The organism is Allobosea sp. LjRoot90, assembly GCF_964254315.1.
Lineage (GTDB): Bacteria > Pseudomonadota > Alphaproteobacteria > Rhizobiales > Beijerinckiaceae > Allobosea.
This window is the reverse complement of sequence record NZ_CAXUTF020000002.1, coordinates 990,580-1,046,226: the sequence shown is the minus strand read 5'-3', so window position 1 is coordinate 1,046,226 and position 55,647 is coordinate 990,580. Positions and strand designations below refer to the sequence as shown.

Annotated in this window: 54 protein-coding genes and 2 pseudogenes (2 of these 56 cut by a window edge); 39 read left to right on the top strand and 17 right to left on the bottom strand. The window is 65.3% G+C overall.

Going from position 1 to position 55,647, the window contains the following annotated elements:
• The 5 genes from ACSQ3M_RS11800 to ACSQ3M_RS11780 all read left to right on the top strand — a co-directional run.
• Positions 1-522, top strand: the end of a protein-coding gene (locus tag ACSQ3M_RS11800; protein WP_436150241.1) for a hydantoinase B/oxoprolinase family protein. The gene continues 1,116 nt to the left of window position 1, outside the view; 522 of the gene's 1,638 nt are visible here — the last part of the coding sequence; its start codon lies beyond the left edge, outside the window; the stop codon is at positions 520-522.
• 12 nt (positions 523-534) lie between these two features.
• On the top strand, positions 535-1,230 hold the full coding sequence (locus ACSQ3M_RS11795; RefSeq protein WP_436150240.1) for an ABC transporter permease subunit: 696 nt from the start codon (positions 535-537) through the stop codon (positions 1,228-1,230).
• A 10-nt stretch (positions 1,231-1,240) separates the two neighbouring features.
• Complete coding sequence (locus ACSQ3M_RS11790; RefSeq protein ID WP_436150239.1) at positions 1,241-1,903, top strand: ABC transporter permease subunit; 663 nt, start codon at positions 1,241-1,243, stop codon at positions 1,901-1,903.
• A 10-nt stretch (positions 1,904-1,913) separates the two neighbouring features.
• Positions 1,914-2,678, top strand: coding sequence for an ATP-binding cassette domain-containing protein (locus ACSQ3M_RS11785; protein ID WP_436150238.1), 765 nt, complete (start codon positions 1,914-1,916; stop codon positions 2,676-2,678).
• 91 nt (positions 2,679-2,769) lie between these two features.
• Positions 2,770-3,534, top strand: coding sequence for a transporter substrate-binding domain-containing protein (locus ACSQ3M_RS11780; protein WP_436150237.1), 765 nt, complete (start codon positions 2,770-2,772; stop codon positions 3,532-3,534).
• A gap of 413 nt (positions 3,535-3,947) precedes the next feature.
• Here the strand turns inward: ACSQ3M_RS11780 and ACSQ3M_RS11775 are convergent, their stop codons facing one another.
• From ACSQ3M_RS11775 to ACSQ3M_RS11745, 7 genes and pseudogenes are all read right to left on the bottom strand, one after another.
• On the bottom strand, positions 3,948-4,424 hold the full coding sequence (locus ACSQ3M_RS11775) for a hypothetical protein (RefSeq protein ID WP_436150236.1): 477 nt from the start codon (positions 4,422-4,424) through the stop codon (positions 3,948-3,950).
• A gap of 36 nt (positions 4,425-4,460) precedes the next feature.
• Positions 4,461-4,598: pseudogene (locus ACSQ3M_RS11770) on the bottom strand (hypothetical protein); the annotation flags it as partial.
• Positions 4,599-5,005: 407 nt separating this feature from the next.
• The gene (locus ACSQ3M_RS11765; RefSeq protein WP_436150235.1) at positions 5,006-6,877 is read right to left on the bottom strand and encodes a DUF2264 domain-containing protein; all 1,872 of its coding nucleotides are present in this window, start codon (positions 6,875-6,877) and stop codon (positions 5,006-5,008) included.
• Positions 6,878-6,960: 83 nt separating this feature from the next.
• Entirely contained in the window at positions 6,961-8,244 is a 1,284-nt protein-coding gene (locus ACSQ3M_RS11760) for an ABC transporter substrate-binding protein (RefSeq protein ID WP_436150234.1), read from the bottom strand.
• Between the two features lie 44 nt (positions 8,245-8,288).
• Entirely contained in the window at positions 8,289-9,368 is a 1,080-nt protein-coding gene (locus ACSQ3M_RS11755; RefSeq protein WP_436150233.1) for an ABC transporter ATP-binding protein, read from the bottom strand.
• A 34-nt stretch (positions 9,369-9,402) separates the two neighbouring features.
• Positions 9,403-10,296: a carbohydrate ABC transporter permease gene (locus ACSQ3M_RS11750; RefSeq protein ID WP_436150232.1), complete on the bottom strand. Its 894-nt coding sequence runs from the start codon at positions 10,294-10,296 to the stop codon at positions 9,403-9,405.
• Positions 10,289-11,200, bottom strand: a complete 912-nt coding sequence (locus ACSQ3M_RS11745) for a carbohydrate ABC transporter permease (RefSeq protein ID WP_436150231.1) — start codon at positions 11,198-11,200, stop codon at positions 10,289-10,291. The genes ACSQ3M_RS11750 and ACSQ3M_RS11745 overlap by 8 nt, the downstream gene beginning before the upstream one ends.
• A gap of 130 nt (positions 11,201-11,330) precedes the next feature.
• Here ACSQ3M_RS11745 and ACSQ3M_RS11740 point away from each other — a divergent pair, with 130 nt between their 5' ends.
• Together ACSQ3M_RS11740 and ACSQ3M_RS11735 are read left to right on the top strand one after the other, a co-directional pair.
• Positions 11,331-12,530, top strand: a complete 1,200-nt coding sequence (locus tag ACSQ3M_RS11740) for a hypothetical protein (RefSeq protein WP_436150230.1) — start codon at positions 11,331-11,333, stop codon at positions 12,528-12,530.
• Positions 12,531-12,588: 58 nt separating this feature from the next.
• Complete coding sequence (locus tag ACSQ3M_RS11735) at positions 12,589-13,641, top strand: LacI family DNA-binding transcriptional regulator (protein WP_436150229.1); 1,053 nt, start codon at positions 12,589-12,591, stop codon at positions 13,639-13,641.
• A 248-nt stretch (positions 13,642-13,889) separates the two neighbouring features.
• Here the strand turns inward: ACSQ3M_RS11735 and ACSQ3M_RS11730 are convergent, their stop codons facing one another.
• Entirely contained in the window at positions 13,890-14,501 is a 612-nt protein-coding gene (locus ACSQ3M_RS11730) for a GntR family transcriptional regulator (protein WP_436150312.1), read from the bottom strand.
• Here ACSQ3M_RS11730 and ACSQ3M_RS11725 point away from each other — a divergent pair.
• The 20 genes and pseudogenes from ACSQ3M_RS11725 (at position 14,412) to dhaK (ending at position 32,241) form a co-directional block, all read left to right on the top strand.
• The gene (locus tag ACSQ3M_RS11725; RefSeq protein WP_436150314.1) at positions 14,412-14,771 is read left to right on the top strand and encodes a hypothetical protein; all 360 of its coding nucleotides are present in this window, start codon (positions 14,412-14,414) and stop codon (positions 14,769-14,771) included. The two genes, ACSQ3M_RS11730 and ACSQ3M_RS11725, sit on opposite strands and share 90 nt — an antisense overlap.
• A gap of 162 nt (positions 14,772-14,933) precedes the next feature.
• Complete coding sequence (locus tag ACSQ3M_RS11720; protein WP_436150228.1) at positions 14,934-16,040, top strand: ABC transporter ATP-binding protein; 1,107 nt, start codon at positions 14,934-14,936, stop codon at positions 16,038-16,040.
• Between the two features lie 23 nt (positions 16,041-16,063).
• The gene (locus ACSQ3M_RS11715) at positions 16,064-17,104 is read left to right on the top strand and encodes an extracellular solute-binding protein (RefSeq protein WP_436150227.1); all 1,041 of its coding nucleotides are present in this window, start codon (positions 16,064-16,066) and stop codon (positions 17,102-17,104) included.
• A gap of 19 nt (positions 17,105-17,123) precedes the next feature.
• Positions 17,124-17,954 carry an ABC transporter permease gene (locus tag ACSQ3M_RS11710; protein WP_436150226.1) on the top strand — a complete coding sequence of 277 codons (831 nt, stop codon included), beginning with the start codon at positions 17,124-17,126 and terminating at the stop codon, positions 17,952-17,954.
• Positions 17,947-18,762, top strand: a complete 816-nt coding sequence (locus ACSQ3M_RS11705) for an ABC transporter permease (protein ID WP_436150225.1) — start codon at positions 17,947-17,949, stop codon at positions 18,760-18,762. Before ACSQ3M_RS11710 ends, ACSQ3M_RS11705 begins: the two co-directional genes overlap by 8 nt.
• Before the next feature lie 47 nt (positions 18,763-18,809).
• On the top strand, positions 18,810-20,216 hold the full coding sequence (locus ACSQ3M_RS11700) for a M24 family metallopeptidase (protein ID WP_436150311.1): 1,407 nt from the start codon (positions 18,810-18,812) through the stop codon (positions 20,214-20,216).
• A gap of 1 nt (position 20,217) precedes the next feature.
• Complete coding sequence (locus tag ACSQ3M_RS11695; RefSeq protein WP_436150224.1) at positions 20,218-20,940, top strand: flavin reductase family protein; 723 nt, start codon at positions 20,218-20,220, stop codon at positions 20,938-20,940.
• A gap of 41 nt (positions 20,941-20,981) precedes the next feature.
• A pseudogene (locus ACSQ3M_RS11690) lies at positions 20,982-21,257 on the top strand (integrase core domain-containing protein); the annotation flags it as partial.
• Between the two features lie 933 nt (positions 21,258-22,190).
• The gene (locus ACSQ3M_RS11685; RefSeq protein ID WP_436150310.1) at positions 22,191-23,498 is read left to right on the top strand and encodes an ABC transporter substrate-binding protein; all 1,308 of its coding nucleotides are present in this window, start codon (positions 22,191-22,193) and stop codon (positions 23,496-23,498) included.
• 134 nt (positions 23,499-23,632) lie between these two features.
• Positions 23,633-24,553: a carbohydrate ABC transporter permease gene (locus tag ACSQ3M_RS11680; RefSeq protein ID WP_436150309.1), complete on the top strand. Its 921-nt coding sequence runs from the start codon at positions 23,633-23,635 to the stop codon at positions 24,551-24,553.
• Positions 24,550-25,518: a carbohydrate ABC transporter permease gene (locus ACSQ3M_RS11675; RefSeq protein ID WP_436150223.1), complete on the top strand. Its 969-nt coding sequence runs from the start codon at positions 24,550-24,552 to the stop codon at positions 25,516-25,518. The genes ACSQ3M_RS11680 and ACSQ3M_RS11675 overlap by 4 nt, the downstream gene beginning before the upstream one ends.
• Positions 25,515-25,739 (top strand): hypothetical protein, encoded by a 225-nt coding sequence (locus ACSQ3M_RS11670; RefSeq protein ID WP_436150222.1) that lies wholly within the window; start codon positions 25,515-25,517, stop codon positions 25,737-25,739. The genes ACSQ3M_RS11675 and ACSQ3M_RS11670 overlap by 4 nt, the downstream gene beginning before the upstream one ends.
• Positions 25,740-25,742: 3 nt before the next feature.
• Positions 25,743-26,864 (top strand): ABC transporter ATP-binding protein, encoded by a 1,122-nt coding sequence (locus ACSQ3M_RS11665; RefSeq protein ID WP_436150221.1) that lies wholly within the window; start codon positions 25,743-25,745, stop codon positions 26,862-26,864.
• Positions 26,857-27,870, top strand: a complete 1,014-nt coding sequence (locus tag ACSQ3M_RS11660) for an ABC transporter ATP-binding protein (RefSeq protein WP_436150220.1) — start codon at positions 26,857-26,859, stop codon at positions 27,868-27,870. Before ACSQ3M_RS11665 ends, ACSQ3M_RS11660 begins: the two co-directional genes overlap by 8 nt.
• Positions 27,871-27,873: 3 nt before the next feature.
• Complete coding sequence (dhaL, locus tag ACSQ3M_RS11655; protein ID WP_436150219.1) at positions 27,874-28,476, top strand: dihydroxyacetone kinase subunit DhaL; 603 nt, start codon at positions 27,874-27,876, stop codon at positions 28,474-28,476.
• Positions 28,477-28,479: 3 nt separating this feature from the next.
• Entirely contained in the window at positions 28,480-28,878 is a 399-nt protein-coding gene (dhaM, locus tag ACSQ3M_RS11650; RefSeq protein WP_436150218.1) for a dihydroxyacetone kinase phosphoryl donor subunit DhaM, read from the top strand.
• Positions 28,875-29,195, top strand: coding sequence for an HPr family phosphocarrier protein (locus ACSQ3M_RS11645; protein ID WP_436150217.1), 321 nt, complete (start codon positions 28,875-28,877; stop codon positions 29,193-29,195). The genes dhaM and ACSQ3M_RS11645 overlap by 4 nt, the downstream gene beginning before the upstream one ends.
• A 6-nt stretch (positions 29,196-29,201) precedes the next feature.
• Positions 29,202-30,806 (top strand): phosphoenolpyruvate--protein phosphotransferase, encoded by a 1,605-nt coding sequence (locus tag ACSQ3M_RS11640; RefSeq protein ID WP_436150216.1) that lies wholly within the window; start codon positions 29,202-29,204, stop codon positions 30,804-30,806.
• Complete coding sequence (locus ACSQ3M_RS11635) at positions 30,803-31,258, top strand: hypothetical protein (RefSeq protein WP_436150215.1); 456 nt, start codon at positions 30,803-30,805, stop codon at positions 31,256-31,258. The genes ACSQ3M_RS11640 and ACSQ3M_RS11635 overlap by 4 nt, the downstream gene beginning before the upstream one ends.
• The gene (gene dhaK / locus ACSQ3M_RS11630) at positions 31,255-32,241 is read left to right on the top strand and encodes a dihydroxyacetone kinase subunit DhaK (protein ID WP_436150214.1); all 987 of its coding nucleotides are present in this window, start codon (positions 31,255-31,257) and stop codon (positions 32,239-32,241) included. Before ACSQ3M_RS11635 ends, dhaK begins: the two co-directional genes overlap by 4 nt.
• Positions 32,242-32,425: 184 nt before the next feature.
• On the opposite strand, the gene ACSQ3M_RS11625 is transcribed toward dhaK, so the two are convergent.
• The 3 genes from ACSQ3M_RS11625 to ACSQ3M_RS11615 all read right to left on the bottom strand — a co-directional run bounded on the left by ACSQ3M_RS11625 (position 32,426) and on the right by ACSQ3M_RS11615 (position 34,896).
• On the bottom strand, positions 32,426-32,575 hold the full coding sequence (locus tag ACSQ3M_RS11625; protein ID WP_436150213.1) for a hypothetical protein: 150 nt from the start codon (positions 32,573-32,575) through the stop codon (positions 32,426-32,428).
• Positions 32,576-32,764: 189 nt separating this feature from the next.
• Complete coding sequence (locus ACSQ3M_RS11620; RefSeq protein WP_436150212.1) at positions 32,765-32,998, bottom strand: recombinase family protein; 234 nt, start codon at positions 32,996-32,998, stop codon at positions 32,765-32,767.
• Positions 32,999-33,303: 305 nt separating this feature from the next.
• Positions 33,304-34,896 (bottom strand): ABC transporter substrate-binding protein, encoded by a 1,593-nt coding sequence (locus ACSQ3M_RS11615; RefSeq protein WP_436150211.1) that lies wholly within the window; start codon positions 34,894-34,896, stop codon positions 33,304-33,306.
• A gap of 92 nt (positions 34,897-34,988) precedes the next feature.
• On the opposite strand from ACSQ3M_RS11615, the gene ACSQ3M_RS11610 reads away from it, so the two are divergent.
• Positions 34,989-36,038: a phosphotriesterase family protein gene (locus ACSQ3M_RS11610; protein WP_436150210.1), complete on the top strand. Its 1,050-nt coding sequence runs from the start codon at positions 34,989-34,991 to the stop codon at positions 36,036-36,038.
• A 9-nt stretch (positions 36,039-36,047) separates the two neighbouring features.
• Here the strand turns inward: ACSQ3M_RS11610 and ACSQ3M_RS11605 are convergent, their stop codons facing one another.
• A complete protein-coding gene (locus tag ACSQ3M_RS11605) occupies positions 36,048-36,785 on the bottom strand; it encodes a TetR/AcrR family transcriptional regulator C-terminal domain-containing protein (RefSeq protein WP_436150209.1) in 738 nt (245 codons plus the stop codon).
• 204 nt (positions 36,786-36,989) lie between these two features.
• Between ACSQ3M_RS11605 and ACSQ3M_RS11600 the strand changes: the two genes are divergently transcribed.
• Complete coding sequence (locus ACSQ3M_RS11600) at positions 36,990-38,300, top strand: aspartate aminotransferase family protein (protein ID WP_436150208.1); 1,311 nt, start codon at positions 36,990-36,992, stop codon at positions 38,298-38,300.
• A 64-nt stretch (positions 38,301-38,364) separates the two neighbouring features.
• Positions 38,365-39,291 carry a Bug family tripartite tricarboxylate transporter substrate binding protein gene (locus tag ACSQ3M_RS11595; protein WP_436150207.1) on the top strand — a complete coding sequence of 309 codons (927 nt, stop codon included), beginning with the start codon at positions 38,365-38,367 and terminating at the stop codon, positions 39,289-39,291.
• Between the two features lie 227 nt (positions 39,292-39,518).
• Here the strand turns inward: ACSQ3M_RS11595 and ACSQ3M_RS11590 are convergent, their stop codons facing one another.
• Positions 39,519-39,905, bottom strand: coding sequence for a hypothetical protein (locus ACSQ3M_RS11590; protein WP_436150206.1), 387 nt, complete (start codon positions 39,903-39,905; stop codon positions 39,519-39,521).
• On the opposite strand from ACSQ3M_RS11590, the gene ACSQ3M_RS11585 reads away from it, so the two are divergent.
• Positions 39,865-40,323 carry an AMP-binding enzyme gene (locus tag ACSQ3M_RS11585; RefSeq protein ID WP_436150205.1) on the top strand — a complete coding sequence of 153 codons (459 nt, stop codon included), beginning with the start codon at positions 39,865-39,867 and terminating at the stop codon, positions 40,321-40,323. The two genes, ACSQ3M_RS11590 and ACSQ3M_RS11585, sit on opposite strands and share 41 nt — an antisense overlap.
• A gap of 253 nt (positions 40,324-40,576) precedes the next feature.
• Here the strand turns inward: ACSQ3M_RS11585 and ACSQ3M_RS11580 are convergent, their stop codons facing one another.
• The gene (locus tag ACSQ3M_RS11580; RefSeq protein ID WP_436150204.1) at positions 40,577-42,943 is read right to left on the bottom strand and encodes a xanthine dehydrogenase family protein molybdopterin-binding subunit; all 2,367 of its coding nucleotides are present in this window, start codon (positions 42,941-42,943) and stop codon (positions 40,577-40,579) included.
• A gap of 203 nt (positions 42,944-43,146) precedes the next feature.
• Here ACSQ3M_RS11580 and ACSQ3M_RS11575 point away from each other — a divergent pair, with 203 nt between their 5' ends.
• The 4 genes from ACSQ3M_RS11575 (at position 43,147) to ACSQ3M_RS11560 (ending at position 48,186) form a co-directional block, all read left to right on the top strand.
• Complete coding sequence (locus ACSQ3M_RS11575) at positions 43,147-44,163, top strand: cupin domain-containing protein (protein ID WP_436150203.1); 1,017 nt, start codon at positions 43,147-43,149, stop codon at positions 44,161-44,163.
• Positions 44,164-44,569: 406 nt separating this feature from the next.
• Complete coding sequence (locus ACSQ3M_RS11570) at positions 44,570-45,523, top strand: NUDIX hydrolase (protein ID WP_436150202.1); 954 nt, start codon at positions 44,570-44,572, stop codon at positions 45,521-45,523.
• Positions 45,524-45,589: 66 nt separating this feature from the next.
• Entirely contained in the window at positions 45,590-46,564 is a 975-nt protein-coding gene (gene nadA / locus ACSQ3M_RS11565) for a quinolinate synthase NadA (RefSeq protein ID WP_436150201.1), read from the top strand.
• Entirely contained in the window at positions 46,561-48,186 is a 1,626-nt protein-coding gene (locus tag ACSQ3M_RS11560; RefSeq protein WP_436150200.1) for an L-aspartate oxidase, read from the top strand. Before nadA ends, ACSQ3M_RS11560 begins: the two co-directional genes overlap by 4 nt.
• Here ACSQ3M_RS11560 and ACSQ3M_RS11555 read toward each other — a convergent pair.
• The 3 genes from ACSQ3M_RS11555 to ACSQ3M_RS11545 are packed head-to-tail and all read right to left on the bottom strand — an operon-like array spanning position 48,183 to position 51,113.
• Positions 48,183-49,334, bottom strand: coding sequence for a serine hydrolase domain-containing protein (locus ACSQ3M_RS11555; RefSeq protein WP_436150199.1), 1,152 nt, complete (start codon positions 49,332-49,334; stop codon positions 48,183-48,185). The genes ACSQ3M_RS11560 and ACSQ3M_RS11555 overlap by 4 nt on opposite strands.
• A gap of 38 nt (positions 49,335-49,372) precedes the next feature.
• Positions 49,373-50,713 carry an NAD(P)/FAD-dependent oxidoreductase gene (locus ACSQ3M_RS11550; RefSeq protein ID WP_436150198.1) on the bottom strand — a complete coding sequence of 447 codons (1,341 nt, stop codon included), beginning with the start codon at positions 50,711-50,713 and terminating at the stop codon, positions 49,373-49,375.
• Entirely contained in the window at positions 50,700-51,113 is a 414-nt protein-coding gene (locus ACSQ3M_RS11545; RefSeq protein WP_436150197.1) for a Rid family hydrolase, read from the bottom strand. Before ACSQ3M_RS11545 ends, ACSQ3M_RS11550 begins: the two co-directional genes overlap by 14 nt.
• 244 nt (positions 51,114-51,357) lie before the next feature.
• On the opposite strand from ACSQ3M_RS11545, the gene ACSQ3M_RS11540 reads away from it, so the two are divergent.
• The 4 genes from ACSQ3M_RS11540 to ACSQ3M_RS11525 all read left to right on the top strand — a co-directional run.
• On the top strand, positions 51,358-52,494 hold the full coding sequence (locus tag ACSQ3M_RS11540) for an NAD(P)/FAD-dependent oxidoreductase (protein WP_436150196.1): 1,137 nt from the start codon (positions 51,358-51,360) through the stop codon (positions 52,492-52,494).
• A 65-nt stretch (positions 52,495-52,559) separates the two neighbouring features.
• A complete protein-coding gene (locus ACSQ3M_RS11535; RefSeq protein ID WP_436150195.1) occupies positions 52,560-54,206 on the top strand; it encodes a peptide ABC transporter substrate-binding protein in 1,647 nt (548 codons plus the stop codon).
• A gap of 10 nt (positions 54,207-54,216) precedes the next feature.
• The gene (locus tag ACSQ3M_RS11530) at positions 54,217-55,167 is read left to right on the top strand and encodes an ABC transporter permease (RefSeq protein WP_436150194.1); all 951 of its coding nucleotides are present in this window, start codon (positions 54,217-54,219) and stop codon (positions 55,165-55,167) included.
• A gap of 2 nt (positions 55,168-55,169) precedes the next feature.
• Positions 55,170-55,647 carry the 5' portion of an ABC transporter permease gene (locus tag ACSQ3M_RS11525; RefSeq protein WP_436150193.1) on the top strand. The gene runs 407 nt beyond the window's last position, so only the first 478 of its 885 coding nucleotides appear in the window; its start codon is at positions 55,170-55,172; its stop codon lies beyond the right edge, outside the window.

The window sequence follows — 55,647 nt, the reverse complement described above, 5'->3', positions numbered from 1 at the left end:
TATGTCTACAATGAGATGATCGGCGGCGGCATGGGGGCGCGCTACGCGCTCGACGGCATGGACGGAACCCAGGTCCACATCACCAACACCGGCAACCTGCCGGTGGAGGCGCTGGAGCTCGAGTTTCCGCTCCGCGTCGAGCGCTACGAACTCGTGCGCGATTCCGGCGGGCCGGGCAGGAGCCGCGGCGGCATGTCGATCCGGCGCACCGTCCGCGCCCTCGGACATGAGGCTGTGGTGAATGCCGGCGGTACGAACAGCCTGCTGCCGCCCTTCGGCATCGCGGGTGGCGAAGCCGGGCAGGTCTGCCGGGTCGAGCTGAGCGGCGATGAGCCGGCGCTCAAGAACCGCAGCGGCCGGCTGAAGGCCAACGAGACCGTGACGATGGTCACTTCGTCGGGCGGCGGCTACGGCCCGGCCGAGGAACGCCTCCCGGCCAAGATCGAGAAGGACCTGCGGGAGGAGCGGGTCTCGGCCGAGGCCACGGCCCGGCATTATGCCCACGCGACCCTGGCGACGTGACCGGGACCACCGATGACGAACCCACCGGACATCCTCTCCCTTTCGATCCAGTGGATGCCGTTCCTGCTGGCGGGCCTCGGGATGACGCTGCTGCTGGCGAGCGGAGCGCTGGTGATCGGCCTCGTCATTGGTGGCGTCGGCGCCACGCTGAAGCTGCGGCAGAACCTGTTCTCCCGCACGCTGATGGAGATCTACACGACGATCGTGCGCAGCGTGCCCGAGCTGATCGTCGTCTACTATTTCTACTTTGGCCTAAATGAAGGGCTGAAGCTGCTGCAGTGGCTGCCCGGCGCGCCGTCGACCTTCGAGCTTCCCGTCCTGGTCGTCGCCTTCGCGGCGCTCGGCTTCATCGCCGGCGCCCTCGCTATCGAGCTCTTTCGCACGGCCTATAACGCGGTGCCGCAGAGCGAGATCACCGCTGCGCGGGCCTTCGCGATGCCGGGCTTCATGCTGTTCCGGCGGGTGCTTTTCCCTCACATCCTGCGCTACTCGCTGCCGGGCCTCGGCAATATCTGGATCGGGCTGCTCAAGGAGTCGTCGCTGATCTCGGTGATGGGGGTCACCGAGCTGATGCGGGCCACGACGACCGCGTCGAACTCCACCGGCGCGCCCTTCGTCTTCTATCTGCTGTGCACGGTGTTCTACCTCATCGTCACGCTCGCCTCCGGGGCGGTTTTCGCCTGGCTTGAACGTCGATACCAGGCGTGAGGCAGCGGCGATGAGCTATTCCGAAATCGCTTCAGAGATCGCCGCAGGCATCCCGGTCTCGTTGGCGGTGGCATTCGGCGGCATCGGCATCGGTTCCGTCCTGGCGATCGGCGTCGTCGCGGCGCGCATCAGCTCCAACAAGCTGCTGAGCCTGTCGGCGTGGACCTATCTCCAGCTGGTGCGCAGCATCCCGATGATCGCACTGCTGTTTATCCTCTATTACGGGCTGAGCCAGTTTCAGGGCGTGCGCACCAGCCTGTTGTGGCCGGTGCTGCGCGAGCCGATCTGGTGCGCGATCATCGCGCTGTCCCTGAAGGCCAGCGCCTATGTTGCGGAGGTCTACCGTATCGGCATCTCCGCGGTGCCCGCCGGCGAAATCCAGGCAGCCCGCAGCTTCGGCTTCCGCGGATATCGCCTCTATCGCTCGATCATTATTCCCTACGCGACTCCTGTGGTGCTGCCCGCGCTGAGCAACGAGATCGTCATCTTGGTCAAGGCGTCGTCTCTCGCCTCGCTGATCACGCTCATGGACATCACGGGAATCGCGGCGGCAATCGGCTCCGACACCTTCCAGCCGCTCACGGCCTTCTCGGTCGCAGCTGCTTACTACCTCGTCTTCAACGCCGCGATGATCGCCCTGTTTCGCATAGCCGAGAGCAAACTCGCGCGATGAGGAGGACCGTATGAGCATAGTCCTGTCCGCGAGAGGGATCGTCAAATCCTTCGGAGCCAAGACGGTCCTCAGAGACATGGGCGTCACGGCCCATCGCGGCGACGTCATCGCGCTCATCGGCGCCTCGGGCTCGGGGAAATCGACATTCCTTCGCTGCCTCAACTTCCTGGAAATGCCCGATTCCGGCGAACTCGACTTCGGCAACGACCAAATCGACGTCGCCACCTTCCGGAAGCTATCCGCGCGAGAGCGGAATCGGCGGATCAACGCGGTCCGCCGCAACATCGGCATGGTCTTCCAGAGCTTCAATCTCTGGTCGTCCAAAACCTTGCTCGAAAACGTCATTGAGGCCCCGGTCCATGTGCATGGGCGCCCGCGCCAGGAGTGCATCGAGCAGGCGGAGGGACTGCTCGCCTCCGTCGGGCTCGCCAGCTTCCGGGACTATTACCCCAAGCAGCTGTCGGGCGGGCAGCAGCAGCGCGGCGCGATAGCCCGCGCCTTGGCGATCAACCCTTCGGTCCTGCTCTTCGACGAGCCGACCTCGGCGCTCGATCCGGAACTTGTGAACGAGGTCCTGCAAGTCATGCAGAAGCTCGCGGATTCCGGCAGCACCATGCTGGTGGTCACGCACGAAATGGCGTTCGCCCGCAACGTCTCGAACAAGGTGATCTTCTGCGAGAACGGAAGCATCTCCGCATCGGGAACGCCGACTGAAATCTTCTCGAAGGAGGGGCCAGCCGCCTTACGGAAATTCATGACGACTGTTTCACACTAAAAAAGAGGGGAATACGATGAATCGACTGCTCAACTTACTTACTGCTGCAGCTCTCTTCACGGTCGGGCCCGCATCGGCTCAAGAGGGCTCATTGAAGATCGTCACCGAAGGCGGTTTCCCGCCCTGGAACCTGACCGACGCATCCGGGGCATTGAAGGGCTTCGAGATCGACTTCAGCAACGCCTTGTGTGCGGAACTCAAGGTCAAATGCTCGATCGCGAGCCAGACCTTCGATGCGATGATCCCCGCCCTCAACGACGGCAAATACGATCTGATCGTCGATGCGCTCGGGATCACCGAGGCGCGCCAGAAGGTCATCGACTTCACCGTCCCCTATGCAGGCCTCTGCTACACCTTTGCCTCCGTCACCCCTGCGGTGAAGACAAAACTGCCGTTCGAGGATCGCATCGAGATCCTCGCGGACGACAATCTCGCCAAGGCGATGAAGACGTATCGGGATGCCTTCACGGGCGCGACGATCGGCACCCTGGCCTCCGGCACGTCGACGCGGTTCATCAGCAAGAACCTGTCCGATGTGTCCTCGCGCCCCTACAAGACACCGGCAGCGCGCGATCTCGACCTCAAGGCCGGTCGCATCGACGTCGTCTTCGCCTCGAAGGACACGCTGCTCGCCCTCAAAAAAACCCAGGGCATCGACACGCTGGAACTGGTCGGCCCTTGTCTCAGAGGCGACCTGCTCGGCACCGGCGGCGTCGGAATCGGCGTCAAGAAGGGCAACGCCGAGCTCAAGGCCCGCCTCGATCCTGCTATCAAAAAGCTCGTCGATAACGGAACGGTGAAGGCGCTCTCCGAACAGCACTTTGGTCTCGATATGAGTCCGATCGGCTTGAACTGATCGTTCGTGGCTCGCGAGAGCGAACCTTCGGCTCGCTCTCTCAATCGCTTGACTGTACTTCTGCTGTACCGACTCGATTTCCAAATTATGTTGCGTTGGCAAACTTGCGGGGTTCGCAGCAATTGGGATCGTTCCCCCCCGCTGCCCAGCGCTCTAGTCGAGCTCGTCACGAGCGGAACGCTTCCCTTCTGCCTCGAAATCTCGCGACAGGAGATTTGGCGGGTATAGTCACCCCTGACGGCTGTTCGATCCGGATTTCTGCAATGTCGGCTTGCGGACTGGGGCCTAATGTCCGCTCCTGGCGCAGAGCTGACACTGGTCAACCGACGGAATTGGTCTGGCTCGCACCAAAAGCGGCAGGCTGCATTTTTACTGTCGGTGGTTTCAGGCCCCCGCAACCAAGTATACTCAGATCAACAAAAACCCCGCTTCGCATCGAAGCGGGGTTTTTGCGTTGTTCGAGCACAACGCCAGAACCCGTGCCAGATCCCCACGGAGCTCGAGCGAGACGCAACCGCCCTCGCAAGGCGCCACCACAAGCTGCGCGAGGTCGCCGCGATCGCTTCATCACGCAGCTCTGGATCTTCCAACAGGCTCTCAAGCTCGGCCACGCGCCGGCGGTAGGCTTCCGCCAGGTTCGGATGGACCAGCACCGTCGGGCGATCGGTCGGCGCCGATAGACGCAGATTGAGCGACTGCTGCTCCCGCTCCAACTCAGCCAGGCGCTGCTTCATCGAAGGCTGATACAAGCCGCCCTCAATGGCGTGCATGATCCCATCGATCTTGCGCTGGACGACTGATAGCGCCATCGCTGTGTCTGCCTTTAGGTGTTCGGTGTCGGCCGCGCTGCGGTTGCATTCCTCCAGGTAGGCCCGTGTGAACTCCGCCACCAGCTCCGGTATGAGCAACTGCTCGCGCAGCGCCGACAGGATGCGCTCCTCGAACTCGCGGCGACCGATGGTTCGATCGTTCCGGCAGAGACCCTTGGAGCGCCGGCCGGCGCAGCCGTAGCGCCCGGCCGCAACCAGAGTGTACCCGGCGCCGCAGCAGCCGCATGTGAGCAGGCCAGAGAGCAGATACCGCCGCCGGTGGGCACGGTTGAACGCATTACCAACAAGCAGAGACTGCTACCAATCGAGCGAACCATTCGGGTCAGGCAGATACTTGAGGGGGCGGTTGCGCGCCAGGAGCGGACTCTGGCCAGTCGCCCATAAGCAGACATCACCAATGGTCTCACCTGACTTCCGTTCTCGCCCATCCGAGGCATTCATGCTGATCGGCCGCGATGGTTGGAGTTAGCCGCGCAGATCCAGCACCGCTCTCAGGCAATATGTCGCCTGCTAGCTGGGTCTCCATCCCGCGCGTCAGCCTGGGAATCCGAGAGTAAAAGCCGCACTCCCTCGATTCAGGGTTTGCGTTCTCAGAGCACAATGCCAGGGCGTCGCCGCTGAGTTACCGCGGGCAGGGACACTCAGTCCGGGCGCCGCATCAGAGTGATTGGCCGGCCGAACCGCGCGATCCTGTCTTCGAGCATAGCGAGGTCCGGCGGCGTCCACGGGCCCGTCTGGATTGAAGCATCGAGAGCTGCCGAGCGCGGGCCGGCCATCACGGCGCAGGCCAGGACCGACCCTCCCACCGGCAGCTCTCCGACCAGCTGCGGGACCAGCGTCTTCGGCGCGACCAGATTCGTGTTGGGCGGTGCGATCTGGGCTTTGCCATCGCGTCGCAAGCTCGGCGATAGATCAAACAGCGCCGACAGGTCGGTGGGCGTGCGGATGGCCGCCTCGCCCGGGCCCGCGTGCAGTCCGTCAGGCGGCCCCGGCGGACGCGGGATCGCGAAACCGCCTTCGACCGTGACGAGCCGGCGCGGCGTCGTGACGCGATGCACCCGGACATGGTGCTCGTCCTGCCAGTACATCCAGGTCTCGACCGCGACATCGGCGAAGGGGCGCCAGCGCGCAAACAGAAGGTCGCCGGCGAGCAGGACCTCCTCGTTGTACTCGCGGAAGCGGTAATGCTGGCCGTCGGCGCTGAAGCCGATCATGTTGTCGAGGACGGCCTCCGACAAGCGCAGCGGATCGCTCTCGACGCTGAAGCCGTAGCGCGCGGAATAGGCGAACTTTGCGTATTTCTGCGCGCCGAGACGCGCCCAGCGATTGGTCGGCTCGGTCTGCTGGCCGCAGACCAGGGCGACGGCATCTCCGGGGGGATTGGCCACCAGCATGCCGACATGGTGCAGCACCGCGGGAGTTGGCCGTGGCGGGCAGAGTTCTTCCTCCGCCGCCCAGAACGGATGCTCCTGCGGCAGGGCGAGCGGCAGAAAGGCCTTGAAGGCCCAGTAGGGCGATTGCGGCGAGTTGTAGCTCTCGCACATATGCAGGTCGGGATAGCCATAGCCGACGGGCAGGATGCCGTCGCGCTCGGCCATCGGGCGCTGCGCCCACCAGCGCAGATTGCGCAGGTAGAAGCCCTTGATCTGGCCCCAGGGCAGCGCCTCCTCGCCGATCAGGGCAAGCGCCCCCCAGAAGCCGGCGATGGCGAAGCGGTAGGTCATCGAACGCCCGAAGGCGAGCGCCGGACCATCATCGGCGAACCAGCGCGCGATGTCGGGCGCGATCAGCCGGGCCCGCTCGCGATAGGCGTCGGCACGCTTGCCGCCCTGCAGGGCGGCAAGCAGCGGTCCGTAGAAGTGGAAGGCGAACGGGATGTAGTGGTCGGCGCGCCGGACATTACCGTCGCTATACCAGCCATCGCCGAGATAGAACGCCTCGATCTCCTCGGCATAGCGCTCGTCGAGCGAGCGGTCGTACTCGGCGCCGACGCTGCCGAGCGCCATGCCGATCATCAGCCGGAAAAATTTCCAGTTATTGTCGGCGAAGTCGCAAGCGTGGCCGCGCCGGAGATAGTCGGTGACCTGCGTTCGGGCGCGGGCGTCGAGAGGCTCCCAGAGCTTGTCTGGGACCAGGCGCAGGGCGAAGCCGATCGCTGCAAGTTCGACCAGTCGCTGGTCGACCTGGCCTGGCCAACCCCAGAATTCCGGATGATCGGGATCGCAGCCATTGGCGAGCCCCTGCGCGATCGGGCTCCAGTCGATCCAGTCGCCGCCTCCCGCCTGTGCCGGAGCTAGCCCCCAGAGCAGGCGGGCATAGCCCTCCATGTCCGCCGGCGCCTGGTCGAAATGAGCGGCGGTGGCCGAGAGGCGCAAGCGCGCTCCACCGGCGGAGCGATAGCGCTCGACCGGTTCCGCGAGGGCGCGCAGCGCCTTTTCGACATCGGCGCGACTGCGCAGCGGATTGCCGGACCAGGGGCGGAAGAGCCCTTCCGGGAAGATGGTATCGCTCATGGTCACCTATCGCCGGCCGGAACTCTGGGCGCGCCGTCGGAGCGGAGCGCCCAGCCGGCGCTCCGCGATGGTCATGCGCCGCGCTACGGCTTGATGATGCGCAGGGCGTCGGCGAGCAGCTGCTCGCCGGCCTTCGTCGGGCTGAGCTGTCCGAACGCGACCTTGTCGGCAATCGAGCGGAACGAGCGCTCGTCGAACTCGGAGGTGCCGAGCGGATAAGGCGGCGGATAGGGGACAACCCGCCCCTCGATTGCCTTGAGGTAGTCGAGGACCTTGCGCTCCAGCGGGTCGATCGTCGGCGCGATTGCCGCCATGACATCGAGGTTGACCGGGGCGCCGCGCTCGACCCCGAGTACCTTGCCCGCTTCGACGTCGTTGATGAAGAAGTCGATGAAGCGGGCGGCCAATTCGGGCGACTTGGCGGTGCTCGCGATCGACCAGTGCAGACCCGGCCGGTAGAACAGGCCGGACGGCGTGGATTCGCTCTGGACTGGTAGCGACGTGATGTCGAGCGGTGCCTTGGCGACCGCCTGATAGGCCGCCAGCAGGTTGGAGTAGGACAGCGTCATGACGGCGTTGCCGCGCGCCATCTGGTTGCTGTCGACATTGGCCTTGTCGAGGGCCTGGACTTCGGCGTTGGCGCAGCCGCCTGCCTTGGCGAGTGCGTCCCAATAGGCGAACCATTCGGCGCCGTCCTTGGCGTCAAAGCCCGGCCGGCCTTCCGGCGTGAAGATGAGCTTGCCGCGTTGCAGCAGCCAGGACTGGAAGGTCTGCATGTAGCGCGAGCAGTTGCCGACGGCCCATACGTTCTTCTTGCCCATCGCCTTGGTCAGGTCGACGCAGAGCTTAGCGAACTGGTCCCAGGTCGTCTTGGCTGTGGGCGGCGCGATGCCGGCCTCCTTGAACACCTCGGCATGATAGAGCAGCGCGAAGGCGTTGAGCGACAGGGGCATGCCCGTGACCTTGCCGTCGAGCGTGCCGAGCGACAGCACGCCGGGCGAGAGCCGGTCGGTTCGGATGACCTTGCCGAGATACTCGTCGAGCGGCCGGGTGGCGCCACGGCGGCTGTAATCGGGGAAGCGGCCGGGCTCGAGCTGGTAGATGTCGGGCGCATTGCCGCCGGCGATCATCGTCGTCAGCTTCGACCAGTAGTCGGCGCCGCCGACCTCGCCATTGATCTTGACGCCGGCATTGGCCGCCTCGAACAGCCGGGCAGCGCCCAGCGTCCGCTCAGTGCGGGTGGGCGTGCCCCACCAGTAGAGGCGCATGACCGTTTCGGCAGCGAGGGCGTTAAAGCCGGCGGCCGGTGCGAGGGCGGTGGCGCCGAGCGCAAGGCCACCACGCAGGGTGTCGCGTCTGCTGAGCATATCTCTCTCCTCCCTGAATATTGTTGTTGTCGTTGATCCCGGTTTCAGCTGTTCAGGCGCAGTCCGTCGTTTCCGAAGAGATGGCAGCCGCCCGCCATGGTGCCGATCGGCAGGCTGTCGCCCGCGCTGATCCGGCGCTGGCCTTCAAGCACCACATTGAACGCCTGACCGTCGGCGAGTCGGCCATAGGCGATGGTCTGGCCGCCGAGCTGTTCGACATGGACGATCGTGAGCGTGCCGAGGTCGATCTCGGCAGTGCCTCCGGCCACCACATGTTCCGGCCGGACCCCGAGCGTCAGCGGTTCGCCGGCATCGATTCCGCGGCGGATGGACATGCTGAACCGGCTGGCGCCAAGTGTGATCGTGGCGTCGCCGCCGCCGGCTGCGGCGGTGACGTTGAGAAAGTTCATCTTGGGCGAGCCGATGAAGCCCGCGACGAAGCGGTTGGCCGGCTTGTTGTAGATGTCGAGCGGCGTGCCATGCTGCTCGACGATGCCGGCCCGCAGCACGACGATCCGGTCGGCCAGCGTCATCGCCTCGACCTGGTCATGTGTGACGTAGATCATGGTCGCGCCGATATCGGCATGGAGCTTGGCGATCTCGACCCGGGTCTGGACGCGCAGCTCGGCATCGAGATTGGACAGCGGCTCGTCGAACAAGAAGATCTTTGGGTCGCGCACGATGGCGCGGCCGATGGCGACGCGCTGGCGCTGGCCGCCCGAGAGCTGCCGCGGCTTGCGCTCGAGCAGCGGGGTGATCTGCAGGATCTCGGCGGCCTTGCGCACGCGCCTGTCGATTTCGGCCTTCCGCATCCGCGCCGTTTCGAGGCCGAACGACATGTTCTTGTAGACGCTCATATGCGGATAGAGCGCATAGGACTGGAAGACCATGGCGATGCCGCGCTGCGAGGCCGCAGTCTCGTTCATCCGTACGCCGCCGATCGACAGCTCACCGTCGGAGATCGGCTCGAGGCCGGCGATCATCCTGAGCAGGGTCGACTTGCCGCAGCCGGACGGGCCGACGAAGACGACGAACTCGCCGCTCGCGATCGAAAGGTCGACGCCACGGATGACCTCGACGGCGCCAAAGCGCTTCTGAACCTGCGTGAGCGATAGCATGGTCATCTCGGCTGCCGTCCGGTGGGGCGAAGGGGGCGGGTCATCGCTTCATGCCAGTCGTCGCGATGCCCTCGATCAGCAGGCGCTGGAACATCAGGAACAGGATGAAGATCGGCAGGACGGTGAGCGTCGACATGGCAAAGAGCGCGCCCCAGTCCGATTGCCCGGCCGAGTCGACGAAGGTGCGCAGGCCGAGCTGGGCGGTGTATTTCTCGATGTCGTTCAGGTAGATCAGCGGCGCGAAGAAATCGTCCCAGGTCCAGATGAAGGAGAACACTGCAGCGGTCGCCAGAACCGGCGTCGACAGCGGCAGGATGACCTTCAGGAAGATGCGCAGCGGCCCGCAGCCGTCCATGACCGCCGCCTCGTCGAGCTCGCGCGGGATGCCGCGGAAGAACTGCACCATCAGGAAGACGAAGAAGGCGTCGACGGCGAGGAATTTAGGGATCGTCAGCGGCAGGATGGTGTTCACCCAGCCGAGCTTCAGGAACATGATGTATTGCGGGATCAGCACGGCATGCTGGGGAAGCATCAGCGTGCCCAGCATCATTGCGAACCAGAAGCCCCGGCCCCGGAAGCGCAGCCGCGTGAAGGCATAGGCCGCCATCGCGCAAGAGAGCAGGTTGCCGGCGACGACCAGCACCGAGATCAGCAGCGAATTGAGGAAGAGCTGGCTGAAGCCGACGCTCAGCCCGTTCCAGCCGCGGCGATAGGCGTCGAAGGTCGGAGCCTGCGGGATCAACGAGGTCGAATGGAAGATCTCGGAGTCCGGTCTCAGCGAGCTCGCCACCATCCAGAGCAGCGGATAGAGCAGCACGAAGGTCACGGCGAGCAGCAGCGCATAGGCGAAGGCGCGGCGCCAGGGCGAGCCGATGTCGGCCCGGCTCGCCGCCGCCGGAAACGCGATGGCGGGAGCCCGGACCACGTCAGTCATCGTAGTGTACCCAGTAGCGCGCCGACAGGAACGAAAGCGCGGTGAAGGCCGCGATGATCAGCACCAGGATCCAGGCCAGCGCCGAAGCGTAGCCGAAGCGGAAGTTCGTGAAGGCTTCCTGGTAGAGGTAGAGGGTGTAGAACAGCGTCGAGTCGATCGGGCCGCCGGTGCCGTCGCTGATCACGAAGGCCGAGGTGAAGGCCTTGAATGCGTCGATCGTCTGGATGACGGCGTTGAAGAAAATCACCGGCGTGAGCAGGGGCAAGGTGATCCTGAAAAACTGCCGGACGGGCTGGGCGCCGTCGATGCTGGCCGCCTCGTAGATGTCCTGCGGAATCTGGCGCAGCCCGGCGAGGAAGATGATCATCGACGAGCCGAACTGCCATACCGCCAGCAAGACGAGTGTGTAGAGCGAGGTCGACGGGTTGGCGATCCAGCTTGGCCCCTCATAGCCGAACAGCGCGTGCAGGGCCTGGTTGAGGAGTCCGTCTCCGGCGAAGACCTGGCGCCAGAGTACGGCGATCGCGACGCTGCCTCCGATCAGCGAGGGCAGGTAGAACACCGCCCTGAAGAAGGAGAGGCCAGTCAGGCCCTTGTTCAGGGCAACCGCCACCCCGAGGGCGAAGATCAGCTTGAGCGGCACCGACAGCAGCACGAAGGTGAAGGTCACCGTCATCGCGGTGGTGAAGCGCGGGTCGTCGGTGGCGATCCGCGTATAGTTCTCGATGCCGATCCAGCTCGGCGCCGACAGCCCGCTATAGTCGGTCAGCGACAGGTAGAAGGACGCGGCGACCGGTCCAAGCGTGAGCAGGAAGAAGCCGAGCAGCCACGGCAGCAGGAAGCCGTAGCCGGCGAGGTCGTCCCCTTGGACGGCGCGCGCGCTCGCAGCTGCGGCGTTCGGCATCGGCTCCTCCCCAGGACCTCTCGATGTTGGCAAACGATAGGAAAGAAAAATATTGGCTTCAATAGAAATTTTCGTTGTTGACGAAATTAATTGAGTGATGCGAAAAATGCTTGTCCACGGGAGGCGAGCGATGCGCATCGAGCCAAGCACCTATTTCTCGACGGTCGAGGCTGCCGCTGCCGCCAGGCGCGACACGCGACCTCACCAGGAGGCGCTGGAGCGCTGCGTCGCCAAACTGCGCCAGACCATGCCCGTGATCGGCCTGCGCAATCCGAAGATCGGACTGCCCGACAACAGCTGGGTCTATTGCGGACCGTATGACTGGGTGGTCAGCTTCCAGGCCGGGCAGCTTTGGCTGGCGCTGCAGCTGACGGGAGATCCGGTCTTCCTCAACGCGGCGCGGGCGCGGCGGGCGGTGTTCCGCGGCATCCTCAATCATCAGAACGCGCAGAACCACGATCTCGGCTTCCAGTTTTCGTTGAGCTGCGTGGCCGAATGGCTGATGACCGGGGCCGACGAGGCACATGAGATGGCGCTCGCCGCGGCGCGGCAGCTCGTCGCCCGCTACCGGCCCGACGGGCGCTACATCCAGGCCTGGAATGCCAGGCAGGTTCATTCCCAGCGCATGCAGGCCGAATTCGCCAATGGCCGGATCATCGCCGACACGATGCAGAATCTCGCGCTGCTCTATTGGGCTCATCACCAGACCGGCCGGGCGGATTTCCGCGAGGCCGCCGATGCCCATGCGCAGACCACGCTCGAGCACATCGTCCGGCCCGACGACACCTCCTTCCACACCTTCGTCTTCGACATCGCCAGCGGCAAGCCGCTGCGCGGTGAGACCCATCAGGGCTATGCCGACGCTTCCTGCTGGTCGCGCGGGCAGGCCTGGCTGGTCCACGGTTTCGCGCAGTCGGCCGTGACGACGGGCAATCCGGCCTATGCCGAAGCGGCCCGGCGCCTCGCTACCAAAGCCGAGGCGCTGATGGAGGGGGACGCCGTGCCGGCCTGGGATTTCGGCGCCCCGGACCAGCGCGGGACGCATCGCGACAGTTCGGCCGCCGCGATCATGGCGGCGGGCGTCTATCTCCTGGCGGACCAGTCCAAGCCCGAGGAGGCGGCGCGCTGGCGCGCTTTAGGGGACCGGCTGCTAGCCGGCCTGCTCGAGCACTGCGATCTGACCCGTGATCCAAAGGCGCTCGGGCTCCTCGCCCACGGCGCCTCGCATGTCAGAGCCGGCTATTCCGATACCATGCTTCCCTATGGTGATTATTACTTTATGGAGGCGTTGATGCGCTCGCTTGGTCACGGCCAGTTCTTCTGGTCGTGACGCGGCGCTCCAATCCCTGTCTCTCCCCGTGCGGGAGCGGTCTGCAGAAGTGGCCCGGATGAGCGACGACGAGACCCTGGCGCCGACCTTGCGTGACATCGCCGACGCGGCGGGAGTCTCGGTCGCGTCCGTCTCGAAGGTGTTGAACAATCGCGGTGGTGTCGGCGACGAGAGCCGCCGCCGGATTCTCAGCCTGGCGGAGCAGCTGGGTTATCAGGGCAATCGCAGCGCCCGCTCGCTGCAGAAGGCCGGCGTCGATGGCGCGGTGCTCGTCATTCCGGCGGAGGCTTATTCGAACTCGCAGTTCTATGAGGGCGTCGTCCAGAGCGTCATTGCGGAAGCTGCGGCGAACTCGCTGAAGCTCGATGTCCGGCTGACCTCGCACGCCGATGGCCGGGTCGTCGCCGAGCTGGATGAGTTGCTCGGCGCCCGGCCAAGGGCCGTCATGGCCGTCGGCATGGATGACCCCGTCGTCATCGACAGGCTCGTCGCCTCGAAATTGCCGGCGGTGCTGGTCAACGGCATGGACCGGACGATGCGGCTCGATTGCGTGCTGCCCGACAACTGGAGCGCCGGCTGGCTGGCGACGCGCCGGCTGCTGGCGGCCGGTCACACGCGCATCGTGCATGTGGCGTCGCGGCATCGCCTGTCCATGCAGCGCCGTCTCGAGGGCTTCAAAATGGCGCTGGAGGAGGCCGGGATCGACTTCGATCCCGACAGGCACCTGATCGACCTGTTCCAGATGCGGGTCGAGCTGCCCCAGGCGCAGCGTGCCATCAGGCAAGCCCTGCAGGACGGGCGCCTGGATGGCGTTACCGCGCTCTTCTGCGCGACCGATGTGGTCGCGCTCAGCGTCATGCAGGGGCTGCAGAGCGAAGGGGTCGGGATTCCCGAAGACATCTCCGTCATCGGGATCGACGACATCTCGATCGCGACCCACGGCCGACCGCCTTTGACCACGATCCGGATCGATCGCGGCGAGCTCGGGCGGCTCGGCGTGCAGTCCCTGATGCGCCGTATCGCCGATCCCGAAGCCAGCATCCTGCGCGTGAATCTCGGCGTCAGGCTGATCGAGCGAGCCACTATAGGCCAGCTCCCGCCCACCGCTTAGCTACGCCAGCCGGGGTCATTGCCGCTACGGCGCGACCGGCTTCATCCCGTTGACCATCAGCGCAGCGGAGACGAACTCTTTCAGGCTCGTTTTTTATTGCAAGAGCAGTGGCGCGCCGCACCGGCCAGATTGGCTCACTTCGCGTTTGCGCCAAGAACCGACGTCGAAGCTTTGCCCTGAAACGGGCATTCGTGATCGATCGGGATGAGTGCCACTTTCCAGCTGGTCGTGGACGCTGGCGCGCCGCTCTAAGAACGCGCCGAAAAGCGCTCCAGCACCGCGGTCAGGTTATGGCTTTCGCCCTGAGCCTCATCGAGCACGAGCCGGTTCTCGAGATCGTCGAGATGTTTGCTCATCTGAGCGATCGCACCTGTCTTGTCCCCGCGAGCTACCGCTTCGATGATCTGACGATGATGATCGGCGCCGCACTGATCGCCGTTCTTCCGTCGGTATAGGGCATCGACCAGCGAAATCCTGGCGAGAACCTTCTCCAGCAGTTCGAGCAGCACGGCATTGCCGCTGAGCCTGGCCAGCTCTACGTGAAAGCGGCCGGCGAGCCTGGACTTCGCTGCGGCATCGGGAGCAGCGTGAATGCGCTCCTCCTCGATCGTGAGCTCCTCCAATGCGGCAATCCGTTTTGGGTCGGCGCGTTCGCAGGCCCGCTCCAGCATCAGCAATTCGAGGCTACGGCGGGCCTCCAGCAGAGCACGCGCCTCCTCGATACCAGGTTCCGCGACGAAGGCGCCGCGGTTGCGCTTGCGTTCGACGATGTGATCGCGCTGCAGCACCGCGATGGCTCCGCGAACGACCGTCCGGCTGACGCCGAAATGCGCCCCGATCACGTCCTCGGGAAGCTTCATGCCCGGTCGGAGCGCGCCTTCGGCGATCGCTTCCGACAGCGTGTCGCAGATGCGCACGACAATGTCGTCGCCGGACATGTCGCCGCCGCGCTCGTTCATTTTGCTTCCCTGGCTGCCGTCATCGTGCCGATCACAGATAGCGTCCCAGGGCATCGCGATACAGCCCGTTTAATGCGCAGCGTGTCGAATTTTGTGCAACCAAAACTGGTTTCAAATAATAAACCAGTTTTGGTTTTCTCTTTGATATCCACGATAGAAGCATATTTTTGATTTTCTTTTCAGAGTGTTAGTGCAGCCCTTCCGGCATTCCATCGCCGGTTGGCATGCGCCTTGCCAGACACTCTTCAGAAAATCGCGGAGAGACGAGCGCTGGCGATCATCGCGGATGGTCAATGCGTTCGATCGCAAACGATCGGATGGCGCAGCATGTCGATGGCGGCTGAAACGAACCAGGAGGCTACTGCGCCGCGGCTCGGACAGCGCCTCGCTGTGGCAGGCGTCAGCCACGCCTATGCCGGGGCGGCGGCCATTGAGGATGTCGGCTTCGAGGTTCCGGCGGGCACGATTGCCGCGATCCTGGGGCCGAGCGGCTGCGGCAAGTCGACGATGCTGCGCGTCGTCGCCGGGCTCTTGCGCCCGACCACGGGGTCGGTGCTGATCGGCGAACGCGACGTCTCGAATGTCCCGGCGCGCGAGCGCAGCGTCGGCATGGTCTTCCAGAACTATGCCCTCTTTCCGCATCTCACCGTCGCCGAGAACATCGCCTACGGCTTGTCGCGCATTCCGCGGGCGGAACGCCGCGAGCGCGTCGACGAGATGCTCAGGCTGGTGCGGCTCGCGCCCTTTGCGGATCGCCTGCCACGGCAGCTCTCCGGTGGTCAGCAGCAACGGGTCGCGGTTGCACGCGCTTTGGCGCCGAGCCCGGCGATCATGTTGCTCGACGAGCCTTTCGCGGCGCTCGACCGAGGCCTGCGCGCCGATCTGCAGTTCGAGTTCGTCCGCCTCCAGCGCAGCCTCGGCATCACGGCGATCATCGTGACGCATGACCAGGACGAGGCGCAGTCGGTCGCCGACCGGCTGATCGTCATGAACCGGGGCCGTGTCGAACAGGCGGGCCGGCCGGCCGAGCTCTACGATCGTCCGGCGAGCCTGTTCGTCAACGGCTTCGTCGGCCACGCCTCGCTGCTCGATGCCGTCGTCGAGACGGGTGCCGGTGGCCCCGCCCTGCTGCGGCTGAGCTCCGGCGCCATGCTGCCGATGCCCGCCCCCGTCGGGTTCGTGCCGGGTTCGCCTGTCGTCCTCGCGGTCAGGCCCGAGCACGTGATGCTCCAGGCCGGTCCATCCGCCGGCGCCCTGCCTGCGAAGCGCATGCTCTCCGTCCCCCAGGGGCCGCTGATGATGCACGACCTTCTGGTCGCCGGCACGCATCAGGTCCGCGCCGCCGAAAACCGCGTGCCCGGCTCCTCGACCGACGACCTGCCGGAAGACGTCTTCGTGACCTTCGCTCTCGATCGCTGCCGCCTGTTCCCTGCTCCCTGACCGCCATCAGAAGGATCGCCGCCATGACCAGCCATCCGTTCAGCCGTCGTCAATTCGTTGCCGGCCTCGCCAGCCTGCCGGCGCTGGGGCTGCTGTCGCAGCAGTCAGCGCGTGCGGCGGGCTCCGTCGTCGCCGCCTCGTTTCCCAACGCCTGGGAGGACGCCTATCGCAAGATCGTCGCGCCGCTCGTCCAGGCGCAAGGGACCGAGCTCGTGGTCGCGCCGGCGCTGGCGCAGGACCAGCTCGCAAAGCTGCTCGCCAACCCCTCGAAGCCGCCCTTCGACGCCTTGTTGATGTCGCCCGGCCAGACGGCGGAGGCGGCGTCGCGCGGGCTGATCGAGAAGATCGACCCGTCGAAGCTGAAGAACTGGGGCAAGCTCGGCGCCGCCGCCCGCACTGAATACGGGCCGAACGTCACCGTCGAAATCAACGGCATCGCCTACAACCCAAGCCTGGTGCCCAAGCCCGCCGGATACAAGGATCTCTTCGAGAACCGCGCCTATGACGGCAAGGTCGCCTGGATCGGCTTCGGCTCGAACACTGCGACCATGGCCTGGGTCGAGATCGCCAAGCTCTATGGCGGCGGCGAGGACGACATGGCGCCGGTCTTCAAGCTGCTCACCGCGCATCTGCCGAAGATCGGCGCCATCGCCAATAATGGCAGCCAGCAGATGACGATGTTCCAGCAGGGCGAGATCGCCGTCTTCATGGCGAGCACCGGCAATGTCGCGCGCCTCAAGTCGCTGGGCGTGCCCTGCGAGTTCGTCCATCCCGCCAGCGGCTCGCCCAGCGTTCCGGTAACGATCCACCTCGCCAAGGGCGCAGCCAATCCCGAGGGCGTCTACCAGTACATGGATGCGGCGATCTCGGCCGATGCCCAGGCCAAGCTCGCCCTGCCGCCGACCGAGATGATCCCGACCAACACGGATGTGCCGCTGCCTCCGGGCATCAAGGCCTTCGTCTCCGACGAGCAGATGAAGACGCTGGTCTATCCCGACTGGGCGAAGATCAATGCCAAGCGCGCCGCCTGGACGGCCGAGTTCGACCGCGTCGTCCGCAAGTAACCGAAAGGGCGAGCGCACGATGAACCGCAACGGACTGCCATTCCTGCTGCCCATGCTGGCATTGTCGCTGGCAGGGTTCCTCGTGCCGCTCGCCTTGCTCGGCGTCTTCAGCCTCGTCGACACCTCCGGCGCGCCGACGCTGGAGAACTATCGGCGCCTGTTCGCCGATCCATTCATCCTCAGCGTCCTCGTCGACACGCTGGGGCTCGGCGCGAAGGTGGTCGCGCTGACGACGCTCATCGCCCTGCCGATCGTGCTGCTCTACTGGCACGCCGGCCCCAAGATGCGTCGCGTCATCGTCTTCCTGACGCTGCTGCCGATGCTGACCAGCAATGTCGTGCGCACCTTCGCCTGGATCGTCATCCTCGGCCGGTTGGGGCCGATCAGCCAGGCGATGGTCGAGCTCGGCTTCTTCCCGGCGCCGCGCAGCCTTCTCTTCAACGAAACCGCGCTCGTCGTGGTGCTCGCCCAGATCGAGCTGCCGCTGCTCGTCCTGCCGGTGATCGCGGTGATGACGCGCAGCGACGGCAGTCTGGCCGCGGCCGCCGCAACGCTCGGGGCCGGTCCCTGGCGCGTCCTGTCGACGATCCTGCTGCCGATGATGGCGCCCGGCATCCTCGCCGGCTGGGTGCTGGTCTTCGCCGGTGCGACGACGTCCTACGTCACGCAGTCGGTCATCGGCGGCGCCCGGCTGATCTACCTGCCCCAGTTCGTCTACCGCGAGGTCGGCGTGCTGTTCAACTGGCCGTCGGCAGCCGCTGCCGCCTTCGTGCTGCTGGCTGCGACCAGCATCGTGATGCTGGCGATGACGGCCGCCTCCCGCCATCCGAGGCTCGCCGGTCATGCTTGACGGAAACCGTCCGCTCGATTGGGCCTACCGGCTCTTCGTCTACGGCTTAGGCGGTCTCGCCATCGCCTTCATGATTGCCCCCGTCGCGGTCGGCCTCGCAATGTCCTTCACCGCCGGGCAGACGCTGAAATTCCCCCCGGACGGGCTCTCCTTGCGCTGGTATAGCGCCTTGCTCGACCCGGCGCAGTCGGCCCCGATCCACACCGCGATCCTTCACTCCGTGCAGATCGCCGTCCTGACGGTGCTCGGCGCCGTGCTGGTCGCCGCACCAGCCGCCTATGGCGTGACGCGGCTCAAACCTGCGGCATCAGCCGCGGTGGAGCCGCTGATGCTTGCGCCGCTCGTGCTGCCGAGCCTCGTCTATGGTCTCGCGGCCCTGATCGCGTCGGGGCGCGCGGGCTTGAGCCCCTCATTCGGGCTCGTCGTGTTCGGCCATATCGTCGTGTTCGGTCCGCTGATGTACCGCTCATGCGCGGCGATCACCCAGCGGCTGGATCCGAGCCTCGAAGAGGCCTCGGCGCTGCTCGGAACCGGACCGCTGCGCACCTTCCTGCGCGTGACGCTGCCGCTCATGCTGCCCGGCATCCTGGCCGGCATGTTCCTCGTCTTCATGCAGTCGCTCGACAATGTCTCCGTGACGCTCTTCCTCGCCGACGCGCGCACCACGGTGCTGCCGCTGCGGATGTTCCAGATGATCGAGGAATCGCTCGACGTCCGGGTCGCCGCGATCTCCGGCCTGCTGATCGGCGCGGTTCTCCTCTGCCTCATCGTCTCCTGGCGAGCGCTCGAGCCCAAGCGCCAAGGCTAGGCCCGCTTCGAATTCAGTCTCCTGGAAGGATCACTCCCGTGACGTTCATGCCGCCTGCTGGCCACCGCCGCATCGAAGCCCTGCTGGCCGATTTCGAGCCCGATTTCCAGTTCAACGCGCCGTTGCCGCTCCCGCTCGCGGAGTTCGAGGAGCGGCTGCGCAAGGTTCGCCGCGAATGCGTCGTGGCCGGGCATGACGTCCTGGTCGTCCACACCGACATGATCGGCTGGTTTCACACCTCGAACGCCTATCTGCGCTATCTTTGCGACTGGATGCGCGAAGGCGTGCTGATCGTCCCGATGGACGAGGACAAGCCGCTGACGCTGCTCTCCTTCTTCACCCAGGCCGTCATTCTGCCGCCGGGCGGCGAGCCGGTCCTGGTCGAGGACATCTGGCAGATCGGCGCGATCGGGCGCGAATATGCCGACCGGCCGGGCTCGTCGGGCGTCAAGACCGCTGAAGCCTGCGCCAAGCTCCTGGCCGACCTTGTTCCAGCCCGTCCACAGATCGGTTGGATGGGCGACGCCAAGTCCGGAGAATTCATCGGCTTGCTGAAGGAGCTGATCCCGGGCGCCGCTTTCATCGACGACAGCAGCATCATCGACCGGATGCAGCGCGTGCGCTCGCCGCGCGAGGTCGACATGTTCCGGGCGGCATCCCAGCTGATCGATATCGGCATCCAGGCGGCCTATCACGTGGCGAGGCCCGGCGTGACCGATCACGAGATATTCGCCGCCTTCACCTATGCGCAATTGGCGCGCGGCGGTGAATCGGCCGATGGCTACCAGATCGGCGCCAATGCCTTCGGAACCCATTGCGGCAAGCCCTATGGCCACGTCATGCGGCCCGGCGATATCGCCAATCTCTACATCTCGAACGTGACCTTCCGCGGCTACAACGCCCAGACCTCCCGCATGATCGCGTTCGGCGACATCACCGACCGGCAGGAGCTGGTGCTGTCGGCCTGCGAGGAAGGGGTGAAGCGCGCCGAGAAGCTGATCCGCCCCGGGGCGTTGATGCGGGATATCAACAACGCCGCCTTCGAGCCCCTGATCGAGAAGGGCCTGCTGACCTCACCGGAAACGCGGACCATGCCCTATAACTGGAGCACGGCCGAGGATGGCGGGCCGCGGCTGATCAAGCGGCAACCGGTCAGCGCGCCCGACTGGGAGGCGCAGGGCCGCAAGCTGATGCACGTCTATCCGGCGACGCACGGCCCCCATAACCCGAATATCGGCCACGCCGTCGGCATGGCCGGGGCCGGCAACAGCTTCAACCTCGCCTCTCACAACTACGACCGCCTGGAGGAAGGCATGGTCTTCGTCCTGCATGCGCAATGGCTGGAGCCACTCTCGGCCGGGGCCAATCTCGGCGACTTCTACGCCGTGACCTCAGACGGCTTCGAGAATCTGAGCTGCCATACGCCATTGGCGACACATCGCGTTCGGATTTGAAATGCACCGCGCCGTGACCGGTACGCTCGTGACATCGATTAGTTCGCCCCCTGGCGACATCGTCACCTTCGACTTTGCCGCGCTAACGCCGCGCGAGCGCTACAAGCTGCTGATCGGCGCCGTAGTGCCGCGCCCGATCGCCTTGGTGACGACGATCGATGCCAACGGCATCGTCAACGCGGCGCCGTTCTCCTTCTTCAACTGCCTTTCGGCCGATCCGGCGATCCTGGCGCTCGGCGTTGAATACCGGTCAACTGGCGCGCAGAAGGACACGGGGCGCAATGTTCGGGCGACGCTTGCCTTCACGGTGAACATCGTTTCCGACGCGCTGGTCGCCGGCATGAATGTCTGCGCCGTGCCGTTTCCTGCCGGTGTCGACGAACTGGCAGAAGCGGGCCTGACCGCGCGGCCCGGCGAAAAGGTGCCTTGCCCCTGGATTGGTGAGGCGCCCGCCGCCTTCGAGTGCCGCCACCACACCACGCTCGGTATCGGCAATTCGCGCGAGATCATTCTCGGCGAGGTGGTCTATGCGCATTTCCGGGCGGACACGGTCAATGAGCGGCTGCATGTCGACCCTGCTGCGCTCGACGCAGTCGGTCGCATGGGCGGACAGGGCTACGCGACGACGCGCGACTATTTCGACCTGCCAACGCTTTCCGTTGACGATTGGAAGGCCGACCCGGCACGCGCGAGCGTGCGCAAGCTACCGGGGAACCATCGCTGAAACAGTCTGAAGCGTACCGTTTCGCCTGGCCGCAGGAGAGCCGGGTCATCTGGCACTTCATCGCGCCAGGCAAGCCCATGCAAAACGGCTTCTGCGAGAGCTTCAACAGCCGCATGCGCGACGAGTTGCTCAATGAAAGCCTGTTCTTCGGCCTCGACCATGCCAGGATCAGGATCTCAGCCTGGGCTGACGATTACAATCAGCGGCGTCCCCACTCGGCGCTCGGATACATCCCGCCGGCGGTCTATGCCGCCAATCTCACCATCGCTGCGCAATCCCGCGCAAAACCCGCCGAGACTCTAACCGCCGCTGGATGACAAATCAGTGGCAGGTCACGACCCTTCGACCGCGAGCGCGAGGATCGCAAGCTCGACGACGAGTCACAGAGGTGGTACACACGATGGAAAGCGGCGGCTTCTAAGTTTTTGATTTTATTTCGCTCTCGGCTCGTCAGCGGCAATCCTGCGAATGCTCCGCGGAGCGTAATCGGTTCGGGCAGCTTCTCCTGCCAAGCATGCACCCGCGCCAATCCCCTATGTCAGCGGTCGCAGCGTTAATTAATCTGCCCGAAACCGGACCTCGTGAGAGTCGGCAACGGGCCAGTCCCGGTCTTGCTCATACTGCGCTCTGAAGTTCACTTTCGGCCACGAGCTAGAAGTCGTCTTTTGGCCCATTCCTGACGTTTGCAAGGTCCGCTTCCGGGCAACCAGCTTCGCCGCACGGGTCGGGACTCGGCCACCAAGAGCCGTTTGGAACGTCCGTATGCTGGTGGCCGATGCGGTTTCCTCGCAAGATGGAGCCGTGGCCCTTGCTCGGCTGTCACGAGGCGCTCTTCTACGAGTTCGTTTGAACGGCATGTGCTGGCCGATCATTTTCCACGCTCAATCGACCGCTTCGTGGATTTGCCGGATAAACCTGCGTCCGCTTCACGAAGCCCATTGTGGGCGACGCGGCGTCAACCTGGCCATATTCAGGAATTCACTAAACTTCTGCACCGCGGCATAAACCACCGCATTGCGGTACATTATCCGTCGTAGTCGTCGCTTGACATGTTTAGTGATTATCTATTCACTAAACAAATCGCTGAACTCGGACGGCTAGTTCCGAGGCGGCGTGAGGAAACGCCCCGCGCTGGCTTTGCCCCCTCGTTCGGCTGTGTCTTCGCGGTCGCTCAGATTCACCCGTCACCCCAATGACGGCTGGTGACGGCATGCCAAGGGAGGGAAAACATGAACACAATCAGGACATGGATGCTTGCCGCGACCATCGCCGGGAGCGCAACGCTGGCTGCCACCGCCGCTCAGGCGCAGGGCAAGTCGCTGACTTTATGCTGGGCGGCCTGGGACCCGGCCAACGCGCTGGTCGAACTCTCCAAGGACTTCACCGCCAAGACCAATATCGCCATGAAATTCGAGTTCGTGCCCTGGCCGAACTTCGCCGACCGCATGCTCAATGAGCTCAATTCCAAGGGCAGGCTCTGCGACCTGATCATCGGCGACTCGCAATGGATCGGCGGCTCGGCCGAGAACAAGCATTATGTGAAGCTGAACGACTTCTTCGCCAAGGAAGGCATCAAGATCGATGACTTCATGCCGGCGACCGTCGCCGGCTATGCCGAATGGCCCAAGAACACACCGAACTATTGGGCGCTGCCGGCGATGGGCGATGCGCTCGGCTGGACCTATCGCAAGGACTGGTTCGCCAAGCCGGCACTGCAGGCCGAATTCAAGGCCAAGCACAACCGCGATCTCGCCGCGCCCAAGTCGCAGACTGAGCTGAAGCAGATCGCCGAGTTCTTCCAGGGCCGCGACATCGACGGCAAGAAGGTCTATGGCGCCGCGATCTTCACTGAGCGCGGCTCGGAAGGCATCACCATGGGCGTGGCCAACGCGCTCTATCCCTTCGGCTTCAAATATCAGGACCCGAAGAAGCCCTACGCCATGGCCGGCTTCGTCAATTCCGACGACGCTGTGAAGGGCCTCGAATTCTACAAGTCGCTCTACAAATGCTGCACCCCGCCGGGCTACTCCAATGCCTATATGCAGGAGGGTCTCGACGCCTTCAAATCCGGCCAGGCGGCCCTGCAGATGAACTGGTTCGCCTTCTTCCCCGGCCTCTACAAGGATCCGAATGTCGGCGGCGACAAGATCGGCTTCTTCGTCAACCCGGCCGAGAAGGAGAAGGGCTCGCAGCTTGGCGGCCAGGGCCTTTCAGTCGTCGCCTATTCGGCGAACCAGGCCGAGGCGCTCTCCTATATTAAATGGTTCGCCTCGCTCGACGTGCAGAAGAAGTGGTGGGAACTCGGCGGCTATACCTGCCACAAGGGCGTGCTGAACGATCCCGGTTTCGCCAAATCCGCGCCCTTCGCGGCCGACTTCCTCGTCGCCATGGGCCAGGTCGTCGACTTCTGGGCCGAGCCTTCCTACGCGCAGTTGATGCAGGCGGAGCAGGCGCGCATCCACGACTATGTCGTTGCGGACAAGGGCACCGCCAAGCAGGCGCTCGACCTGCTGATCCAGGACTGGACCAAGGTCTTCAAGGAAGACGGCAAGTTCTGAGGCGGCGACGGCCCACGACACAAGCCCAGGGCTGCGCCTTCTCCTGAAGGCGCAGCCAGCCCCCGGTTTTGCCTGCAAACGGTGCTTGAGACATGAATGCGAGCGACATCAGCGGTATCAGGAACGCCAAGGCGATGCGCGCGCCCTCTGTCCCGATCGCCCACCAGGCTCGCGGCCTCTCCGACAAGGCCATCGCCTGGCTCTTCATCGCGCCGACGATGCTGCTGCTGCTCGCGATCAACCTGTTTCCGCTGATCTGGACGATCCATCTCTCCTTCACGAATTACCGCGCCAACCGCCCCTTCGCGCCGCTGCGCAATGTCGGCATCGAGCACTACCAGACCATCCTGTCCGACCCTGAAATCTGGCAGCGCATGCAGGCGACGGCGCATTTCGTGTTCTGGACGATCCTGCTGCAGACCGTGATCGGCTTCGCGCTGGCTTATCTGATCGATCGCAAGTTCCGCGGCCACGGCTTCTGGACCACGCTGATCCTGATCCCGATGATGCTGTCGCCGGCCGTGGTCGGCAATTTCTGGACTTTCCTGTACCAGCCGCAGATCGGCCTGTTCAATTACGTGGTCTCGTTCTTCTCCGGGCTTGCGCCTTCGTCCTTCCAGATGCTCGGCGATGTCACCTTGAGCCCCTGGGCGATCATCATCGTCGATACCTGGATGTGGACGCCTTATGTGATGCTGATCTGCCTCGCAGGGCTTCGCTCGATCCCCGACTACATCTACGAGGCGGCAGAGGTCGACCGCGCCAGCAACTGGCGGCAGTTCATCTCGATCACGCTGCCAATGTGCCTGCCCTTCATCATGCTGGCGGTGCTGTTCCGCGGCATCGAGAACTTCAAGATGTTCGACATGGTCAACCTCTTGACCTCGGGCGGGCCGGGCTCGACCACCGAACTCGCCTCGATCACGCTCAAGCGCGCCGCCTTCGAGGCCTGGCGCACCGGCTATTCCTCGGCCTTTGCGATCATCCTTTTCGTCACCGTGTTCGGGCTGGCTAACATCTATGTGAAGGCACTGAACAAGGTGAAGGCACGATGAGCGGCACCCTCTCCACCGCCCATTCCGTCGTCGCGCCCAGCGGCCGCATCAAGCTGCTCGCCGGCGCGATCGTGGTCCTCTACGCGCTGGTGGCGCTCGTGCCGCTGATCTGGATCGGCCTGACCAGCATCAAGACGCCGCCGGACTCCATCTCCTACCCGCCGAAGGTCGTGCCGTTCCTGCACTTCGAGCCTTCGATCGAAGGTTATTGCAATCTGTTCAACTCCCGCTCGCGCCAGACAGCGGATTATCTCGCCTCGCTCCCGCCGGCGAATTCTGCCTGCGAAGCGATCACGCGCTCGCGCAGCATGGTGGTGGTCGGCCCGTCCAATTATGTGCCGCGCTTCGTCAATTCGCTGATCGTCGCCTTCGGCTCGACGCTGCTCTCGGTGGGCCTGGGCACCTGCGCGGCCTATGCCTTCTCGCGCTTCAAGGTGCCTTTGAAAGACGATCTGCTGTTCTTCATCCTGTCGACGCGGATGATGCCGCCGATCGCCGTCGCGATCCCGATCTTCCTGATGTACCGCGAGCTCGGCCTCTCCGACACGCGGCTCGGGATGATCCTGCTCTACACCTCGGTCAACGTCTCGCTGGCGGTCTGGCTGCTCAAGGGCTTCATCGACGAGATCCCGCGCGAATACGAGGAAGCGGCGATGATCGACGGCTATACCCGGCTGCAGGCCTTCCGCAAGGTCGTGCTGCCGCAGGCCACGACCGGCATTGTCGCGACCGCGATCTTCTGCCTGATCTTCGCCTGGAACGAATACGCTTTCGCCGTGCTGCTGACCTCCGGCACGGCCCAGACCGCGCCGCCCTTCATCCCGATCATCATCGGCGAGGGCGGGCAGGACTGGCCAGCAGTAGCGGCCGGAACGACGCTGTTCCTGATCCCGATCCTGGTTTTCACGGTGCTGCTGCGCAAGCACCTGCTGCGCGGCATCACCTTCGGGGCGGTGCGCAAATGAACCGGCAAGCCAGCTCTTCCCGGGAGCCCGAAGGCGCGCCGCGCTCGCGCTGGCCGAGCGCGCTGCGGCGCGGGCCGATGGAGACCCTGGCGACGGTGCTGATCGCGGCCGGCGTGCTCATGCTGCTGCAGCCGTTCTCGCTCACGCTCTACGGCTATTCCTTCGTCACGACGCTCATCGGCGTGGTGATGTTCACCTTCGTCACCAAGTTCCCGGAGTAAGCCATGGCCGAAATCCGGGTCGACAATCTGGTGAAGCGGTTCGGCGCCTTCACGGCGGTGCGGGACACCAGCTTCACGGTCGAGAACGGCGATTTCTTCTGCCTGCTGGGGCCGTCCGGCTGCGGCAAGACGACGACGCTGCGCATGGTCGCGGGGCTCGAACTGCCCTCGTCGGGCAGCATCCGGCTCGACGCCGAGGAGGTCACGTTCAAGCGGGCGCGCGAACGCGACATCGCGATGGTGTTCCAGCTCTTCGCGCTCTACCCGCACATGAACGTGCGCAAGAACATCTCCTTCCCGCTGGTCTCGATGGGCGTGCCGAAGGATGAGACCAGGCGGCGGGTCGAGGAAGCGGCGCGGACCTTGCGCATCGAACATCTCCTCGACAAGCCGGTCTCGGGGCTCTCCGGCGGCGACCGGCAGCGCGTCGCGCTCGGGCGCGCCATCGTGCGCGAGCCGAAAGCCTTCATGATGGATGAGCCGCTCGGCGCGCTCGACGCCGAGTTTCGCCACTTGATGTGTGGCGAGTTGCGCGCGCTGCACGACCGGCTCAAGGCGACGACCGTCTACGTCACCCATGACCAGCTCGAGGCCATGTCGATGGCCGACAAGATCGCGGTGATGAATGACGGCGTGATCGAGCAGCTCGGCTCGCCGCAGGAGATCTACGACCGGCCGAACTCGATGTTCGTCGGGGATTTCATCGGCTCGCCCGCGATGAACTTCATCCGTTTCGAGGGTGCCGCCGTCGCGGGCTCGACCTCGGTCACGATCGACGCGGCCGCGATCGCCCTGCCCGAGCTGCGCGAGAGCCGCGCGCCGGGGCCGCTGGCGCTGGGCGTGCGACCCGAACAGGTGGTCATCGGCGAACCGGGCCGGCAGGGCGGCGCCCTTCCCGCCGAGATCTTCGGCGCCGAGTATCTCGGCACCAACCAGATCGTCACGCTCACCACGCCGCGCGGCATGCTCAAGGCGCGTCTGCCGGCCCATGTCCGCGCAGCAGCCGGCGACCGGGTCAGCCTCTCGTTCAAGCCGGAGCGGCTGTCGCTGTTCGATGCGGCGACGGGCAAGGCGATCCGCTCGGTGCTGCACGACGCCGTCACGACGAGGCGCGCCCATGGCTGAGATCACGCTGGCGCAGGTCTCGAAGCGGTTCGGCCCGGTGCAGGCCGTGAGCGACCTGTCGCTGACCATCGCCGATGGTGAGTTCGTCGTGCTGCTCGGGCCGACGGGCGCGGGCAAGACCACGACCTTGCGCCTCGTCGCCGGCCTGGAAAGCCCGGATGCCGGCCGGGTCTCGATCGGCGGCGGCGATGTCACGGACCTGCCGCCGGCGGCGCGCGACGTCACCTTCGTGTTCCAGCAATATTCGCTCTACCCGCACCTGAGCGTCTTCGACAATCTCGCCTTCCCCTTGCGCTCGCCGACGCGGCGCACGCCGGAGGCTGAGGTCAGGCGTGCCGTCGGCGAGGTGGCACAGCTGCTCAGGATCGAGGACAAACTGCAGAACCGCGCGACGCAGCTCTCCGGCGGCCAGATGCAGCGCGTCGCGATCGGCCGCGCGCTGGTGCGCCGCCCGGCGATCTACCTGATGGACGAGCCGCTCTCCTCGCTCGACGCCAAGCTGCGCTCGGAGCTGCGCATCGAGCTGAAGCGCATCCAGCAGGATCTCGGCGCGACCATGCTCTATGTCACCCATGACCAGACCGAGGCGATGACGCTGGCCTCGCGCATCGGCGTGATCCATCAGGGCCGGCTCGTGCAGATTGGCTCGCCGCGCAGCATCTATGAAGATCCGGCCGATATCTATGTCGCAACCCGCCTCGGCAGTCCCGGCATCAACCTGCTGCCGCGCGCGCTCTTCCCCGCGCTGGAGGCGCCGACTGCCGCGGCGACCATCGGCGTGCGCACCGAACACCTCGCCATCGCCAAGGGGAAGAGCGGCGCGGTGACGGGCAAGGTGAACTGGATCGAGCGGCTCGGCGACCAGAACCACCTTCATATCGATGTGAACCAGCAGCAGATCGTCAGCCTGGTCGATCCGGACGAAGGACTTGGCGTCGGCGACGAGGTGGCTGTTAGCCTGCGCAAGCCCCTGTTCTTCGCCGCCGATGGCCAGCGGGTGAGGTGAGCGATGGATGAGGCACTCAAGCGGAGGCTGATCGCGGCCATGACAGAGGCGGTGGTGACGCATGCCGAAGAGCTCACGACGCTCGACCAGGCGATTGGCGACGGCGATCACGGCCTCAACATGAAGCGCGGCTTCGAGGCGGTTCTGGCGGAGGCGGACGCTATCACCGCCAAGCCCTTGCCCGAGGCCCTGAAGACGATCGGCACGACACTGGTCATGAAAGTCGGCGGCGCCTCCGGCCCGCTCTACGGCACCTTGTTCATGACGCTCGGCAAAGAGCTTCCGCCCGAGCCGACGATTGCGGATGTGGCACGCGCGCTGGCCGCCGCGATCGAGGCGGTGAAGGCGCGGGGTAAGTCCGAGCTCGGCCAGAAGACCATGCTCGACGTACTCGCCCCCCTGCAGGCGGCGCTCGCCGATGGTGGCGCTGACCTAACCTCGCGCCTGCCGGCAGTCGCTGACGAAGCGGCGGCCGCCACGGTGCCGCTCAAGGCCATTCGCGGGCGCGCCTCGTTTCTAGGCGAGCGGTCGATCGGACACATGGACCCCGGCGCGCGCTCGTCGGCGCTGCTGGCCACGGCAATCTGCAACGCCATCGGAGCCTGAACCATGCCAGCTCACAGGAATGTCGGCATCGTGATCGTGTCGCATTCGGCCAAGGTCGCCGAAGGCGCCGCCGACATGGTTCGCCAGATGGTCGGCGACAATGTCCCGCTCGCCTCGGCCGGGGGCAATGCCGAGGGCGGCTTGGGCACGGATGTTGCCGCCATCATGGCGGCCATCGACAGGGCGTGGTCGGAGGCGGGAGTCGCCATCCTGGTTGATCTCGGCGGGGCCGAGACCAACAGCGAGATGGCGGTGGAAATGATGCCGGAGGAGCGGCGCGAGCGCATCGTCATCTGTAATGCACCGATCGTGGAAGGCGCCGTGATGGCCGCGACCGAGGCGTCCGGCGGCTCGCCGCTGGCGGTCGTGCGGGCAACGGCAGAGGAACTGATCTCGGCATGAGCGATGGGTCGATGAAAGCCAGGGAGAGGGAAGTCGGGATGCGGGAGGTGACGGCCAGTGCCCAGCTCACCAACAAGGTCGGGCTCCACGCCCGCCCGTCGGTGAAGCTCACCCAGCTCGCCAAGCGCTTCGCGGCGCGGATCGAGGTGGCCACCAGCGCGGCCGGCCCGTGGACAGATGCCAAGAGCCCCGTGAAGATCATGCGCGTCAAGGCATCCCAGGGCGAGGTGCTGCATTTCAAGGCCAGCGGTGAGGATGCATCAGCCGCTATCACCGCACTGGTCGATATCGTCGCGCGCAAATTCGATGAGGAGTGAGCCGTGATGGAACGGCGCCTGTCCGGCCTCGCCGCATCGACCGGGCTCGCATTCGGGCCGGCGGTGACGTTTCGCGCGGTCGGCGAGATGCGGCGCGAGAAAGGCCCGGTCGCGAGCGAGAGGCAGGCTCTGGCGGATGCGGTCTCCGCGTCCCTCGAAGCCGTTATAGCTCTGGCCGAAAGCCTCAATGGCGACGCCGCCGATATCGTCGGCTTCCAGGTCGCGCTGCTCGATGATGATGCGTTGACGGAGGCCGCCTATGCCGCAATCGAAGGCGGCGCTGCGGCCGATGCGGCGTGGCGGCAGGCGATGGCGGACGAGATCGCGGGCTACGAGGCATCGGACGATCCCTATTTCCGGGCCCGCGCCGTGGATCTTGCCGATATTCGCGACCGGGTGCTGCGCCAGCTCTTCGACCTGCCCGAGCTGGCGGGCGCGCCGCCTGGCGCTATCATCCTGGCGCAGGATCTGCCGCCCTCCGCCTTCCTCGGCATCGACTGGTCCCGAGGTGGCGGCATCGTGCTCGGAGCCGGCAGCCCGACCAGCCATGTCGCCATGCTGGCGCGCGGACGCTGCGTGCCGATGGTGGTCGGTATCGGCTCCGAATGGGAGGCGGTGTCCGGCACGGTCGTCGTCGACGGCGTGGCGGGGCTCGTCCTGACCGGTCCGTCGCAGGAGAGCATCGCGCGCGCACAGCGACTGGCAAACGAACTCGACCGCCTGCGCGACCAAGCGGAGGCGCGCAAGTCGCAGCCCGCGCTGACCCGGGACGGCACCCGGATCGCCGTGATGCTCAATGTCACCGACTTGGGCGACGTCGCTGGTCTGTCGCCCGAGGCTTGTGACGGAATCGGCCTGACTCGCACGGAATTTCTCGTCGAGCGGACCCTCCGGGACGAAACGGCCCAGTTCGAGGCTTATGCCGGCCTGCTGCGCTGGGCGGCCGGCCGACCCGTGACGATCCGCACGCTCGATGCCGGCGGCGACAAGCCTATTGCCGGCTACACGCTCGATGGCGAGACCAATCCCTTCCTGGGGCTGCGTGGCATCCGGCTGTCGCTCCGTCATCCCGACATCTTCCGCGTGCAGTTGCGCGCGCTGGCGCGCGCCGCGGCCGTCGGCACGCTCAAGATCATGCTGCCGATGGTCACGACGGCGCAGGAGCTGGAGCAGACGCGAGCGCTGCTCGACGCGGTGCTTGTGGATCTTGCAGCCGAAGACATGCCGCATGCCGTGCCGGCGCTCGGCATCATGGTCGAGGTTCCGGCAGCCGCGATGGCGGTCGCGAGCTTCGACGCTGCCTTCTACTCGATCGGCTCGAATGATCTGACGCAATACGCCACCGCTGCCGCGCGCGACGGGTCGGCGGTCGCGGCTTATGGCGATGTCCGGCATCCAGGCGTGCTCGCGATGATCTCCCATGTCGCGCGCCATGGCGCCGAGACCGGTCGCGAGGTCAGCCTCTGCGGCGACGCCGGCGGCGATCCGCATGCGATCGAGGCCTTGCTGCGGGCAGGCATCCGCGTCGTATCGGTATCGCCCGGCCTGCTGGCAATCGCGAAGGACGCCATCCGTGACGTCGATCTCTCCGTGCCGGGCGAAGCCGCATGACCAGTCCCGAGACCGTCTCGACCGAGCCATCGCCGCTGGCTGCCTATAAGGCGATCCTGCGCGCGGTGATCGAGAACCGCCCCTCCGGCACGAGGCAGCGCCTGGCGGAGGCGCTGGGCAAGAACCGCAGCTTCATTTCGCAGATTATCAGCCCCGCCTATGCCACGCCGGTGCCGGTGCAGCATCTGGAGACGATCTTCCACGTCTGCCACTTTGCACCGCCGGAACGGCAGGCTTTCCTGAATGCCTATCGCGCTGCCCATCCGGGGCGCCTGGAGGTGGTCGATGCCACGCGGCCGATGCGCCGGCTGGTGGTCGAGCTGCCGGATTTCGGCAGTCCCGACCTGAATGCGCGCGCCGACCATATCGTGCTCGGGGTTGCGCGCGGACTGGTGTCGCTGATCCCGGCCGCCGACGAAGAAGAAGCCGATACGCAGGGAGGAGGCCCATGAAGAAGCTGATCAACGCGGTCGACAGCATCCTGTCGGAAAGCCTCCAGGGGCTGGAGGCGATCCATGGCGACATCCTGGCTCTGGGCGAAGGCGGGGCTTTCGTCCGCCGCAAAACGCTGACACCCGGCAAGGTCGCGCTGATCTCGGGCGGCGGCTCCGGCCACGAGCCCCTGCATGCCGGCTTCGTCGGCCTCGGCATGCTTGATGCCGCCTGTCCAGGCCAGGTCTTCACCTCACCGACGCCGGACCAGATGCTCGCCGCAGTGAACGCCGTCGGCACGGCAGCCGGCTCGCTCTTCATCGTCAAGAACTATGAGGGCGACGTGATGAATTTCGAGATGGCGGCCGAGATGGCCGACACGCCCGTGGCGACGGTCATCACCGATGACGACGTGGCCGTTCCCAAATCGACCTGGTCGACCGGCCGACGCGGCGTGGCAGGCACGCTGGTCGTCGAGAAGATGGTCGGCGCGGCCGCCGAGCAGGGCCGCGAGCTCGGCGCCCTGAAGTCCCTGGGCGACGAGGTTAACCGTCGCACCCGCTCGATGGGCGTGGCGCTCACCTCCTGCACCGTGCCTGCGGCCGGCAAGCCGACCTTCACCCTCAGTGAGGACGAGATGGAAATGGGCGTCGGCATCCATGGCGAGCCGGGCCGGAGGCGCGTGAAACTCGCATCCGCCGACGCCATCGCAGACGAGATGATGGGCGCGATCCTCGACGACCTGTCGTTGACGCGCGGCACGCCTTGCCTGCTGCTGGTCAACGGCTTCGGCGGCACGCCCACCATGGAGCTCTATCTGATGGCCAATGCCGCAAAGCGCGTGATGGCAGGGCGGGGCCTCGCCGTCGCGCGCGGGCTGGTGGGATCCTATGTCACGTCGCTCGAGATGGCGGGCTGTTCGTTGACGGTCACGGCGTTGGACGACAGCCTGATCCAGCTCTGGGATGCGCCGGTCCATACAGCCGCATTGCGATGGAACTAGCAGCGCGCGCAACTTTCGATGTCAGCCATCGGCGGGGGGTCCAATGTCGGGTTATGGCGTAGAGCCGACGCCGGTCACCAGGGATAAAAAGGTCTGGCTCGCGCCAGGGGCGGTAGGTGGCATTTTTACTTTCGGTGGTTTCAGGCCCCCGCAACCAACTTTACCGAACACCGATCTTCGGTGCTTAAAGCCGCCCTCCCGAGGGCGGCTTTTTTTCGTTGGCGCCCAGCGCAATCTCGATCATCCGAGCGATCTCGCCGACCAGTTCGATCTCGTAGCTCTCACCTGCAGGGTGAATGACGACCGCCTCAATCAGCCCGCGGATGATAGTCAACGCCTCGGAGCGCGTCTCATTATCGTCAAGGGCGATCTTAAGCGCGTCGACTTCTGCCGGTACAGGCCAGCCAGATTGGGGTGCAGACGTACTGGAGTGGGGGCAGGACCCTCCAGCAACCGTGCTGCCTGGGCACGCTCTGCCTCGAGGCTCTCCAAGCGGGTGGCGAGGCTCGGGGGTCGCATGCTTTCAGCGATGGCCGACACCAAGCCGTCGATCTGCCGATCTACGATCTCCATCCAGCAGGAGCTGTTGATAGCCTGGCCGTAGATGGCTCGACCCTGACATCGCGCGATCAGTGTATGATTCCGCGAAGGCCCAGCCTTCACGATCAATCAGGGATTGGCAGATCGCGATCTGATCCTCGACGGATTCGTCACGCTGCTGGTCACTCGAATATCGCGCATAAATGGCGGCCTTCATGATCTGCGTGCCCGCCTGTTATCCCGAGCACCGCGCAAGCCGGCGATCAGTTCAGCATGCTCGATCGAGGCCACCAAGGTGGTTGCGTGATTGTAATCTTGTGTCCGCTGCGGACACGTATGGCCCATCCCAGCGCGCGCGCTATCGATCCCGACTGCCGTCGCAGCAAAGGTCGTAAAGCTGTGGCGCAGGGAATGGGCCGAGAGCAATGCCGAATTCGCGCAGGGCGATGTGGATGGTGTGAGCTGAAAGCGGCTTACCACCTAACCCCAACCAGGCACCGTCTCCGGAGCCTAAACACCTAGTTATTGAATGCGGCGGACATTCCACATGCTCGGGATCGTCGACTCGAGAAAGCCGGTTAGATCGGCGCGATAGGCTGTGGGGATGAAAAACTGGCCGAGCGGCACGATCGGCGCCTGCCTGAACGCGTCGACCTGGATCGCCTCGGCGACCGCAATCTGCTCGGTCGGCCCCTTCGCGGTGAGCCATTTTGAGGCCAACTCCTCCGCCGCTGCGTTCTCATACCAACCGAACCAGCCCTTGCCGCCCTGGCCGCGCAGCGTCTGGTTGATCGCGGGATTGTCGACGGCGAGCGAAGGCCACCATGTGTGGAAGATGCTCCAGCCGCCTTTCTCGATCGGCTCGCGCGAGGCGCGCCTCTGCACGACACTTCCCCAATCGGTTTCCACCAGCTCGACATTGATCCCGAGCTTGCGGAAGAGATCGTCGGTGATCTGCCCGAGCGGTCCGATGCTGGCGATGTCGGTCGGACTGATGATGACCACGCGCTCGCCCTTGTAGCCGGCCTCGCGCAGCATGGCCTTGGCACGCTCGAGGTCGCGCGCGCCCTTGAGCGGCTCGGCGCCGGTTTCGCTGGCATAGCGCGTGCCGCAGGGCCACATCGAGAAGCAGCTGCGGAAGTTCTCCTCGATGTTGCCCGTGACAGCGCGCATGTAATCGGCCTGCTCGACGGCAAACATGATGGCCCGGCGTATCGCCGGGTTGTCGAACGGCGGATGCAGCGTGTTGAAGCGCATCATGCCGATGAAGCCGGACCGGTCGTGAATGGCGACCTTGACGTTCCTGCTGGTCTGCAGGACCGGGATCAGATCCGGGAGGGCCTGGTCCCACCAGTCGATCTCACCAGTCTGTAAGGCCGCCGCGGCGGTTGCGGCGTCCGGCATGACGATCCACTCGATGCGTTCGAAATGGGCGACCTTGCCACCGGCCGTGCGCTCGGCCGGCTCGCCGCGGGGAACGTAGCCGTCGAACCTGGCATAGACCGCCTTGCTGCCGGAGACATACTCGCCCTGCAGGAATCGGTAGGGTCCCGAGCCGACGATCTCCGCGATCTGCTTGAAGGGGTCGGTCTTCGCCACCCGCTCCGGCATCATGAAAGGCGTGACGCCCAGAGGCTTGGCGATCGCCTCGAGAAAGAGCGGGAACGGCGTCCGGAACGTGACACGCAAATGCCTGTCGTCCGGCGCCTCCCATTTGTCCGCCATGGCATCGAGCAACTGACCGAAGGCGTCGCGCTTCGCCCAGCGCTGCAAGCTCGCGATGCAGTCGCGTGCGAGCACGGGCTGACCGTCATGCCATTTCAGTCCGTCGCGCAATTCGATCGTCCAGACGCGGCCGTCGGCCGAAACGGAATGCCCCTTCGCCATTTGCGGCTGCGGTCGCAGCGCGTTGTCGAGGCCGTACAGCGTGTCGAAAACGAGATAGCCGTGATTGGTCGTGACCTGGGCCGTCGTCCAGATTGGATCGAGCGAGGTCAAATTCGCCTGCGGCACGAATTTGAGCACCTTCGGGTCGCGACGCTGTGCCCGGACGCTGCCCGAAGCTCCGACCGTCAAAAGTCCCGCGGAGGCCGCCAGGAAGTCTCGCCGTCTCATCGCCATCCCCCTTCTGTCTTTTATCGGATCAGGTTGACACGTGCCAAATTAATTGTCCATCGTACAATTAACCTACAGCGGAGGGAGAAAACATGAAGCCGCGTTTCGATCGCGCCGCTCTGCGCGGCAAGGCTCAGAGTGTGCTCGGGCTGGTCGATCCAGCGAGCCTCGGCCCCACGCTGATGCACGAGCACCTGATCTGGGACATCCGCACATCCGCGATGGCGAGCGACCCTGATCAGGGGCCCGAGATTTCACTCTGCAACTGCTTCCGCATGAACTACGGGCGCTGGAAGGTGCCTTGGAATCTCCTTTTGCGCTGTCGGGATACGGCGGCGAAGGAGGTGCAGGCCATGGTCGATGCCGGCGGGCGGACCATCGTCGAGCTGAGCAACGGCGGGCTGAAGCCAGATCCGGATGGGCTGGCGGAGATTGCGCGCAGGACCGGCGCGACTATCGTCATGGGCTGCGGCCACTATGTGCACGACTATCAGGATCGGGCCAATGACGACCGCGATATCGACAGCTTCGCATCCGAGATGATCGACCAGGTCTTCGAGGGAGCCTGGGGCACCTCGGTGCGCGCCGGGATCATCGGCGAGATCGGCTGCCAGGTGCCATGGACCGATCTTGAAAAGCGCGTACTGCGGGGCGCTCTAGTCGCCCAGACGGAAACCGGCGCCGCCGTCAATATTCATCCTGGACGCACGGTCGAACAGCCGCAAGAGATCGCCGCCTTCGTCCTGGCGCATGGTGGCGATATCAGTCGTGTGATCTTCAGTCATATCGACCGAACAATCTTCGACGAGGACACGCTGCTGCGGCTCGCCGACACTGGCTGTGTCATCGAGTTCGACCTCTTCGGCCAGGAACAGGCGTTCTACACCTGGGCCGATATCGACATGCCGAACGATGCCGGCCGCCTGCGCTTCATCCGAACCTTGATCGATCATGGCCATCTCGAGCGCGTCGTGATCAGCCACGACATCTGCTACAAGACGCGGCTGACCAGCTTCGGCGGGCACGGCTATTCCCACATCTTCGAGAACATTCTGCCGCTGATGCGCTCGCGCAGTTTCTCCGAGACCGAGATCGAAGCGATCCTCGTCGGCAATCCGCGCCGGTTGCTGACCTTCGTCTAACCGGGCTGCCTATGCAGGTTTGCTGGCGAGCATGCGCAACCCAGTGATGATCGTTTCGACGTAAAAATCGAAGCTATGCGTCATCGGCTTCTCAGCGCCGCCCTGCCAGCGAACGATGAAGGCGCGGTTGGCGAGTGCGTCGAGATTGCGCGCCAGGCGGGGAAAGCGGTCGGCATCGACTGAACGAATCTCCGTCTCGAAGGCTTGCGCCCATTCGCTGGCGTCCTCGGCCGGGCCGGGGGCGAGCTCCAGCGTGACATAGCCGAGCATGCCTGCGACCACGGTGTTGTAGGCATCGACCAGCCGTTCGCCGCGAAAGCCGGCTGCCTCCAGCGCCGCGAGAATCCGTTCGACGATCTCCATGTCGACGCCCGTGTTCGAGACAATCTGGGCACCGAGCAGCGGAGCGATATTGGGGTGCTTGCGCAGCGATCCGCGGTATCGGGTGAACAGGGCGCGGATCCAGTTCTCCCAATCGCCGACCGCGTCCTCGGCGGGCGGGACGACATCGGTGAAAGCCGTGGCTGCGACCGCACCGAGCACGGCGTTGCGACCGCCCGGCATGTGCCAGTACAGCGCGGTCGGAAAGACGCCGAGAGCCCGTGCGAGTTCGCGCAGGCTGAAGGCCTCCAGCCCTCGTTCGTCGATGAGACGCAACGCCTCTGCCACGATCTGCTCGCGATCGAGCGCGAGGACCTCGTCGCGCTTGGGACGTCCTCGCCGCTTGCGTTGCTCGGCTTCCTGCATGTTCTCCCTGGCGTTCGCTGCGGTCGAGCCGGTTCCATCCTCGACATGTCGCAATTAGCAGCCGCGCTCATGCCGCGAAACCTCGCCGAGCAATTCCTTGCCGATGTCTCTCGACAAATAAATTGTACATCGTACAATTATCTCTCGATGAGAATGCACCGGCCTGAGGTTGGCGCATCAACGGCGACGGGTGGAAGGCAGATCATGGATGCGGCGCGACTGAACAGGACGATCGACGACGAACTGATGGAAGCCCGGGCACGCTATGAGGAGAGGCGCCCAAAATCGCGGGCCGTCCACCAGCGTGCTTGCGAGGTTATGCCGGGCGGAAACACTCGCACCGTCCTCTACCACGGCCCGTTTCCGCTCCGCCTGGCTCATGGCGAAGGGGCGATCGCGACAGACGCCGACGGTCACCGCTACGTCAATCTGCTCGGCGAATATACCGCCGGCCTGTTCGGTCATTCCCATCCGGTCATCCGCGCCGCAATCGACGCGGCGCTCGACGGCGGTGTCAATCTCGGCGGCCACAACATGTTCGAGGCGGAGCTCGCCCGGCACGTCGTCGCCCGTTTTGCGGCGATCGAGCATGTGCGCTTCACCAACTCCGGCACCGAGGCGAACCTGATGGCGATCGCCACGGCGCGCGCCTTCACGAAGCGGTCGAAGGTCCTGGTGTTCCGGGGCGGCTACCATGGCGGTCTGCTCTATTTCGGGGGCGGTGGCATCCCGATCAACGCTCCCTACGACTTCATCGTCGCGCCCTACAACGATACCGAGGCGACAGCGCGTCTGATCCGGGAGAACGCATCGGATCTTGCCTGCGTGCTGACCGAGGCGATGATGGGATCGGGCGGCTGCATTCCCGCCCGCCCGGATTTTCTCGCGATGCTGCGCGAGGAAACCCGCGCTACTGGAGCGCTTCTCGTGCTCGACGAGGTGATGACGTCACGCTTCGGCCGCAGCGGCGCCCATGGCCTGCTCGAGCTTGAACCCGATCTCGTGACGCTCGGCAAATGGATCGGCGGCGGCATGTCGTTCGGAGCATTCGGCGGGCGGGCCGACATCATGGCAATGTATGATCCTTCGAGGCCGGGCTCCCTGCCGCATGCGGGAACCTTCAACAACAACGTGCTCTCGATGTCGGCTGGCATCGCCGCCCTGACGCAGGTCTTCACACCGGATGTCGCCGAGGCGCTGCACGCACGCGGCGAGCAGTTGCGGGAACGCCTGAACGAGGTTTTCCGCAACGCCGATGTCGCTCTTCAGGCGACCGGGCAGGGGTCGCTGATGAACATCCACGCGCTGCGCGGCCCGGTGAACAGCCCCGACGATCTCGATGGCAGCGACGATCGCATCAAGGAACTCGTCTTTCTGGATCTGCTCGAACGCGGCTTCTACCTCGCTCGCCGCGGCTTCATCGCATTGTCTCTGGCCATCGACGACTCCACGACGGAGCAGTTCCTCACCGCATTTCAGGACATTGTCTCGGAGCGAAGGCGCGTCCTCGTCTGACGTCAAAAATAAAAGAGGGGAATCATCGATGCGTCACACGATTCTGGCCGCACTAGCCTTCGCCATGGCTCTGCCCGCCGCTGCCCAAGAAACATTTCCGAGCAAGCCGATCACGCTCGTCGTGCCGTTCGCCGCAGGCGGCGGAACCGACGTGATCGCGCGCCTTCTCGCGGAAAGCGTCGGGCAAAAGCTCGGCCAGAATGTCGTCGTCGAGAATCGCGCCGGAGCTGGAGGCATCATTGCGAACAAGGCTGTGATCGCAGCGCCAGCCGACGGCCATACGATCCTGATTGGCACGGCCGGAACTCAAGCGGCAGGGCCGGCCTTCAACCCCAATTCTGGGTTCAATCCCCTTTTGGACCTCGCTCCCGTCGCGCGGCTGGGGAGCACGCCCAACCTTCTGGTGGTTCACCCGGAGGTTCCGGCCAAGAGCATCCCCGAGCTCGTCGCTCTCGCAAAGCATAAGCCAAAGAGCCTGAGCTTCGCATCCAGCGGCCAGGGCACGGTCTCCCATCTATCCGCGCTGCTGTTCGGAACGATGGCCAAGATCGAGATGACGCATGTCCCCTACAGGGGGGCAGGGCCTGCCAACAATGATCTCGTCGCCGGGCAGGTGCAGGCCATGTTCGATGTCCCGATCACCCTGCTACCGCTTGTCAAAGCAGAAAAGCTGCGCGTTCTCGCCGTGACGACGAAGTCGCGCTTCGGTGCGCTGCCGGACGTGCCGGCACTGCGCGAGGTCGGGTTTCCGGATTACGAATCGGAGCTGTGGATCGGGATATTCGCACCGCGGGCGACGCCGGAAGCCGTGGTCAAGCGCATCTCGGCGGCCTTTCTGGAGGTTCTCGACCAGAACGAGGTTGGTGAGCGGATGAAGCAGTTCGGTTTCGAGCGCGCTGCGGGCGACGGAAAGGCACTGCACGAGACACTCAGCTCGGATCATGAGCGTTGGCGGCGCCTCATGCGCGAAACCGGCGTAAAGCCGGAATAGGCGCGACGATATTCGGTTTCGATTGGGCGCCTCCGCATCTTTCGCGGCACCTTCCCGCTTTCGGCGAGGCGGCTGGCGAACGCAGCGTGGCACGGAAGCTGAAGCCGACGAGCGGAGCCGACAACGTTCTGGCGCCACAGGCCGGTATGAGGAGCACTCATGGCTGCCGCGTCATCCGTGCCTATCGCGCCGTCGTCCAGGACCATCTTCGGCTGGCGCGCGGCCTGTCACCCGACTTCGTAAAGAGCCTTGAACCAGATCGTCGAGAGCTCCTGGATCAGCATTTCGCGATCCGTCGCGGCTTCGATGATGTCCGGGTTTCGGATGACGAAGATCTCCCGCAGCACGTCGTCGACCATGCATTCCATGGCAAAGACGCGCAGCTTCAGCCTGGCTGGATCGAGCGGAGAGGGGCGGTGCCGGACGGCGTGGGCGAGGACGCGCTCGGCCCAGCGGCGATTGACCCGCTGCTTCTCGGCCATCAACTCGGGTAGGGTCTCGCGGAGCTCGCGGACCCGCTCCATGAAGACGGCGTTCTTCTCGAAATAGTCGATGTAATAGCGATTGGTGGCGATGATCGCCTCGAGCGGCGAGCGGCGAGCGGCCGACGGCACCTCCGCTGGGCATCGCGAGCGTGAGATCCTGGAGCGCGAGGAGGACGAGCCGCGCGGCCTCTTCCTTCGAGGCGACGTATTGGTAGAGCGCTGCGCGCGAGACAGCAGCGATCTCCGCGAGCTGCCGCAGATAGAGGATTGCGCTGCCGTGCCGGTGCCCGACGCAAGGCGCGGCGAGGAGGTCAAAATCTTTGTGCAGCTCAAGCCTGGGTTCTCACGCGCCGATTTGCCGCCCGAGGCGATCCTGACGCATGCCCGCAAGGGTCTCGCCGCCTTCAAGGTCCCGCGCTTCTACGCCTATGTCGAGAGCTTCCCGCGCACGGTCTCGAACAAGATCGAGAAGCGCAACCTCGTCGCCGGCGTCAGCGATCTGCGCGCCGACGCCTGGGATGCGGAGGCAACGGTACCCCCAGATTGAGGACCTTTGTTTATCCGTCAGGAAGAAGGGGAAATGAGAAACCCAGGCGTGACGAGGAATAGGCTCCACCGCAATATCTGCCCGGCTGCTTCGACGCAGATCGCTAAAGGCAGCTGCGCGCCAGTAACGGAAGTCGGCGCCTTGCCCGGCGGGACCGGACCTTATCGGACGATGCGGACCTGCACCGGGCGGCGCATAGTGTTGACAGGTTTCTGCGCCGGCACTGCCCTTCAGGAAGCCACCGTCCACGGACCTAAGTCACAGATCCGATCCGTCCGGACTGAACCGCTCGCCAGACCGCCTGAGGCGTCGCGGGCATGTCCAGATGCTTGATGCCATACGGCGCCAGGGCGTCGACGACTGCGTTCATGACCGAAGGCAGCGAGCCAGCGCAACCGGCCTCGCCGCAACCTTTGGCGCCGACCCGGTTATTCAGGGTCGGCACACCACGGCTCACGAATGAGAAGAAGGGGACATCGGCCGCCCGAGGCAAGGCGTAGTCCATATAGGATCCGGTGAGGAGCTGGCCGCTGTCGTCATAGACCGTCCGCTCGAACAGAGCCTGGCCGATGCCCTGGACGACGCCGCCATGGAGCTGCCCTTCGACGATCATCGGGTTCACGACGGTTCCGAAGTCATTGACCATGACATAGCGCACGACCTCGACATGTCCGGTCTCGGGATCGATCTCGACTTCGGCGACGTGACAGCCATTGGGATAGGCCGAAGGCGCTGCCTTGAAGACATGATCCACGTCGAGCGACTGTGGTAGGTCGGGCGGGACCGCAGCACCACCACGCAGCCTGGCCGTTATGTCCATAATGTCGATCGAGTGGTCGGTCCCGATGACGGTGAATCGGCCAGCCGCGAACTCGATATCGGCGACATTGGTCTCGAGGAAATGACCGGCGAGCAGCTTGCCCTTTTCGATGACCAGCTCGCTTGCCTCGATGATCGCCGAGCCGCTCGCCATCAGCGATTTCGAGCCGCCTGTCCCTCCGCCGGCAATCAGCCGGTCGCTGTCGCCCTGGACGAGCCTGATTGCCGCGAAGGGAACGCCGAGCTGGCTGGTAAGCAGTTGGGCGAAAGGCGTCCAATGTCCCTGGCCGTAATCGAGCGTGCCGGTGACGATGCTCACGCTGCCGTCCGGTTCGAAATGGATCCCGCCCATTTCGTTCGTCGGTGGCGCCGTGACCTCGAGATAGCAGCCGATACCGCGTCCGCGCAGCAAGCCCGCCTTACGGCTCGCCCGCAATCGCCCGGCATATCCCTTCCAATCCGACGCCTCGAGGGCTCGCTCGAACAGCGCCGGAAAATCGCCGCTGTCGTAGATCGTCCCCACCGGCGTGGCCCAGGGCAGCTTGGCTGGCGGGATCAGGTTGCGCCGCCGCAGGCTCGCGCTGTCGATGCCCATATCGCGGGCCGCCGTATCGATCAGGCGCTCCATGAAATAGTTGCCCTCCGGGCGACCCGCACCGCGATAGGCACCGATTGGCGGGGTGTTCGTCACCGCACACCGCGTCCGGACCTCGACGAGCGGCGTCCGGTACATGCCGACAGAGTTCTTCCCGATATTCGCCGTCGGCATCATGGCGCCGACCGGAGTGAGATACGCGCCCATGTTGGCGACGCCGGTGAAGCGCGTCGCAAGGAAACGGCCGCGGGCGTCGAGGGCCAGCTCGGCCTCGAAAACCATGTCGCGCCCATGGTGATCCGAGACGAAGCTCTCCGATCGTTGATCGGTCCATTTGACCGGCCGCTTCAACATGCGGGCTGCGTGGAGGAGAGTGACGTATTCGGGAAACACGGAGGCCTTCATGCCGAACGAGCCGCCGACATGACCTGTGACCAGGCGCAGCTCGGCAGGCTTCACCCCCATGGCTGCGGCCAGGTTGTTGCGCATGCCGAAGGCGCCCTGGCTCGGAGCGTGCAGAGTGTAGCGCTTCGACTTGCCGTCGAAGCTCGCAATAGCGCTGCGCGGCTCGATCGGATTGACCACGACGCGGTTGTTGACGATCCGCACCCGGGCGATGTGCGCGGCTTCGGTGAAGGCCGCAGCGACCTTCTCGCTGTCGCCGGACTGGAAATCGACGATCAGATTGCCGGCGACATCGTCATAAAGTTGCGGGGCGTCGGCCCCGAGCGCCTGCTCGGCATCGGTGACGGCAGGCAGGACCTCGATGTCGAGCCTGATCGCTTCCGCGGCGTTGCGGGCCTGATCGACGGTGCGGGCGACCACCATCGCGACAGGGTCGCCGACGAAGCGGATTTTGTCGGCCGCCAGCGCCGCCCGCTGGGGCCTTCTCATCGGCGCGCCATCGCGGCCTGGCACAGCGATCGGCGTCACGATCGCGTTGTAGCCGTGGCCGGTGAGGTCCGCCGCGGTGTAGATCGCGACGACGCCCTTCATCGCTCGGGCCTCTGCCATATCGAGGCCACGCAGATGGCCATGGGCATGAGGGCTGCGGACGAAGGCTGCGAAGAGCTGCCGCTCGACGCTAAGATCGTCCGTGTAGCGCCCGTGCCCCTGCACGAGGATCGCATCCTCCCTGCGCGGCACAGGTTGACCGATCCCGACCGAGGTCATGAGATCGCTGTCACGGGAATCGCTATGGTTCATCGAGGACCGGCCGTGGGCAAACAAGACAGGGATATCAGGACTACCTTGATAGGGCGGCAGTCCGATCCGCCGAAAGAGCGCCGATTGCAGCCCCGACCAGCGCCCAGCGGTTGCGAAACGCGCCGGCTGAGCCAGCATAGCTACTAGCGCATGGCGGTTCGCTGCCGCGCAGACCGGATGAATGGAACGGAACAGGTGTCCTGATGGGCCTTCGCTTCATCTTCATGCTCACCCGCAACGACCGGACGGTCAGCGATGCGATGGAGCAGCTTCGGACGGCTCTGGCTCTGGGAGTCCGGCATATCGGCTTCAAGGACATCGGCTTGCCGCTCGACACGCTGAAAGCGCTCAACACAGTTATCAGGGCTGGCGGCGCGACTTCCTATCTCGAAGTCGTCTCGCTCGATCGCGACAGCGAGATCGCATCTGCGAAAGCTGCGGTTGAGATCGGCATCGATATTCTGCTCGGCGGGACAAGGGTTGACGACGTGCTGCCGATCATCGCCGGCACGACGATCCAGTACTGCCCCTTCCCGGGCACGATCTCCGGGCATCCGAGCGTCCTGGAGGGCAGCATCGACGAGATCGTCGCCAGCGCGCAGGCCATGGCCGCACGCGACGGCGTGCACGGCCTCGATCTCCTGGCCTATCGCTCGCACGAAAACGTCCCGGCGCTGATCGAGGCTGTCTGCTCTGCGGTGTCGAAGCCGGTCTATGTGGCCGGATCGATCGACACCCCGGGCCGCATCGAAGCCTTGAAGCAGGCCGGGGCGGCTGGTTTCACCATTGGCACGGCCGCACTCGATGGAAAATATCCGGCCGATGGCAGCGATGTGCCAAGCCAGCTGAAGACGATCATCCGTGATGTCGCGATGCTCAACAGGCACATCTCGCCGTTCCGCAAGGAGAATTTGGAAAGCGCTTTCGGGCGATTTGCCGACAGCTGGCCGCCTCGGCTCGCCGCATCCGTCAACAATCTGCAGATCAAGCTCGCGAAATTCGAGGGCGAGGCCGGCTGGCATTTCAACAGCCGCGAGGACGAGGTCTTCTTCGTTCACAAGGGCCGGTTGCTGATGAAGTTCCGCGACCGCGACGAGGTCATCGAGGAAGGGGAGTTCATCGTCGTGCCGCACGGCGTCGAACGTTGTCCGACCGCGCTCGATGAGGTCTGCGAGGTCGTCGTGCTTGAGATCGGCACGGCAACAGCAACCTCTCAATAGGAACTGGAAATTGCCTTGGAGCATTCCACGCAGAGGTGGCCCTAGCCGCGTCCGATGGCGTCGGTGATCACGCGAAACACTGCTACCGGCAAAAGAACACTGCAGAAGATGTTTAAAAATGGCTCGGTCGAGCATCAGCTTCGTGACCATTTGCTTCAACTCAGCTTTTTTCAGGGTGGATCCGGAAATCCATCCTTCCGCGAGTGGTCCCTCCCGGCATGCGGCTCAATTGCGCCAGAACCGGACATTGCCTCACCGGCGGGAAGCGGACATGTGGGAGCGGACCGCTTGACGCCGGTACCGACCTATTGCGGATTGCGAGAATGTCCGCATACGACCGATCGGCACGTCCTTCGCTCGGCCAACCTATTCAGATAATTTTGCGATCGGAGACCCGTCGGATCCCATGCAAGCCGATACTGTTCAGGCACCAGCGATCAATCGAAGCCCGGCTATCGGCGCGGATCTGATCGCCGTCGTCGTTGCCGTGAATCATGGCGAGCCGCGTGTGCTGACGATCGAACAGGCCGGGTCCTTGCCGTCCGGCCCATTCGAGCTGGGACATCGCTCCCTGCAGTCGGGCCTGAGGGCGTGGGTGGAGCGGCAGACCGGCTTCTCGCTCGGCTATATCGAGCAGCTCTACACCTTTGCCGACCGCGACCGGATCGGCCCCGACCGCGTCCAGATCTCGATCAGCTATCTCGGCCTGACCCTGGAAGCGCCGGCCAAGAGTTCCCCCACACATGGCTGGCGAGGCTGGTACGATTATTTTCCGTGGGAGGACCATCGTGCAGGCCTGCCCTCGATCCTCGCCGATGTCCTCGTGCCTCGGCTTCTGGTCTGGGCTGACAGCGCTGAAGGTTCGAACACGCGTGAGGAACGCCGGCGGCGCGTGGCACTCAACTTCGGCCTCGACGACCATGACTGGAACGAAGAGCTGGTTCTGCAGCGATATGAACTGCTCCATGAAGCTGGCTTGGTGGCCGAGGCAGTGCGCGAACAAGCCGATGGCAGCGCGCAATCAATTCCTGGCCGGGCGATGATTGCCGATCACCGCCGCATTCTCGCGACGGGCATCGCCAGGCTTCGCACCAAGATCAAATACCGGCCCGTCGTGTTCGAGCTGATGCCGCGGACCTTCACGCTGCTGCAATTGCAGCGCGCCGTTGAAGCGCTCGCCGGCCGGCTCGTGCACAAGCAGAATTTCCGGCGGCTCATCGAACAGCAGGATCTGGTCGAGGAGACCGGCGAGACGACGTCCGATACCGGCGGACGCCCGGCGAAACGCTTCCGTTTCCGCCAGTCGGTCCTGGAGGAGCGCACTGTCGTCGGTACAAGGCTGCCTCTTTCACGCGCTTGACATCTCTTATGCTCAGAGTAAGCATATCCATATTATGCTCTATTTGAGCATAATAGGAGCCCGCCCATGCTCGACATGTCCACGCAGACGGCCACGCTCTATCAGCGCGTGAAAGGTGTTGTTCCACCGGCGGAATGGCTGAGCTTCGCCGACGACATCGAGGCCATTCTCGCTTTGAAGCGGCAGCGGAATGCGGTCATCCTGGCGCATAACTATCAGACGCCGGAGATCTACCACGGTGTCGCCGACATTGTCGGCGACAGTCTCGCGCTCGCTCGCAAGGCGATGACGACCGAAGCCGATGTGATCGTGCTGGCCGGCGTGCATTTCATGGCCGAGACCGCGAAACTTCTAAACCCGCAGAAGACGGTTCTGATCCCCGACCTCCGCGCAGGCTGCTCGCTGGCGGATTCCATCACCGCAGCGGACATTCGGCTGCTGCGAGAGCGCTATCCGGGCGTTCCGGTCGTTACCTATGTCAACACATCGGCCGAGGTGAAGGCTGAATCCGATATCTGCTGCACCTCCGGCAATGCGAAGGCAGTCGTCGAGTCCCTCGGCGTCCCGCGGGTGCTCATGCTTCCGGACGAGTACCTGGCCCAGAACGTCGCGGCCCAGACCGATGTGCAGATCATCGCCTGGAAGGGGCACTGCGAGGTCCATGAGCGCTTCACGCCGGCCGACATCCGTGCGCTGCGGGAAAATCACCCCGGGGTGATGGTGCTCGCCCATCCCGAATGCCCGCCCGAGGTGGTGGCCGAAGCCGACTTCTCCGGGTCGACCGCTGCCATGTCCGATTATGTCGAACGGCAAAAGCCGCCCCGCGTCGTGCTGATGACCGAGTGCTCGATGAGCGACAATGTCGCGCTCCAGCATCCCGATATCGAGTTCATCCGGCCCTGCAATCTGTGCCCGCACATGAAGCGGATCACGCTGGCGAACATCCGCGCCGCACTGGAACAGAACCGCCATGTCGTGACCGTCGACCCCGAGATCGCCGCGCGCGCGCGGCTCGCCGTCGAGCGGATGCTTGCCGTATGAGTGTCAGCATCCAGGGGCGTGACGGCCGACCTGTCATCATCGGCGGCGGTATCGCGGGATTGCTGATCGCGCTTCATCTCGCACCGCGGCCAGTATTTCTCCTGTCGAGATCGCTGCTGGGAACCGAAGCTTCGAGCGCCTGGGCGCAGGGCGGTCTCGCCGCCAGCCTTGGAGACGATGACGATCCGGCTCTGCATCTGGCCGATACGCTCGCGGCTGGTGACGGCCTCTGCGACAGCGACGTGGCGAGGCGCATCCTCGAGGCGGCGCCCGCCGCGATCGAAGCGCTGGCAGGCTTCGGTGTCCGCTTCGACCGCAACTCGCATGGACGATTGCGGCTCGGGCTGGAGGCTGCACATAGCCGGCGACGCATCGTTCATGCCGATGGTGACGGCAGCGGGCGCGAGGTCATGCGAGCCTTGGTTGCGGCCGTGCGCTCCACGCCCTCGATCGAGATTGTGGAAGGCGTCGAAGCGCGCCGGCTGGCGGTGGCAGAGAACGCGGTCCACGGCGTCTGGGCAAATGGCCCGAGAGGCCCTGTGTTCTTTGGCTCACGGCAGGTCGTCCTTGCCAGCGGTAGCATCGGCGGGCTGTTCCTCGACAGCACCAATCCCCTCGGCAGCTGGGGACAGGGCCTGGCACTGGCAGCTCGCGCGGGGGCAGTCCTGGCCGATCTGGAGTTCATTCAGTTCCATCCGACGGCGCTCGATGGATCGGGCAGCCCGATGGCGCTGATCAGCGAGGCCGTTCGTGGCGAAGGAGCGCTCCTTGTCGATGAAACCGGCCGGCGCTTTCTCGAGGATGTGCCAGGTGCCGAGCTGGCTCCGCGCGACATTCTTGCGCGCGCCGTTCAGAACCATCTCGCAAACGGTCACCGCGTCTTTCTCGACGCCCGGGACAAGCCTGGTCCCGCATTCGCGCGCCAGTTCCCCGCTATCGCCTTGGCCTGCGGCAAGGTCGGCATCGATCCGGCGCAGGACCTCATTCCCGTCCGCCCTGCCCAGCATTACCACATGGGTGGCATCGCCGTGGACGGCTCTGGCCGGACCTCGGTCACGGGTCTCTGGGCTTGCGGCGAAGTCGCATCGACTGGACTCCACGGCGCCAACCGGCTCGCGAGCAATTCGCTGACCGAGGCGGTTGTCTGTTCGCGTTGGGTGGCCGAGAGCCTGGCGGGAACGACTATGCGCCCGGCACCGCAGGCGATGATGGGCAATGCCGCTTCGTCCGATCCGGCACCCCTGCGCGCCCTCCTGTCGCGCTCACTCGGCGTGGTACGCGACGGTGAAGGCCTGAGCGCGGCTGCGCAAGCCTTGTTGCCGCTCGCCGAGCGCAAGGACAGTATCTCGGATCCGGCGGCCGTCGGGCTGATGATCGCGATCGCCGCCCTGCAGCGCCGGGAAAGCCGTGGTGCTCATTGCCGGGCGGATTTTCCTCATTATGCGGCCGTCGCCAGTCGCTCCGAAATCACTCTTACCGCCGCTCTGGCAGCAGCGCGGGAGCTCGCTCCAAGGCTGTTTGGAACCGTGACCGGCATTCACCGGCGCGGAGGTGTGGCGCCGGCCGCGCACTCTGGCACTCGCCGCCATGGCGACCGAAATGGTGATCGCCGCTATCGCTAAAGACTGTTCGCCAACGCCACGAAGAAGGCGTCGTCGTTGATCTCCAGCCGGCGACGATAGCCCGGTTTCGAGCGGGCGCTCAGCACCACCACGACGAGGCGCTTGCGCGGGTTGATGTGGATGAATTGCCCGTAGATGCCTTCGGCCTGGAAGGTACCCTTCAGGGCGGGATCGTCGAGGACCGGGATCCACCACATATAGCCATAGGGGATCGGCACCTCGCCGATCCGGTACGGCGCGCCGGCCTCGTCGCGCCAACCGTCCGGCAACAACTCCTGCGAGCCGATCCGCCCCTCGTCGAGCACGAACTGGCCGAAGCGGGCATAGTCGCGGAGCGTCGCATGCAGGCCGCTGCCCGCGATGCCCATGCCGCCCGGGCTCTCGCACCACCAGGAGGCGTCGGCCTCCATGCCGATCCGCGACCAGAGTTTGGTGGAGAGATAGTCGGCGAGGCTGGTGCCGGTCGCGTGCTCCAGCACCAGGCCGGCGAGATAGGAATCGCCGGTGTTGTACTTCCAGGAGCCGCCCGGCGGCGTCTCGGCGGGCAGGCTCTCCATGTGCCTGACGATCCCGCCTGGCTCCCAGTTCATCTGGGTGTCCATCAGTAGGCGCCGGTCGGATGTCGGGTCGGTATAATCCTCGTTCCAGCGCACGCCAGTCGCCATGCGCAGCAACTGACGAACCGAGACGTCGGCATAGAGGCCGCCCAAGTTCACGTAACGCGTCACCGGATCGTCGAGGCTCGCGATCGCGCCTTCGCGCAGCGCGATGCCGTAGAGTGTGGCTGTGACCGATTTCGCCAGCGAGCAGGATTTCCACTGCGTCTGCGGCCCGATGCCGAGCGAATAGCTCTCCTCGACCACCGCGCCGTCCTGAAGGACCATCAGGCCGGCGACACGGTTGACCGACAGATAGTCGTAGAGATCGAACGTCCGGCCGTGATCGCGGATCTCGAGCGCCGGCAGCTTGTGGCAGGCGTCGGGGAGTGGCGAGATCGTCTCGCCTCGTCGCACGCGCCGGGAGGGAAACCAGCCGGCCTCCTGCGACATCGCCGCGACCATCTCGTCCGGCCGCAGCGTACCGTCATAGTAGCGACGGATGTGCTCGCGCGCGGCGGCATCCATGCCGCCCTTGTGGGTCGTGGTCATGCGATCCTCTCGAGGCCCATGCGGAATGACCGTAACGGTCAGAGCGGAGCGTGTGGTGCCGAATAGGTGCCGCGCGCGAAACGGTCCAGCTTGAGCGGCGCCAGGATCGTGGCCGGAGCCTCGCCCTTGGCCAGCCGGGCGACATGACGGCCGACCGCGGGTGCGAGCCCAAAGCCGTGGCCGGAGAAGCCGGTGGCGACGACGAGTCCACCGATCTCGGCGGGAGCGTCGAGCACCGGCAGGGCGTCCGGCAGGACGTCGATCCGGCCGGCCCAGGACTTGACGATCTCGATGCTCCGAGCCCCGGCGAAGAGCTCGCGGACGGCTGCCCCTGTCTGCGCTGCGAGCTTGCCGTTGGGTTGGATGCGGGGACGTCGCGCGATGGCGCGCTCACGATCAGGCACAGCCAGGCGCTGGTGGAGATCGTCGACGAAAGGGCGTCCGAGGCGAAGCGAGAAGCCGTTGCCGTAGCGCAGCAGCCCCGGCAGGAAGAAGCGGGCGGCCCGGAAGGAATCGAGCGACAGGTCGATATCGGAGCTCGAATCGGCGGCGATGATGCAGGAGCCGTCGGCGCGTTGCCGCAGCCCGATGCCGAAGCCGCAGAAGCAGGCGTCGCTCAGCGGCGGCAGCGGTGCGGTCAGCGATACCGTGCTGCGCACGCTCTGTTGCGGCAGCGACAATCCGAGCGGCGCCAGCAACCGGTAGCTCTGGGATCCGGCCGCGCAGACCACGGTGCTGCAACGGATCAGGCCGTGCTCGGTCTGGACGCCGCTGACCACCCCGGCTGCAGTCTCGATGGCGAGAGCTCCGCAATCCTCGATGATGCGTGCACCGCGACGCGCCGCGGCCTGGGCGAAGGCGAGGGTCGCCAGAGCCGGTTCCGCCTGTCCGTCGGTTGCGGTGTAGAGCGCGCCCTCGGTCTTGCCGCGCAGCGACGGCAAGAGATCGGTGACCTCGCGGGCCGACAGCAGCCGGGTGTCACAGGTGATGCTGCGTGTCGTCTCGTGCCAGCCGGCGAAGGCGGCCATTTCCTTCGGCGTCGCCGCGACGAAGACGCAGCCGGTCCGGCGCCAGCCGACAGGGGCTTCGAGCTCGGCTTCGAGCCCGGGCCAGAGCGACAAGGCCTCGACGGCGAGCGGCAGTTCGAGCGGGTCCCGGTACTGCGTCCTGACGAAACCCCAGTTCCGGCCGGATTGCTGCGACGAGACCTTGTCGGCTTCGAGCAGCACTGCCCTCAACCCGGCGCCGGCGAGATGAAAAGCGGCGGCGGCACCGATGATACCGCCGCCGATGACGACGACATCGGCCTGGTCGGGGAGGGAGTCGGCCGCTGCGATTACGTCGTCGGGAACATGCGAGCGCAGGCTAAGCATCGACATCGACGATGGCGTCCATGTCCATCTCGACCAGGATGTCCGGATCGAAGAGCCCGGCCTCGACCGTGGTGCAAGCGGGCTTCACCTCCCTGAAGGCCTCGGCGAACACCGCCATCACGGCCTCGTAGTCGGCGGCGCGAGCGATGAACATCCGCACGCGGACGACATCCGACAGGCCTGCTCCGGCCTGGGCTAAGGCGGCCGCGGCATTGCGGAAGAGCTGGCGGGTCTGCTCCGACGCACCCTCCGCCAGCGTGCTCGTCGCATAGTCGTAGCCGGTGGTGCCGGAGAGCATGGCATGCGCCCCAACGACCACGGCGCGGCTATAGCTGTACTGTGCTTCGAAGGCACTGCCGGAGGAGATGTTGCGCCGGCGCCGCGCTTGCAAACCGGTCTCGCTCATGGGCTTTGCTCCGCTCATCTGTTCGGGCCAAGGCAAGCCCCGACACGGCGGCGATGTCGATTTCAATAATTGGGGGCGGGGCCCAGGGAATTCGGCCCATCCGGCTGCTTGCTGCCGGCAACCCAGCTTTTGAGGTGCCGCCCCCCAATTATTGAAATCGACTGTGCGGCGGCGCGGTGCTGTCGTTGAACATGTCGGCGGATGACTGCCGGTGGCCGATGACCGGGGAGCTGGTGCGAGGACGATGCGGGTCGATGTGATCATTGTGGGAGGCGGGATCGCGGGGGCATCTGCCGCCTATGTCCTGTCCCGCCACGGTTCGGTCGCGCTGATCGAGCGTGAAGAGCATGCCGGCTATCACAGTTCCGGACGTTCGGCCGCGCAGTTCACGGTCGGCATCACCGCGCCGACGATGCGGCGGATGGCGCAGGCCAGCCGCGCCTTCCTCGAAGCGCCGCCAGCCGGCTTCTGCGCCCATCCGATCATGACGCCGCGCGGCTGCCTGACGGTGGCGGATACCGGGCAGGAGGCGGCGCTGGACCGGCTGGAGGAGCGCATCCTCTCGGTCGGCGCCAGGGCGGAGCGGCTGGATAGCCCCGCGGCCCTCGGTCTTTTCCCGGCGCTACGGGCTGAGAAGGTCCATGGCGGCGTCTATGAGCCCGACGCCATGGACATCGATGTCGATGTGCTGCTGCAGGGCTATCTGCGCGGCGCCAGGGCGAATGGTGCGACGATCGCTCTGAAGGCCGTTGTCGACACCATTCGCCGCGACGCGGCCGGTTGGACCGTGGCATGGCCGGGCGGAGAGGTGCAGGCGCCGCTGCTGGTCAATGCCACCGGCGCCTGGGCCGATGAGATCGCCCGTTTGGCTGGCATCGCTCCGCTGGGCATCGTGCCCAAGCGCCGCACCGCCTTCACCTTCGCGCTCCAGCCTGACCATGACAGCCGGGCCTGGCCGCATGTCAGCAATGTCGACTATCGCTGGTATGTGAAGCCCGAGCCCGGCTGCCTGATGGGCAGCCTCGCCGATGCGACACCGGTCGAGCCGGGCGACGCCTATGCCGATGACTTCGACGTCGCGCAGGCGATCGACAATATCGAGCAGGATACGAGCTTCCGGATCGGCCGCCCGCTCAGCCAATGGGCAGGCCTGCGGAGCTTCGTCGCCGATGCCAACCCCGTCGCCGGCATGCGGCCAGCGGAGCCCGGCTTCTTTTGGCTGGTCGGCCAGGGTGGCTGCGGCATCCTGACTTCGCCGGCCATGGCCGAGGCAACGGCGGCCCTGCTCGCGGGGCGCGAACTACCGGCCAACCTAACGGAACTCGGTATCACGGCCGCGGATCTCTCGCCCGCCAGGGCTGGGTTGCAAGCGTCCGGCTGAGACGGGCCGGGCGTTCGCATGACCGAGGCTGAACACAGCCCGGAAAACAATGAGGGGACAGGACGATGTCGGAACGCAGCGATCGGAAGAACCTCCATAGCCGGCGGGACGCGCTGGCGCTTGGCGCCGCCGTTCTGGCTGCCGGCCCGGCATGGGCGCAACAGCGCCCGCCGGCGCAGCCGAAGGGGCAGGTCGTCGCCGGCCTCTCGCAGGAGCCGACGGTCTTCAACCCGCTGATGCCTGGCAGCGAGGTCGACCAGGGCGTCTGGTGGCAGCTCTTCAGCCCGCTCTGGGCGATCGATCCGGACGGCAAGCTCGTTCCCGACCTCGCCGTGGAAGTGCCGAGCGTCGGCAATGGCGGTCTTTCGGCCGACGGGCTGAGCTGGAAGGTCAAGCTGCGGCCAGGCGTCAAATGGCATGACGGCACGCCTTTCACCGCCGAGGACGTCAAGTACACGCTCGACCTGATCAACACGCCCGGCTTCCGGGTCCGCAACCGGGTCGGCCATAGCCTCGTGCGCGACATCAGGGTCGTCGCGCCCGACGAGATCCACTGGCGCATGGAGAGCGCCTATTCGCCTTATCTCTCCATCCTGGCGCTGACCTTCATCGTGCCGAGGCACATCCTCGAAAAGGCGACGGACCCGAATACCGCGCCGTTCAACGCGGCGCCCGTCGGCACAGGCCCGTTCCGCTGGGGCGAGCGCGCCGCCGGCGACCATCTGCTGCTGCGGGCGAACACTGCCTATCACGGCGACGGCCCGCATCTGGAGCGCGTCGTCTTCAAGTACATTCCGGATTTGACGGTGCTCTACACGCAGTTCCGCACCGGGCAGGTCGACTATCTCGGCATCGGCGGCATCGCAGCGCATTTCGTCAAGGAGGCGCAAAGCCTGCGCGGGCGGCGCATCTCGCGCTCGCCGACGCCGTTCATCGAGCACATCGCCCTCAACCTCGGTTTTGGGCCCTTCGCCGAGAAGGCGGTGCGCGAGGCGCTCTATCTCGCCATGAACAAGACGGCGCGGATCGACGCGCTCTATTACGGCCTGCCGGTGCCAACCGAATCCTTCCTGCCGCGCGAATCCTGGGCCTATGAGGACGGGCTGCCGGCGCATCGGCATGATCCGGCCAAGGCCAACGCCATCCTCGACGCTGCCGGCTGGGCGCGCAGCGCGGACGGCATTCGTCAGAAGAACGGGGTGCGCCTCGAATTCTCCAATTCAACCACGGTCGGCAATCCCGGCCGCGAGCAGTCGCAGCAATTGCTGATGCAGGACTGGCGGGCGATCGGCGTGGCGCTGCGCATCAACAACATGCCGGGCGCGGTGATCTGGGGCGAGTTCTGGCAGAAGTCGAAGTTCGAATCGGTGATGGTCGGCTCGAACTTCATGATCGGCAACGATCCCGACGTGACGCCGCGCTTCGCCTCGACGGCGATTCCCGCCAAGGCCGGCACCGGCCTCAACACCTCCCAGTACCAGAACCCGGAGATGGACCGGCTGCTCGCCGATGGCGCCAGCCAGTTCGACCCGCAGGAGCGCCGGAAGATCTATGGCCGGGTCCAGCGCATCATCCGTGAGGAGTTGGTCCTGCTGCCGATCTATCAGACGGTGATGGCCGAGGGCATCAAGGAGGGGCTGCAGGGCTTCGCGCCCAACATCAACTGCTCGTCGAGTTGCTGGAACATGCGGCGCTGGTACTGGGCGGCGTGACGGTCTGACGATGGGTCCGTACCTCGCCCGGCGGCTGCTGCAATCGCTGCTGCTCCTGCTGATCGTCTCGGCGATCGGTTTCGCCATCCTCCATCTCGCGCCCGGCGGGCCGATGTCGCAATTCGCCCAGTCGGCCCAGATGTCGCAGGAGGATATCGACCGGATCAGCCGGGAGCTCGGCCTCGATCGGCCGCTGCCGGTGCAATATCTCGACTGGGCCCGGCGCATGCTGGCCGGCGACTGGGGCCGCTCCTATCGCGACAACGCTCCGGTCTGGAGCGTCATCGCCTCGCATCTGCGCGCGACCTTCGAGCTGATGGCGATCTCGACCGCGATCGCCATCCTGCTAGGCTGCGCCATCGGCATTCTCGGCGCGATCCGCCGCTACTCCATCTTCGACATGGCGGCGACGGTCGGCGCGATGATCGCCCTGTCGATCCCGACCTTCTGGTTCGGGCTGATCGCGATCTATGTCTTCTCGGTCGAGCTTGGCTGGTTGCCGGCCGGCAATCGCCAGACGATCGGTGACGGCTCGCTGCCCGACGTGCTCCATCACATGATCGCGCCGGTCCTAGTGCTGGCCCTGGTCGAGACGGCGATCTGGGCGCGCTTCACCCGCTCGGCGATGCTCGACGTGATCGGGCAGGACTATATCCGTACCGCCCGCGCCAAGGGCGTGCCCGAGCGCATCGTCCTGGGGCGGCATGCCATGCGCAACGCTTTGCTGCCGCTGATCACGCTCGCCGGCCTGCAGTTCCCGACCCTGCTCGGTGGGGCGCTCGTCACCGAGACCGTCTTCACCTGGCCGGGCATGGGCCGGCTCTTCCTCGATTCGATCGAATATCGCGACTATCCGGTGGTGATGGGCATCTTGATGCTGTCGGCCTTGATGGTGCTGATCGGCTCGCTGATCGCCGACATGCTCTACGCCGTCGCCGATCCACGCATCAGGCTGGGCTGACGATGAGCGCCGATACGTTCCAGCTGCCGCTCGAAATCGAAGTCCCAGCCCGCAAGGGCGCCTGGGCCCGCTTCCAGCGGCACAGGCTCGCCATGGCCGGATCCGCCGTCATCCTCGCCCTGGCGCTCACCTGCTTTTTCGGCCCGTTCCTGCTGCCTTTCGACGAGACCCATATCGACGTGATGCAGCGTTTCGCGCCGCCTTTGGCGGGTGCGCATCTGCTCGGCACGGACGAGCTTGGGCGCGACATGCTGGCCCGCCTGATGATGGGCGGGCGCATCTCGCTCGGCATCGGCTTTGCCGCCATGGCGATCGCCATCGCCATCGGCACCGGCGTCGGCATGGTCGCCGGCTATCATGGCGGCGTCATCGGCTCGCTGCTGATGCGTCTCGTCGATGCGATCCTGTGCTTCCCGACCATCTTCCTGCTGCTGGCGCTGGCGGCGCTGGTCAAGCCGGGCCTGCTATCGATGGTGCTGC

Coding starts and splice junctions, on each gene's coding strand:
- ACSQ3M_RS11795 (WP_436150240.1), top strand. CDS start 535: ATGACGAACCCACCGGACATCCTCTCCCTTTCGATCCAGTGGATGCCG.
- ACSQ3M_RS11790 (WP_436150239.1), top strand. CDS start 1,241: ATGAGCTATTCCGAAATCGCTTCAGAGATCGCCGCAGGCATCCCGGTC.
- ACSQ3M_RS11785 (WP_436150238.1), top strand. CDS start 1,914: ATGAGCATAGTCCTGTCCGCGAGAGGGATCGTCAAATCCTTCGGAGCC.
- ACSQ3M_RS11765 (WP_436150235.1), bottom strand. CDS start 6,877: ATGAGCGATACCATCTTCCCGGAAGGGCTCTTCCGCCCCTGGTCCGGC.
- ACSQ3M_RS11760 (WP_436150234.1), bottom strand. CDS start 8,244: ATGCTCAGCAGACGCGACACCCTGCGTGGTGGCCTTGCGCTCGGCGCC.
- ACSQ3M_RS11755 (WP_436150233.1), bottom strand. CDS start 9,368: ATGACCATGCTATCGCTCACGCAGGTTCAGAAGCGCTTTGGCGCCGTC.
- ACSQ3M_RS11750 (WP_436150232.1), bottom strand. CDS start 10,296: ATGACTGACGTGGTCCGGGCTCCCGCCATCGCGTTTCCGGCGGCGGCG.
- ACSQ3M_RS11745 (WP_436150231.1), bottom strand. CDS start 11,200: ATGCCGAACGCCGCAGCTGCGAGCGCGCGCGCCGTCCAAGGGGACGAC.
- ACSQ3M_RS11740 (WP_436150230.1), top strand. CDS start 11,331: ATGCGCATCGAGCCAAGCACCTATTTCTCGACGGTCGAGGCTGCCGCT.
- ACSQ3M_RS11735 (WP_436150229.1), top strand. CDS start 12,589: ATGAGCGACGACGAGACCCTGGCGCCGACCTTGCGTGACATCGCCGAC.
- ACSQ3M_RS11730 (WP_436150312.1), bottom strand. CDS start 14,501: ATGAAGCTTCCCGAGGACGTGATCGGGGCGCATTTCGGCGTCAGCCGG.
- ACSQ3M_RS11720 (WP_436150228.1), top strand. CDS start 14,934: ATGGCGGCTGAAACGAACCAGGAGGCTACTGCGCCGCGGCTCGGACAG.
- ACSQ3M_RS11715 (WP_436150227.1), top strand. CDS start 16,064: ATGACCAGCCATCCGTTCAGCCGTCGTCAATTCGTTGCCGGCCTCGCC.
- ACSQ3M_RS11710 (WP_436150226.1), top strand. CDS start 17,124: ATGAACCGCAACGGACTGCCATTCCTGCTGCCCATGCTGGCATTGTCG.
- ACSQ3M_RS11705 (WP_436150225.1), top strand. CDS start 17,947: ATGCTTGACGGAAACCGTCCGCTCGATTGGGCCTACCGGCTCTTCGTC.
- ACSQ3M_RS11700 (WP_436150311.1), top strand. CDS start 18,810: ATGCCGCCTGCTGGCCACCGCCGCATCGAAGCCCTGCTGGCCGATTTC.
- ACSQ3M_RS11695 (WP_436150224.1), top strand. CDS start 20,218: ATGCACCGCGCCGTGACCGGTACGCTCGTGACATCGATTAGTTCGCCC.
- ACSQ3M_RS11685 (WP_436150310.1), top strand. CDS start 22,191: ATGCTTGCCGCGACCATCGCCGGGAGCGCAACGCTGGCTGCCACCGCC.
- ACSQ3M_RS11680 (WP_436150309.1), top strand. CDS start 23,633: ATGCGCGCGCCCTCTGTCCCGATCGCCCACCAGGCTCGCGGCCTCTCC.
- ACSQ3M_RS11675 (WP_436150223.1), top strand. CDS start 24,550: ATGAGCGGCACCCTCTCCACCGCCCATTCCGTCGTCGCGCCCAGCGGC.
- ACSQ3M_RS11670 (WP_436150222.1), top strand. CDS start 25,515: ATGAACCGGCAAGCCAGCTCTTCCCGGGAGCCCGAAGGCGCGCCGCGC.
- ACSQ3M_RS11665 (WP_436150221.1), top strand. CDS start 25,743: ATGGCCGAAATCCGGGTCGACAATCTGGTGAAGCGGTTCGGCGCCTTC.
- ACSQ3M_RS11660 (WP_436150220.1), top strand. CDS start 26,857: ATGGCTGAGATCACGCTGGCGCAGGTCTCGAAGCGGTTCGGCCCGGTG.
- dhaL (WP_436150219.1), top strand. CDS start 27,874: ATGGATGAGGCACTCAAGCGGAGGCTGATCGCGGCCATGACAGAGGCG.
- dhaM (WP_436150218.1), top strand. CDS start 28,480: ATGCCAGCTCACAGGAATGTCGGCATCGTGATCGTGTCGCATTCGGCC.
- ACSQ3M_RS11645 (WP_436150217.1), top strand. CDS start 28,875: ATGAGCGATGGGTCGATGAAAGCCAGGGAGAGGGAAGTCGGGATGCGG.
- ACSQ3M_RS11640 (WP_436150216.1), top strand. CDS start 29,202: ATGGAACGGCGCCTGTCCGGCCTCGCCGCATCGACCGGGCTCGCATTC.
- ACSQ3M_RS11635 (WP_436150215.1), top strand. CDS start 30,803: ATGACCAGTCCCGAGACCGTCTCGACCGAGCCATCGCCGCTGGCTGCC.
- dhaK (WP_436150214.1), top strand. CDS start 31,255: ATGAAGAAGCTGATCAACGCGGTCGACAGCATCCTGTCGGAAAGCCTC.
- ACSQ3M_RS11620 (WP_436150212.1), bottom strand. CDS start 32,998: ATGAAGGCCGCCATTTATGCGCGATATTCGAGTGACCAGCAGCGTGAC.
- ACSQ3M_RS11615 (WP_436150211.1), bottom strand. CDS start 34,896: ATGAGACGGCGAGACTTCCTGGCGGCCTCCGCGGGACTTTTGACGGTC.
- ACSQ3M_RS11610 (WP_436150210.1), top strand. CDS start 34,989: ATGAAGCCGCGTTTCGATCGCGCCGCTCTGCGCGGCAAGGCTCAGAGT.
- ACSQ3M_RS11605 (WP_436150209.1), bottom strand. CDS start 36,785: ATGCAGGAAGCCGAGCAACGCAAGCGGCGAGGACGTCCCAAGCGCGAC.
- ACSQ3M_RS11600 (WP_436150208.1), top strand. CDS start 36,990: ATGGATGCGGCGCGACTGAACAGGACGATCGACGACGAACTGATGGAA.
- ACSQ3M_RS11595 (WP_436150207.1), top strand. CDS start 38,365: ATGGCTCTGCCCGCCGCTGCCCAAGAAACATTTCCGAGCAAGCCGATC.
- ACSQ3M_RS11585 (WP_436150205.1), top strand. CDS start 39,865: ATGATCGCCTCGAGCGGCGAGCGGCGAGCGGCCGACGGCACCTCCGCT.
- ACSQ3M_RS11580 (WP_436150204.1), bottom strand. CDS start 42,943: ATGAACCATAGCGATTCCCGTGACAGCGATCTCATGACCTCGGTCGGG.
- ACSQ3M_RS11575 (WP_436150203.1), top strand. CDS start 43,147: ATGGGCCTTCGCTTCATCTTCATGCTCACCCGCAACGACCGGACGGTC.
- ACSQ3M_RS11570 (WP_436150202.1), top strand. CDS start 44,570: ATGCAAGCCGATACTGTTCAGGCACCAGCGATCAATCGAAGCCCGGCT.
- nadA (WP_436150201.1), top strand. CDS start 45,590: ATGCTCGACATGTCCACGCAGACGGCCACGCTCTATCAGCGCGTGAAA.
- ACSQ3M_RS11560 (WP_436150200.1), top strand. CDS start 46,561: ATGAGTGTCAGCATCCAGGGGCGTGACGGCCGACCTGTCATCATCGGC.
- ACSQ3M_RS11555 (WP_436150199.1), bottom strand. CDS start 49,334: ATGACCACGACCCACAAGGGCGGCATGGATGCCGCCGCGCGCGAGCAC.
- ACSQ3M_RS11550 (WP_436150198.1), bottom strand. CDS start 50,713: ATGTCGATGCTTAGCCTGCGCTCGCATGTTCCCGACGACGTAATCGCA.
- ACSQ3M_RS11545 (WP_436150197.1), bottom strand. CDS start 51,113: ATGAGCGAGACCGGTTTGCAAGCGCGGCGCCGGCGCAACATCTCCTCC.
- ACSQ3M_RS11540 (WP_436150196.1), top strand. CDS start 51,358: ATGCGGGTCGATGTGATCATTGTGGGAGGCGGGATCGCGGGGGCATCT.
- ACSQ3M_RS11535 (WP_436150195.1), top strand. CDS start 52,560: ATGTCGGAACGCAGCGATCGGAAGAACCTCCATAGCCGGCGGGACGCG.
- ACSQ3M_RS11530 (WP_436150194.1), top strand. CDS start 54,217: ATGGGTCCGTACCTCGCCCGGCGGCTGCTGCAATCGCTGCTGCTCCTG.